The organism is Nonomuraea harbinensis, assembly GCF_019396385.1.
GTDB lineage: Bacteria > Actinomycetota > Actinomycetes > Streptosporangiales > Streptosporangiaceae > Nonomuraea > Nonomuraea ferruginea.
In genome coordinates this window covers 281,172-332,909 of record NZ_JAHKRN010000005.1, presented here as the reverse complement: position 1 = coordinate 332,909, position 51,738 = coordinate 281,172, and the positions used below count along the sequence as shown (strand labels likewise).

Below are 51,738 nucleotides of genomic sequence, written 5' to 3'. Positions count from 1 at the left end.
CCGCGCCTGGATCCGCGTGATCTGGCGCTGCTGGCTCGACGGTGTCCCCTACGACCCCGCCAAACACGGCGCCGCAGCGGCGCTCAACGAGTTCGTTGCTGCCTGAGGTTGACACAGGGAGTGTCATGCCGCCACCCGCTCGATGACGGCGGCGATGCCCTGCCCGCCGCCGACGCACAGACTCGCGACGCCGAAGCGGGCGTCGCGCCGCTCCAGCTCGTGCAGGAGGCTGACCACGACGCGCAGGCCGCTCTGGCCCGTCGGGTGCCCCAGCGCGATGCCGCCGCCGTTCACGTTGACCCGGTCCTCGTCGAGGTCCAGGGCGCGCACGTTCTGCACGATCTGCGCGGCGAACGCCTCGTTGATCTCGAACAGGTCGATGTCGCCCACGGACAGGCCGGCCTTCTTCAGGGCCGCGGGGATCGCCGCGGTGGGGCCGATGCCCATCATGGTGGGATCGACGCCGACGGCGGCCACGGACACCAGCCGGGCACGCGGGGTGAGACCTCGCTCGGCGGCGGCCCGGCCGCCGGCCAGCACGACCGCGGCGGCGCCGTCGGCCATCTGGCTGGCGTTGCCCGCCGTGACCGTGCCGCCGTCCTCGAAGGCGGGGCGCAGTGTCGAGAGCTTCTCCGCGGTCGATCCCTGGCGGAACGTCTCGTCCCTGGAGAGCGACCCCTCCTCGTGCGCCACCTCGACGATCTGGCCGTCCAGGATGCCCTCGTCCCAGGCGGCGGCCAGGCGCTGGTGGCTGCGGACCGACCAGGCGTCCTGGTCGGCCCGGCTGACGCCGTACTCGCGCGCCACCTTCTCGGCCGTCTGTCCCATGTTCATGCCGCAGATCGGGTCGGTGCCGCCGTCCCGCCAGCCGTCCGCCAGCAGGATGTCCCCGCGCCGCACCCCGCCCCAGCGCAGGGTGTACGGGGCGATGTACGGCATGGTCGACATGCTTTCCGCCGCCACGGCCAAGGTGAGCTCGCTCTCCCCCAGGAGGATGGGGTGCGCCGCGAGCTGGAGCGCCTTGAGGCCGGAGGCGCACGCCATGTTGACGGTCTGCGCGGGGACGGGCTCCGGGAGGCCCGCCTTGAAGGCGACCTGGCGTCCCGGGTTGGGGCCGTTGCCGGCCTGCCTGCAGTTGGACAGCACCATCTCGCCGATGTCGTCGGGCGACACCCCGGCGCGGTCGAGCGCCGCTCGCCCGGCCAGTCCGCCGAGCTCGACGAGCCGGACGTCCTTGAGGGATCCCCCGTACCTCCCGTGCGGTGTCCGTACGGCGCTCACGATGTAGACGTCGTCAGTCACGTTCACTCCTCGGTGTTCAGATCTCGCGGACCAGGCGCTTGGCCTTGTGGGTGCTGCGGGCGAGCGAGCCGGACGGGACCGGCTCGACCACCGCGCGGACGGTGAGCTCGGCGCGGATGGCGTGGGCGAGCCGGTCCACGGCGGACTCGGCGGCGCCGTCCTCGGTCTCCAGTCGCACCTTGACGCCGGTCAGGTAGCCGGTGGCCCGGTCGACCACGTCCTCGTCGATCACGATGAGGTACTCGCCGGTGGCGCCCGGGGTGCTGCGCACCAGGCTCTCCACCGAGCTCGGGAAGAAGTTGACCCCCCGTACCACCAGCATGTCGTCGGCGCGGCCCAGCACTCCCCCGCGCAGGCGGCCGTGGGTGCGGCCGCACGCGCACGGGTCCGGGTCGCGCACCACCACGTCGCCCGTCCACCAGCGCACGAACGGAGACGCCTGCTTGTCGAGGTGGGTGAGGACGAGCACGCCCGGGCTGCCGTCCGGGACCGGGGCGCCGGTCTCGGCGTCCACGACCTCGGCGTACACGAAGTCCTCGGCGAAGTGGCCGCCCGCCTGCCGCTCGCACTCCCAGGCGATGGGCTGGAACTCGAGTGAGCCGTAGCCGTCGAACACCTTGGCGTCCCAGCGTTCCTCGATGAGGGCGCGGGTCTCGGGGATGCCGCCGCCCGGCTCGCCGCCGACCTGGATCCGGCGTACCCGGTTGCCCGTCACGGGACGGCCGAGCCGTTCGGCGGTCTCGGCCAGGTGCAGCATGAACGACGGCGTGCCGCTGACGGCGGTGGTGCCGTACCTCGCCATGACGTCGATCTGGCGCTCGGTGTCGCCCGACCCGCCGGGGATGACCGTACAGCCGATCTTGGTGTAGGCGGCGGTGACGCCGAGCCCGCCGACGAACCAGGCGAAACCGAACAGCGCCTGGTACACGTCGGTGCGGCGCACGCCCTGGCTGTACGCGAACCTGGCGTACAGGTCGGCCCAGCGGTCGAGGTCCTGCCGGGTCCAGCAGACCGGCGCCGGAGAGGAGGTGGTGCCCGAGGAGAAGTGCACCCGGGCCACGTCCTCCGGGTGCACGGCCAGCATCGAGCCCCACGGCCCCCGTTCGGCCAGGTCCGCCACGTAGTCCGCCTTGCGCACGACGGGCAGGGAGCGCAGGTCGTCGAGCGAGCGCAGGTCACCCGGCTCGAAGCCGATCCCGGCCCAGGCCGCCTTGTAGTAGGCGCTGTTCGCCCCGACGTAGGCGAGTTGCCGCCGCAGTGCGGCGAGCTGGAACTCCGCGATGCGGTCCCTGGGCCAGGTCTCCACCTCGCTCCAGTATTCGGCCGAGCTCGGGCTGTCCATCTTCAGCTTCCTTTCAAACCGTTCACGATGAATCGGGCGAAGGTGTCGGCGACTTTCTCCACGTCGAGCGGCGTGCGGTCGGGGGCGTACCAGATGGGGATCCAGTTCAGGGCGCCGAGCGCCGACTTGACGACCAGGCCGCTGTCGGTGGCGGCGAAGTCGCCCAGCCGGACGCCCTCCTCGACCACGTCGATGAAGATCTGCTCGTACCGGCGGCGCAGCGCGAACACGTCGGCGAGCACGTCCTGGTGGATCGCGATCTCGGCGACCGAGCGCATCTCGATCGCCTGCACGGAGACGCGCTGCGCGTGGTTGCGCAGCATCATCATGGACGCGTGCAGGTGCGCCATCTGATACATGCGCTCGCCGGGTCCGGCGTCCTGGCGGGCGCTGATCGGTTCCACCGCGGCGATGAGATCGCGCATCCCGGTGACCACCACGTCGAGGAAGATCTCCGCCTTGCCCCGGTAGTAGTGGTAGACACGGCCCTTGGTGGCGCCGAGCTCGTCGGCGATCGCGTCGATGCTGGTCGCGAAGTAGCCCTTGCGGGCGAAGGCCCGCGCCGCCGCGTCCAGGATCGCCTTGCGGCCGTCCTCGCCGGGGCCCGGCCGGCCCAGTGCGGGCCGGCCGATCTCACTGCTGCTCAACGGGTGTACCGCCCTTACGTCCGAGGTACCAGGGCCAGTGGACGTATCGGTGAGCCGGTGCCGCCGAGGATGGGAAGCGGCGCGGCGATGAAGAAGAACTCCCAGGCCTCGCGCTCGCTGAGAGGTGCGAGGTTCATCGCCTCCATGATCGGCACACCGTGGTCCACCAGCAGATGACAGTGGACCGGCAACGTCGCCGCCGGCATCTTCTCGTAGGCGACGGTGTCGGTTCCGGAGGCGATGATCCCATGGCTGGTCAGCCATTCCGCCCCGGTGAGCGTGACCCCTGGGGCTCCGGTCGACGTGCCGAGGAAGGTGGCGTTGTCGTCCCAGTGCCGGTCCCAGCCCGTCCTGATCAGGACGACCGAGCCGGGCGCCGGCAGCGGGCGGGTCCGGAACCAGGCGTCGAGCAGGTCGGCGTCCACCCCGTCATCGGGGGTGAGGTCCCGCCCCAGCGCGACGGTGGCGTCCACGAGGTGGCCCGGCGCCAGGACCGGGGGCATCTCGTGGACGGAGTGCACGGCGACGCCGTCGGCGTACGACTGGTTCTCGGTCACGTCGAGGCCGCCGTAGATCCTGCCGAACCTGGAGACGTGCGCGAAGCCGTCCATGTGCGTGCCCACGTGACCGCCCGTGGTGATCATCTCGGCGGCGGCGGAGACGCCGTCGGGATACATCACCTCTCCATGCCGCTTGGTGAGGGTGAAGGAGTAGGGCGGATGGTTGGGGTGGTGCGGGATGCCGGTGTGGAGCCGGTGCGCCAGGTCGTACACGGTCGACGGGCCCGGCTCCGGCCATGGGACGTCGAGCGTCCAGTGGTCGGTGAATGTCACCGGCTCGCCTCCTCGGCCTCGGCCTTGATGAACCGCCCGAGCACGAGCCGCTGGATCTCCGACGTGCCCTCGTAGATCTCCAGGATGCGCTGGTCCCGGTACAGCCGTTCGGCGGGGCACGGCCTGCAGTAGCCGGCGCCGCCGAAGATCTGCACCGCCAGGTCGACGCTGCGGTGCGCCGCCTCGCTCGCGTAGAGCTTGGCCATCGCGCCGAGCACGCTGACGTTCTCTCCCCTGTCGTACGCGCGCGCGGCCTCGACGGTGATCATGCGTGCCGCGGTGATCTCGGTGGCCACGTCGGCGAGCGGGAAGGAGATGCCCTGGTTGTCGATGACGGGCTTGCCGAACGTCTGCCTGCGGCAGGCCTCCCTGCTGCCCACGTCGTATCCGGCCAGGCCGACGCCGACCGACTGGGCGGCCACGGAGATCCGGCCCGCGTCCAGCGTCCGCATGGCGAGACGCATCCCGCGGTTCAGCTCACCGAGGATGTCGTCGTCGCTGACGACCGTGTCCAGCTTGAGGTTGCTGGTCAGGGTGCCGCGGATGCCCATCTTGTCCTCGTAGCGGTCGATCACCACGCCGTCGGCGTCCTTGTCGACCAGGAAGGCGGTGATCCCGCGCGTGCCCGCTTCCGGGTCCGTCAGCGCGAACACGATGTAGGACTGGGAGGCCCCGCCGTTCCCGATGAAGATCTTCTCTCCGCGCAGGCGCCAGTGGTCGCCCTCGCGGACCGCGGTCGTCCTGATGCCCGCGGCGTCGCTCCCCGCGCCCTCCTCACTGAGCGCGAAGCTGACCGCCTTGCCCGCCGCCAGGCCGCCGAGGTGTTCGGCCTTCTGCCGGTCGGTGCCGGCGAGCAGGAGCGGCGTGCCTCCCAGGGCGTACGCCGCCAGGATCGACCCGGTGGAGGTGCAACCACGCGAGACCGTCTCGATGACGGCACAGGTGGTCTCCAGGTCGGCGCCCTGCCCGCCGTACTCCCGGGGCACGAACAGGCCCGCGAGACCGGACTCGACCAGTCTCTCCACGCTCTCCCACGGATAGCGCTGGTCGCGGTCGAGCTCTTCGGCCAGGGGGGCGAAGTGGTCCTCGGTGAGCCGGGCGGCGAGATCGACCCATCTCCGCCGTTCCCCGTCGAGCTCCGGTTGCCAGATGACCGCCACGGACACTCCTAACATACTACTGAGTAGGTTGGTTCGAGGATAGACCTGTGCCCGCCGGGCGGGAGGTTCCGTCCGGCGGGCAGGGGGCTAGGCCAGCGCGTCGAGCCCGGCCTGGGCGACCGTCATGTCCTGGCTGTAGTGGCCGCCGCTGACGCCGATGGCGCCGATGACCTGGCCGTCGGCCGTGATCGGGAAGCCGCCGCCGAAGACGACGAGGCGGTCGATGCCGGCGGGGGCGCCGATCGCCAGCGGACCGTCGTCCTTGATGAAGTCGTACCAGCCGTCCGTGGGCATCCCGAAGCCCGCGGCCGTGTACGCCTTGTCCTTCGCCACCTGGACGGAGAGCAGGGCGGCGCCGTCCATGCGGCCGAAGGCCTTGAGCACGCCGCTCTCGTCCACCACCGCCACCACCATGGCCAGACCCTGCTCACGGGCCTTCTCCACGGCGGCCGCGACGGCTCGCTGCGCGTCCTCGTAACTGATCGACGGCTTGTTGATGGGTTGCATCGTCGGGTCTCCTCTTTTCGATGGTCGTCAGATGACGCCGTCTGCGCGCAGACCGGCCAGCTCTTCTGGGTCAATTCCGGCGAACCGGGACAGCACCGCCTCATTGTGCTCGCCCATTTCGGGGCCGAGCGAGCGGATCCCGCCGGGGGTGGCGGAAAGCCGGGGGAAGACGTTCTGCATGGGGAACTCGCCGAATTCCGGGTGCGGGAGGCGGACGATGGCCTCCCGCGCGGCGAAGTGCTCGTCGGCGAACATGTCGCGGGCCGTGTAGATCCGGCCCGCGGGCACCCCGTGCTTGTGCAGGTGGTCGAGCAGCGCGTCGGCCGGCATGGTCGAGCACCAGTCCGCGATGATCTGGTCGAGCCACTCCTGGTTCAGGCCCCGGCCGCCGTGCGTGGCGAAGTCCGGATCGGCGGCGAGCTCGGGACGGCCCATGGCCTGGGCGAGCCTGCCGAAGACGGTGTCCTGGTTGGCGGCGATCAGGACCATGTCGTCGTCCTTGGTGCGGTACGCGTTGCTCGGCGCGACGTTGGGCAGGATCGACCCGGTCCGCTCGCGGGTGTAGCCGCCGATCGCGTACTCGGGCACGGTCGACTCCATCAGGGCCAGGACCGCCTCGTAGATGGCGCTGTCGACGATCTGTCCCCGCCCGGTCGTCTCGGCCACGCGCAGCGCACCCATGCACCCGAGCGCCGCGAAGGTCCCGGCCAGCGCGTCGCCCAGGCTGATCCCGACCCGGCTGGGCAGGGCCTTCGGATCGCCGGTGACGTGGCGGATGCCGCCCATGGCCTCACCGATGGAGCCGTATCCGGCCCGGCCGGCATAGGGACCGTCCTGGCCGTACGCCGACACCCTGACGATCACCAGGCGGGGGTTGATCTCCCAGAGCGTCTCAGGGCTGAGCCCCCACTTCTCCAGGGTTCCCGGGCGGAAGTTCTCGATCAGGACGTCCGCGTCGGCGATCAGCTTACGGAAGACCGCCTGGCCCTTCTCCACCCGCAGGTTGCAGGTCACGGACTGCTTGTTCCTGCCCAGGATGGGAAACCAGAGCGACTTGCCGTGCGGACGCTCGCGCCCCCACTGCCGCATCGGGTCGCCTTTGGCGGGGTCCTCCACCTTGATGACCTCCGCTCCGAGATCACCGAGGAGCTGGCCGCAGTACGGACCGGCGACCAGGACACCCGTCTCGATGACGCGTACCCCGGTCAACGGCCCCTGCGAGAACGCTTCCATGTGATTCATGCACCTTTCTCCATGCGGTCCGGCCCTCATCCGGTCGCGGGCTGGGCGATCAGCGGCCGTCGCACGCGTCCGCGGACCAGGTCGAGAGAGACCGCTCCGATGAGGGTGAGCCCGAGCAGCACGTCGGTCAGCGGCAGGGGCAGCCCGCGCAGCCGGAAGATGTTCCTGATCAGCTCCAGCGCGAACAGGCACACCAGGCCGGACAGGGCGCTGCCCCGCCCTCCTCCGGCGAGCCGGTAACCCGAGATGAGCAGGGCGCCGTACACGAGCAGCTCGACGCCCTCCCCGAGGTTGACCGCGGACGCGCCGGTCCGCATGACCTGGAGCGAGCCGGCCAGCGCGGCCACCAGGGCGACGACCACGAACAGCCACATCCGCATGCGGTTGGCCGGGATCCCGGCACGCCGGGCCGCGACGTCGTCGCCGCCGACCGCCCGCAGGTGGTTGCCCCAGCGGGTGTACCTGATGATCCAGCCGACGAGCACGGCCAGGACGACCACGCCGACCAGGACGACGGGGACGGGACCGATGGCGGTCTTCAGCGCCGCGCTCAGCTCCGGCGTGTAGGCGGCCACCGAGCTGCCGCCGCTGATCACGCTGACCAGCCCGCGGGCCGCCACCAGCATGCCGAGGGTCGCGATCAGGGGCCAGATGTGGAACCGCACCGAGAGCACGCTGTTGAAGAGGCCGACGGCGACCCCCGCCGCCGCGGCGGCGGCGACCCCGGCGAGCGGTGACTCCGAGAGCTGGAGCACCGTGGCGTACACGACGCCCCCCAGCCCGAGCACGGACCCGAGACTCAGGTCCGCGACCCCTCCCGTCATGGCCAGGCAGGCCACGAGAAGGATGATGGCCGGAGCCATGATCCCGCTCGACACGCTGGCCAGGTTGGCGACCGACAGGAAGCTGGGGGCGAACACGATCCCGCACACGATCACGATCGCGAGGAAGGCGAGACTCGTGGCCATGGGGCTCAGCAACGCGGTCGCCGAAGGTTTCGGGCGGCTGGTCAAGGTTCTCACCTCTTCTTCTCGCGCAATGAGTTGACGGCCAGGGCGACGGCCAGGACGAGGCCTTCGATGACGGGCTGCCAGCTCGACGACACGCCCCAGGTGACGATGGCCGTCGGCAGCGTGCTCAGCAGGAGCAGCGACGCGAACACCCCGCTGAACCGCCCGCGCCCGCCGGTCAGGGCCAGGCCGCCGAGCAGCAGGATCGAGATGACCCTGAACTCGGTGCCGGCCGTGAGACTGGACTGCACGATGTCGCCCTGGGAGGCGAGCACCAGCCCGGCGATGCCCGCGCAGAGCCCGCACAGGACGAACGCGACGCCCTGGACGCGCCGCGGGCTGATGCCACGGGCCCGCGCGGCCTGGGCGTTGCCGCCCACCGCGACGAGATGCCGGCCGGGACGCGTGCTCCTGATCACCAGGCCGACGATCGTGAAGACCACCAGCATCACCCAGAAGACCCTGGGGACGCCGAGCCACGCTCCGGCGGCCTGCTGGCGCAGGAAGGAGTCGCGCGGGATGGCGACGAAGTCCACGAAGATCCGGGTGACCCCGCTGACCAGGAACATCATGCCCAGGGTCGCCACGATCGGATGGATGCCCAGCCACAGCACGAGCCAGGCGTTGGCGGCTCCGATCAGCACCCCGAACAGCACCGCGACCAGCATCGCGGGCGGGAACGACCAGCCCTCGACGAGAAGCTGCGCCACGATCAGCGCGGAGGTGACGGCGGTGACCCCGACGGAGAGGTCGAACTCGGCACCGGACATCATGACGATGCCGACGCCGGTCACCATGATCCCGACAAAGGCCATGTTGAACGCCACGGCCACGACCGTCTGGCCGGACAGGAAGCCGGGGGCCCGCAGGCCGGTCGCCACGACGAGCGCCAGCCAGGTGAGCAGCAGCACCAGCGTGGTGGCGCCATGCCCCCGGGGGGCGAGGGCCGAGACCCTCGCCCACCGGTTCGTCAGTGCGATGCCTGAAGTCGACATTGGTCCGGCTAACCCTTGAGCCCGTACGTCTCCACGCCCTCGGGGCAGTACTTCTCGGCGGCCGAGGCCGAGCCCGCGTCGCCCGCGTACAGCTCCTCGATCCTCTGGTCCAGGCTGGGAATGCTCTTCACCTGGTCGTTGGGGAACTGGCACGCCGGGTTGAAGTGCGCGTTCGGGTCGGTCGGGGAATCGACGACCGCGGGAGCCTCACCTGCGACGATCTTGTCGAGGAGCTTGAAGATCTCCTTCGCGTATCCCTCGTACCAGAAGGCGGTCGAACCACCCAGACCGGGAGTGTCCACCCCGAACAGCATGAGGTCGGCGCCCAGCCCGTAGCCGAACACGTTGCCGGCCCGGCCCAGTTGCTCGGCGGCGTTGATGGTGCCGATCACCATGTTGTCGTTGCCGCCCAGGGCGAGGATGTTCTTGGCGTCCGGCTTGGAGACCAGGATGTCGCGGGCGACGCCCTGGGCGCCGTCCGGCGTGGTCGGCGAGTTGCGCCGCTGGATCACGTCGTCGGGAAGGTCGGGGCACGCCTCCTTGAGGCCCTTGAGAATGCCCTCGGTGCGCAGCAGCGCCACGTCACCGGAGGCTTCGTTCTCCAGCAGGGTCACCAGGTCGGGCTTGCAGTCCCAGTTCTCCTTGGCGTGGTTGCCGCCCGCGAGCCCGCTGAGCCGCCCGGCCTCGACGTTGTTGATGCCGAAGAAGTGCGCGCCGGGGTGGGCGATGTCGATCGCGATGACCGGGATGTTCGCGGCGTTGAAGGTGTCCATGAGCTGGGGGGCGACCTTGCCGTCACCCTGGAACTCCACCGCGTGCGTCACGCCCTGGGCGACCATCGTCTCCGCGTTGGAGACGGCGGTGGGCCCGTCCCGGTCGTTGTTGAGGACCACCAGGTCCCAGCTCCGCTTCTCGGCTTCCTTGCGCATGCCGGTGTCGAGCGCCTTCAGCACCGGGCTCTCCGGCTCGGCGAAGTTGGCGAAGCCGATGAACACCTTCTTGTCCGCGGCGGACTCGCCCGCCGCCGGCTCGGCGGTGTCCGTGGAGCCGCCACAGGCCGCGACCGCGGCGGTGAGCGACATGATGGCCACGGCCTTCAGCGGCCAGCGTCGTAGTCTGGACGTTGACATTTCGTACTCCGATCTCGCCCACACCAGGTGGGGTTCGACGAGGTTTCCCCGATCTCGGTGCCGCTCAGGACACCTCTGATCCCCCGGTGATGAGTCCGACGATGTCGTTGGCCACGACATCGCGGATGTGCCGTTCGCCCACCGTCCGGCCCTGGCGCATCACCGTCACCCGATCCGCCACCTTGAACACGTGCTCCAGATTGTGGGAGATCATGAGCACGGACACGTCCTGTGACTTCAGGGCCGTGATGATCTCCAGGACGCCCTCCGACTCCTGGACCCCCAGGGCCGCGGTGGGCTCGTCGAGCATGACGATGTTCTTGCCCCAGAGCATCGCGCGCGCCACGGCGAGCGCCTGGCGCTGACCTCCCGACATCGCGGATACGGAGTCCGCGAGTGACGGGATCTTCGCGCCGATCCCGGCCAGCGCCTGACCGGCGTCGTCCGCCATGCGGCGGCGGTCCACGAGCTTGAAGAGCCGGCCGAGCGGCCCGGCCTTGACGGGCTCCCGTCCCAGGAAGACGTTCTCGCTGGCCGACATGGAGTCGACGAGGGCGAGATCCTGGTAGACGGTCTCGATCCCGGCCCTGAGCGCGTCGCCGGGGCCGGCGAAGCGTCTGGACTCGCCGTTGATCAGGATCTCCCCGGAGTCGGGGACGACCACGCCGGCGATGGACTTCACCAGGGTCGACTTGCCGGCCCCGTTGTCGCCCATCAGGGCCATCACCTCACCACGACGCAGGTGCAGGGACGCTCCCGCCAGCGCCGCCACGGCCCCGAAGTTCTTCCTGAGATCCGTCGCGACGAGCACGGACGTGCTGTCGGGCCTGCCGCCGGACCGGGCATCGTCCTGCAGCGTTGCGGGGGATGCTGCTGTGTCGCCGTTCATAGGGCCTGAGTATCGGCCGAATCGTATGCAATCTGTCAAGGGGCAACCGGAACATTACTCCCCGGAGCAAGATGCTGAAAGGTCTAGTCCACGACTTCGGACTTCAATCTCTGATCATTGATACGAGATATCACCGCAGGTCACAGGCATTGGCTGCGTTGAATGACGGCAACAAGAAGGGCTGTCAGAGTCGGACCCGGCTGTCGGGACGTCTTGACGCCCCCGGAGGGTCGAGCCTAGATTGCACACACTTCACGAGGTGGACCGTTACAGGCGCCACACCCGTAGCCAACGCTGGAGGTTCCATGATCGGCGACATGCTCGTCATCGATGCCGTTGTCCACGGATACGACTTCCGGCCGGAGAACCGGAACCCGAACTGCCCGCAGGCTTCGTACGACGGCATGGTCGACTTCCTCTACCGCGTCGGGCACACGTCCGTGGAGTCGGGCAAGCCCGGCTACCTGATGTCCCGGGACGAGTTCACCGCCGGATGGACGGCCGAGGAGCTCGCCGAGATCGTCTTCGTGGAGAGCGACGTGGACGTCATGTACTACCACGGCGTCGAGATCGACGGATTCTTCTCCGGCGGCGCCTCGCCCTACGAGCTGGGCAAGGCGCTCAAGCGCGCCTACCCCGGCCGGGTCCAGCTCTACGCCCCCGTCGACCCGCTGCGCGGGCCGGCGGAGCTGGAGCTGATGGAGCAGCGCATCCGCGAGGACGACATCGACGGGCTGAAGTTCTATCCGACGAACGGCGTCATCGATCCGGAGATCAGCTCCTCGAAGCTCACCCTGCTCAACGACCGCGAGCTGGTGTTCCCGTACCTGGAGAAGGCGCGCGAACTCGGCATGCGGCGCATCGCGATCCACAAGGCGGTGCCGGCCGGGGCGGGTCCGCGGGTGCTCAACCACGTGGACGACGTGACCACGGCGGCCATCGCGTTCCCCGACATGACCTTCGAGGTCGTGCACAGCGGCTGGGCCTTCCTGGAGGACTGCGCCCTGCAGCTGCGCTCGCACGGCAACATCTACGCGACCATCGAGTCGGTCTCCAACATGATCGTGCGCAAGCCCCGGAAGTTCGCCGAGATCATCGGCACCCTCATGGCGCACGGCGGAACCGACCGGATCCTGTTCGCCACCGGGGTCCCGTCGGCGCACCCGCAGCCCATCGTCGAGGCGCTGCGCGACTTCACCATGCCGGAGGACCTGGTCGAGGGCTGGGGCTTCCCCGAGCTCACCGACGAGATCAAGGCCAAGCTCCTCGGCGGCAACGCCGCCCGCCTGCACGGCCTGGACCCGGCGGAGGTCAAGCGGAGGATCAGCACGGACGGGATCGCCGAGCGGCGCGCCGCCTACCTCGCCGAAGGCGAGCGCCCGTGGAAGCTGCACCGGGAACGGCTGGCCGCCTGACGCCCGGTTCTCTCAAGGAGGTGGAGATGGAAGCCGAACAGCAGGATCTGGTGGCCCGGGTCCTCGACGCGTGCAACGGGGTGCAGGACCCGTGCAGCCTCGGGGTCGGGCAGCCGATGGGGATCGTCGACATGGGCCTGGTCGAGTCCGTGGAGGTGCGGAAGGCCGCCGACGGCCGTGCCGTGGGGGTCGCCCTCAAGCTCATCACGACCGCTCCGATGTGCATGTACAGTCCTTATTTCGAACAGAGTGTCCGCCGCGAGCTGGCCAGCGAGCTGCCCCAGCTGGAGGATGTCGCCATCACCTGGGGCGACAGCACGGAGTGGGACGAGAGCCGTATGACACCGGCCGGCAGAGAAAGGCTGGTGGCCAACCGGAAATCCGTCCTGTTGCCGGTCGAAGTCGTACGAACACGGCACGCCGCCGTCCGATGAGCCGTCCGGTCTTGGCCCCCGTGGCGGTCACCTGTCCCCCGCTTCCACTGTCCGAACGTGAAGGTTGAGGTGCCGGCGTGGCCAAGGCTGAACGTACCTACGAACTCATCCGCGATCTCCTGCTGGGCTCCGCCTACAAGCCCGGGGACAAGCTCACGGAGGCGAGCCTGGCCAGAGCGGTGGGGGCGAGCCGCACCCCGGTCCGCGAAGCGCTGCGCCGGCTGCACACCGAGGGCTTCATCGAGTGGGAGCACAACATAGGAGCCCGGATCCCCGAGTGGAGCCCAGAGGATCTGTGGGACCTGTTCACGGTGCGGGCCCAGCTGGAAGGAGCCGTCGCCCAGCGGGCCGCGCACCGCATCACCGCCGAGGAGCTCGAACAGCTCCGGGATCTCAGCAGGCGCATGGAGGCGATGGCGGAGCAGGCCGAGCCCGGACACCTCGACCAGATCGCCGAGCTGAACGGCCGGTTCCATCAGATCGTCATGAACGCCAGCCGCAACCAGCGGTTGAGCAGCCTGCTCTCGGCCCTGGTGCAGGTCCCTCTCGTCTATCGGACCTTCCGGCAGTACGACAGGGACGCGCTGTCGCGCAGCATGGCCCACCATCGGGAAGTCCTGGTGGCCTTCGCCAACCGCGACGGGGAATGGGCCCAATCCATTATGCAGTCGCATATCTACAGCGCCCGTTCGACATTGACGAACATGGGCCGCGCGAAGAATCCCGACACGGAAAGCGATTGATCTTGGGGAACACCCATTCTGTCGGCATCGTCGAGGTCGGCCCGCGGGACGGCCTGCAGAACGAGCCGGAATTGCTCGACACGAGCACGAAAGTCGAATACATCGACCGCCTGATCCGGGCCGGCGCGCGCCGGATCGAGGCGGTGAGTTTCGTCCATCCGAAGCGCGTGCCACAGATGGCCGACGCCGAGGCCGTGATGGCCGCCGTGCCCAGGCCGGCCGGCGTCTCCTACATCGGACTGGTGCTCAACCGGCGTGGCCTGGACAGGGCCTTCGCCGCCGGCGTCGACGAGGTCAACTACGTCGTCATCGCCACCGAGACGTTCAGCCTGCGCAACCAGGGCATGGGCGTCGAGGCGTCGCTCGACGCCTGGCACGACATCGCCGCGGCTGCCAGGGCCGCCGGGATCCGGGTCAGCCTCACGGTGTCGGCCGCCTTCGGCTGCCCCTTCGAGGGCGAGGTCCCCGCCGACCGGGTCCTGGAGATCGTCCGGTCGGCGCTCGCCACGCCCGCCGACGAGATCGCGCTCGCGGACACGATCGGCGTCGGGGTGCCGCACCAGGTCCGGGACCTGGCGGCCCGGGTCGCGGAGGCCGCTCCCGGCGTGCCGCTGCGCATGCATTTCCACAACACCCGCAACACCGGGTACGCCAACGCCCTGGCAGCGGTGGAGAGCGGGGTGCGCACCCTTGACGCGAGTGCGGGCGGGATCGGCGGCTGCCCCTTCGCCCCCGCCGCCACCGGCAACATCGCCACCGAGGACCTGCTGTACACGCTGCACCGCAGCGGCATGCGGACCGGCCTCGACCTCGAAGCGACCGCCGCGACGGGCACCTGGATCTGCGAGCGGCTGGGGAAGACGCAGCCGCCCGCGATGCTGGGCCGAGCCGGCGGCTTCCCGGCCGGGGCGCGTTAGCACCGCGCCGGCCCGCTCTCCTCGCGGAGAACGAGCCGGCGCCCCGGATCAGCGTCCCTGGAACTGAGGGGGCCGCTTCTCCAGGAAGGCGTCGATGCCCTCCGTCCGGTCGGCCGACGACAGGGCCACCATGAGCTGGGACCGCTCGAAGTCCAGCCCGGCGGAGACGCCGATCTCCTCGGAGGCGCGCAGCGCCGACTTGGCGAGCAGACCGGCCACGGGGCTGTGCCGGGCGGCCTCCTCCGCCATCGCCACCCCGGCCTCCACCACGCACTCCGCCGGCACGACCCTGTTGACCAGGCCCATCCGCTTGGCGGTCCACGCGTCGACGGTCTTACCGAGAAGCACGAGCTCGGCGGCCTCGAACCGGCCGGCCACCCGGGCCCACCGCTGCGTCCCCCCGGCGCCCGGGATGAGCCCCAGGCGGATCTCGGGCTGGCCGAACACGGCCGAGTCGGCGGCCACCACGAAGTCGCAGCTCAAGGCCACCTCGCAGCCGCCGCCGAGGACGTATCCGGCGACGGCGGCCACCAGCGGCTTCTTGAAGGCGGCGATCCTGGGCCAGGCCTTCTGACGCTCCGCACGCAGGTAGTCGGCGGGGGTGGTGTCCCGGAGCTCACGCAGGTCCGCCCCGGAGGCGAACAACTTGGTGCCGCCGGTCAGCACGACGGCGCGGACCGAGGACTCGCCCTCCGCCCAGTCGAGCGCCTCCACCACGCCTTTCAGCATTTCCGAACTCAGCGCGTTGCGTTGCCGGGGGCGGTTCAGCGTGACAATCGCCACGTGTTTCCGCTGTTCGATCAGAATGGGCTCGTCCGGTCCGTTCACGAATTCCTCCAGGACTAGGCTTTCTGAATGGACATACTACCTAGTAGGTTGCCCATTATCCGAGCGGCTTCGCGGCATTCCACGCCGATTTCCCGGGAGACGCGTGCCGTCGCTGCCGGTCGGGTCGTACCGCGCGAGGCGCGCCCCTCCGCCGGGCGGTCACGGGCGGCGCCGGCACGGCCCGGTTTCGCCGGAGCTCTTGATCACGGGTTCATGATCGCGATACTTTTCCGCCGAACATGACAGATCGTCATCTTCACGTACCGCAGGAAAAGAGACATCGGCTGATGCGCGACCACCCACCTCGATCGGCCTTCGTGACCCGCCGGACCGTGCTGCGCGTGTCCGGCGTGGCAGGATCCACCCTGCTCGTCGGCGCCGCCGCGGCCACCCCCGCCTCGGCCACCGCCGAGGCGTTGTCGCCCGAGCAGCGCACGATGGCGCTGCGGGTGGCCAAGGCCGGAGCGATCTACCCCATCGAGGTCCCCGGCTTCGGCGAAGGGGGCACGGCGAGCAGCCGGGCCACCGCCTCCCGGCTGCGTGCCACCGAAGCCAGGCTGCGGCCGGCTCGGCTGGCGGCGGTCCGTACCGGGGCCGACCTCCTGATCTCCCAAGGCCTGCTGGCCGCGCCACGGCCGGCGCTGCTCGCGGGCATCGGCCGGGCCGCCGCCACCGCGGCGCCCGCCGAGCGGCAGGGCCTGATCGCGCTCGCCGCGCTCGGCGCGGCCACCGTCTCCCGCCACTTCGACCCCGCCTCCGACAGCCTCGCGACCGTGTGGATCGGCGGCCTGGCTCACCTGCACGAGCAGGGCATGCGGCCCGACGCCCTGCGACACCTGGAGACGCGATGAAGCTCAGCCGGGAGACAGAGGACCGGCTGCACCGGGGCAAGCGGAAGATCCTGGACTCCTTCGGCGCCGACCCCAACGTCACCGGCGCCGGCATCGGGTTCCGCCGCCGCGGCGGGCAGTGGACCGAGGAGCCCGCCGTCGTCGTCCTGGTCGCCAAGAAGCGCCCCGCGGCGCTCGTGTCCAACCGCCGGCTGCTGCCCGCGACCGTCGAGGTGGACGGGGTCACCTGCGAAGTGGACGTGATCCAGGCCGGACCGTTCACCATGGGCACGGTGACGGCGACCGCGGCCGCCGACAAGGTCACCGGGCGCATGCGCCCGCCGCGGCCGGGCTGCAGCATCTCCAACCCCATGGACGGCGACACCGCGGGCACGCTCGGGCTGTTCGTGCTGGACAACAAGGACGGCAAGGTGTGCCTGCTGTCCAACAACCACGTGATCGCCCGCATGGGACGGGCCACCCCGGCGGAGGACATCATCCAGCCGGGCGCCTACGACGGCGGCACGCGGCCGGACGACATCATCGCCTACGTGAAACGCTGGGCGCCCATCGACGACGGCACCAGCGTCGACGCCGCCATCGCCGAGCTGACCGACCAGAAGGGCTTCGTCCTGGAGCCCGCGCTCGACCGCATGCCCGGCCCGTCGGCCGATCACCCCGTCGTCGGCATCCACACCGCGGGCGACGGGTACGGCACCAACGCGCTCGTCAGGATGGACAAGGCCCTCGCCGCCCTCGACGTGTCGGTGGCCGTCAGGGACGCGAGCGGCAAGGTGGTGGCGGCCCCCGACGCGGTGGTGGCCCCCGAGCCGTACATGAAGATCGAGAAGGTCGGCAGAACCTCGGGCTACAGCTCCAGCACCATCACCGCCATCGGCGTCGAGTCGTACCTCGACTCGATCCGGTTCACCGATCTCATCCTCACCGAGAGCTTCGGCTCACCCGGGGACTCCGGCTCGGCGGTGTTCGCGGGAGGCGACGGCTCCACGTTCGTCGAGCCCGAGAACCAGCGTCCGTGCCCGCTCCTGTCGACCGTCGGCGACTACTACCGCCTGCCGCTGACCCAGGACAACGACCTCGCCGACGACCTGCGGGACGACTTCCTGGCCCAGAGCCTGGTCGGCAGGCTCCTTACCCGCCTCGCCTACCTCAACCAGCAGGCGGTGGTCGACCGGCTGGCGGGCAAGCAGGCCACCGGGTCGGAGCTCTCCTACGCCTCGCAGTACTACACGAAATATCACGACTTCATGGCCACGGTGCTGGCCGACCCCGGCTCGACCGCCGTCGTCACGGAAGAACATCTCGAAGACGTCGCCATGATCATCTACGGCCTGAACCAGACGGTGCTGACCGCGGAGGAGGGCCGGCTCGCCTTCAAGCTCTTCCAGGAGGCGCTGACGCCCACCCTCGGCATGAACCGGCGGCAGGTGCTCGCCTACATGAACCAGCCGGACCTGTACAAACTCGTCTACGACGCCATCGCCGCGGTGCCGACCATCGAGACGAACGGGCCGCTGGAAATACCGGGATGACGACCACGGCACCGCCCGGATCCTTCACCGCCGGGGTGCACGACCGGCTCTCGCGCCTGGCCGACGATCTGCCGGAGCTGGTCCGGGGCCCGGTGCGGACGCTGATCGCCGGGCCGGGCAAGTTCGCCCGGCCGCGGCTGCTGGCCGCCTGCGCGGCCTTCGGCACGCCCGACCCCGGCCGGCTGGTACGCCTCGGCGCCGTGGTGGAGCTGGCCCACCTGGCCTCGCTCCTGCACGACGACGTCATCGACGAGGCGCGGACCCGCCGGGGAGCGCCGGCCGCGCACACGGCGGTCGGCACCGAACAGGCCATGCTCGCCGGGCTGGCCTGCTTCGCGCTGGTGGGCACGGAGGCCGCCGACCTCGGGGAAGGCGTCGCCGGGGCGGTCAGCACGGCCGTCGCCACGCTCGCCTACGGCGAACTGCTCGACGTCGAGCGCGCCTTCGACACCGCCTTCCCCCTGCCCGCCTACCTGGAGGTCGTGCGGTGCAAGACCGCCGAGCTGTTCCGGCTGTGCTGCCTGCTCGGCGCCGCGGAGGGCCGGTGCGGGCCGGGTGAGACGGACGCGCTGGTACGGTTCGGCGCGGCGCTCGGCGTCACCTTCCAGATCCTCGACGACTGCCTGGACCTGAGCCCGTCCGGCTCGGGCAAGCCGATCGGCACCGACCACGCGCTGGGCCTGTTCGGCGCCCCCACCCTGTACGCGCTACGCGCCGACCGGGGCGGGGAGCTCGCCAGGCTGCTGCTGTCGCCGTCGTTCGGCGTCCGGGACCTGCCCGAGGCGCACGCTCTCATCAAGGACCGCGGCGGGCTGGAGGCCGCGGCCCGGCTGGCCGCCGACTGGCATGGTCAGGCGCTCGACGCCCTGCGCGGGCTGCCCGCGGGCGACCCCCGCGACCGCCTGGCCGCGCTCACCACCTCCCTCCTGGACGTCCCTTCATGACCGTTCATCTCGCGGCCGACGTGCTCGTCGTCGGCGCCGGGCCGGCCGGGGCGATCGCCGCCGCCGAGCTGGCCCGGCACGGCCTGCGTGCCGTGCTGGCCGGTCAGGACGACGGGCGGGCGGACCACGACCTCGTGCTGAGCGGGGCGGCCCTGCGCGGCCTGGCGTCGGTCGGCGCGCTGGAGGAGGCCGGCGCCCGCGTCGTCGACGCCGTCGAACTGCGGCTGGGCCCGGGCGACGGCCACGTGCTGCCCGAGGCCGTGAGCGCCGTCTGCGGCCGGCGCCGCCTCCTCGACGGGCTGCGCCGGACAGCCGTCACCGCGGGCGCCACCTGGCTCCCCGGTACGGTCTCCGACCCCGTACGGGAGGAAGGCGTCTGGCACGCCTCCACCGGCGGCACCACCGTGTCGGCACGCCATCTCGTGCTCGCGACCGGGGCTCCCCCCACCGGCACGTCGCACGCCACAGGTCTGCTGTGCGCGCGCCCGTACAGCGGAGTGGACCTGACCACGTCGATCGTGCTGGCCCTGCCCGCGCCGCGGACCATCGACCCTGCGGAACGGCCCACCTGCGTGTGGGCGGTGCCGGGCGGAACGGCCGGCACCTGCACGATCGGCGCCTCCAGGCTCGGCCCCGCCGACCCGGATGAACTGCTTCAGACCGCCCTGACCGTCCTGGCCGGCGGGGACCCGCGCTTCGCCGCGGCCGTCCCCACGGGCCCGGCGGTCACCGGGGCGCTCAACAGCGGCTTCTCCCCCGAGCGCAGCGTCCAGGACGGGCGGCTCCTGGTCGGCGACGCGGCCGGGCTGGTCAACCCGTTCACCGGCGAAGGGCTGAGCTACGCCGTGCAGAGCGCCGTTCTGGCGGCCCGTGCCATCGCCGGCCATCCCGGCGACGCGGCCGCGGCCGGGCGGGCCTACACGCGGCGGCTGTCGGCGACGTTCGTCGGCTACTTCGAGACGGCGACACACGCCGCCCGGCGTTACCACCTCGCCTGGCGGGTCCTGGTGGCCACGGCCGGCGACGAGCGGCCCGTCTCGGCCAAGGTCCGGCGGGCCGTGCTGACCCCGGAAGGGTTCTCCGGGCTGACGGCCGCCGACCTCATGCCGCTGCCCGCCGCCGACGTGGCGCTTCTCGGGCCGTTCCTGCTCGCCTGCGACGAGGTCGCGGTGCGTGCCGTCCGTGCGGAATGGCCGTTCATCGCCCGTCTGCTGATCGCCGGGGAACAGGCTCCCCACCAGCGTCTGCGCCCCGCCGTGCCGTTCTTCGCCGCGTTGCTGGCCGGTGGGAACCCGCCCGACGCGACGATGGCCACCCTCGCCGCCGCGATCGAGCTCGCCACCCTCGGGGCGCTGGCCTTCCTCGGCCCGATGCCCTCGCGTGCGGCCCCGGGCAGGAGGGTGGACTGGGCCGTCGCCAGCACCGTGCTGGCGGGCGACTTCCTGCTGGCCCAGGCGTCACGGCTGGTGGCGGCCTCGGCGCCGGAGGTGTCGTGGTCGTTCGCGGACTGGCTGGGCGAGCTCGCCGCGCTGCGCGCCGCCAGGATCGACCCGGCGGGCCGGTCGCGGGCGGGAGAGGTGTTCGCCGCGCTGCTGGAGTTCCCCTCCCGCATCGGGGCGCAGCTCGGCGGGGCGTCCCCCGAGACCGTCGGCGCGCTGCGGAGCTTCGGCGGCCACAGCGGGCACGCCTTCCTGCACGCCGAGGAGGTCCTCGCGCTCCGCGGCGAGCGCACCCGGCTCGACGTCACCCTGCCCGCCATGCTCGCGGGACGGCTCTCCGCCATCCCCGACGACCTGCCGGGGATCACCGGCGGCCTGCTCGCGGGCGACCCTGGCGCCCGGTCCGAGGCCATGGACCTGGCCGCGACCGGCTGCGAGGACGCCCACCGCGCGGCCCTGGCCGCGCTGCGGAACGTCACCCATCCGGTGTCCGCGCGCATCCTGCGGAGCTTCGTCGCGACCTTGTGCGCCCCCTGCGCACCACCGTCAGCCGCCGGCCCAGCAGGAACGGCTCCGGCGGACCGGCCCGACCCGTCCGCGCCGGTGAGCTGACGGGTCGTGTGGAGCCCGCCGGCCGGGTGCCGGCGGGCTCGCCGTCGGTCAGCCGAGCGGGATGACCGGTTCGGTCGAACGGGTGGCGTAGAAGCAGCCCGTGGTGGGCAGGCTGCTCGCCGCCGGCGGCGTGGCGCCGTCGTAGACGGCCAGCAGGAAGTTCTGCGGGCACCGCCTGGTGCTGCCGGTACGGATGCCGAAGTGCAGGTGCGGACCGGTCGAGTTGCCGGTGTTGCCGGTCAGCCCGATCTGCTGCCCGGGGGCGACGGCCGCGCCGTTGGAGACCGACCACGACGAGAAGTGGCAGTACGTGTAGACGGCCCCGTCGGTTCCGGTCAGGTTGATGCCGCGCCCGCACGAGCTGTCGTCGATGACCGTCACCGTGCCGGCGCGCACCGCGTACGCCGGGGTGCCGGTCCAGACCGGGAGGTCGATCGCGGGATAGTCGTGGTGCGGGTCGTCGTACTCGCCGCGGGGCAGCGCGCTCCGGGGGACGGGCAGCGAGAACGCGACCGCTCCGGTCGAGGAGGTGATCCGGACCGCGTCGGCGACGACGTAGCCGGGCTGGCTGGTCCAGCGGCTGACGCCGACCACGTTGTAGTCGCCGGCGGCCAGGGTGAAGGTGCCGAGGCTGACCCAGCGGCCGCCGTTGGCGCGCTGGTCGACGACCACGCTGCGGGTGCCGCCTGTGGTCGCCACCATGAACGGGGTGGCGCTGTTGTAGCCGGCGTCCGCCGGATACCAGACCTCGACCAGGTGGGCCCCGGCCTCGGCGATCGACGCCTTGAACCAGGCGGCGTCGCTCGTGACGGTGTTCGGTGCCGCGAACCGGTAGTCCGCGCCGTGCCGCTGGGCGGACCATGCCGACGTGCCCCAGTCGGGGCCTGCGGTGAACCGTCCGGCGGTGGCGTTGTCGACCGTGGTGGTCGCGGCCGCCGCGGGGTCCGCCGGGCCGAGCAGGACCAGAGAGGCCGCCACGACGGTGGATAACCAGCGGGTGATGATTCTCATGGGCTGTTCCCTTGGGGGGTAGAGGGAATGACAGGTGAAAGTATTCAACCAATATGGAATCGTCAATGAAAGATATCTCCATCAACCGGTTGCTCAGCCCGAGGTCAGCGGCCGGAGTTACGGGAGGTTCGGGCGCGGCTCACCGTGGCAGAGTCGAGATAGCCACTCGCCCGTCAACCTATGATCTTTTCATGTGATATCCGCCAGATTGTCGGAAAGGCCTTCATGATTCACCCCCTCAGCCGGCGGTCCGCCCTGCTGGGCGCCGCGGCCGTGACCGGTCTCGCCCTCGGGGACAGACCGGCCGAGGCGGTCGGGAGGGCCGCGTTCGACGCCGCGCGTGAGCGCTGGGTGGACCTGCTGGCCGGCGGGACGTACCACGCCGCCCACGCCGACAAGACGCGGGCGGTCGAGGGCTCGGCCCACGCGGTGCTGCGCAAGCTGAGGCCCGACCACGATCGGCCGAGCCTGTGGCCGGACCTGCCGCTGGACGACCCCCGGACGGGCGACTTCAACCGCGCCTACAACCGGATGCGCACCCTGGCGCTGGGCTGGGCCACGCCGGGCACCGCCATGCACCGGGACGAGCAGGTCGCCGAGACGGCGGCCAGGGCGCTGGACTTCCTGTACGAGCACGCCTACCACGAGAAGCTCGACCCGAGGGGCAGCAACTGGTACTGGTGGGAGATCGGCGTGCCCCGCTCGCTGACCGACACCTGCGCGCTGATGTACGACGGCCTGCCCCAGGATCGCCTCAGACGCTGGCTGCGCCCGTTACGCCGCTGGTGCCCCGACCCGGAGCGGCGCGTCAGTCACCCCGGGGTGGTCGAGACCGGCGCCAACCGGGCGAGCAAGGCCATGGCCGTGGCGATGCGGGGACTGCTGACCCACGACGCCCGCCTCGTCAAGCGGGCCAAGGACGCGGTCTCCGACCTGCTGCGGACGACCAGGGGCCCGGGCGACGGCTTCCACCGCGACGGCTCGTTCATCCAGCACGACGTGTACCCCTACACCGGCAGCTACGGCGTCGACTACCTGGAGAGCGTGGCCAAGCTGATCGCCATGCTCGCCGGCTCGCCCTGGGCGATCCCCGACAGCGGGAAGGTCCACGACATCGTGGACCGCTCCTTCGTGCCGTTCGTCTTCGACGGGCTGATGATGGACTGCGTACGCGGCCGGGCCATCTCACGCCAGGGCCACCGCGACTACCACGCGGGGCAGAGGACGGTCGAGGCCATCCTCACCCTGCTGGAGGCGGCGCCCGAGCGCCATGCCAGGCGCTGGCGGCCGATGGTGAAGGGCTGGCTCACCCGCAACCAGGCCGTCCCGTACGAGACGCTCGCGCCGCCGGCGAGCATCGCGAAGGCCAGGGCCCTGCTGGAGGACCCGTCCGTGCCGGTCGGACCGCGCACGACGGGCACGTACGTCTTCCCCGACATGGACCGGGTCGTGCACCGCCGCCCCACCTGGGCCTTCGCGATCGCGATGAGCTCGGAGCGGATCGGCGCGGCCGAGGCCATGAACCGGGAGAACCTGCGCGGCTGGTACACCGGCGACGGCATGACGTACCTCTACACCGACGACCTCACCCACTGGAACGACGACCTGTGGCCCACGATCGACCCGTACCGGCTGCCGGGCACCACGGTCGACCGCCGCAGACGCGCCGACCTCCGGCACGGCGAGCGCCGCCTGCCGCCGACCCCGTGGGCCGGTGGCGTGGCGCTCGACGGCGGGTACGGCGTGGCGGCCATGAGGCTGGTCGCCGGCGGCTCCTCGCTGCGGGCCAAGAAGGCGTGGTTCCTGCTCGACGACGCGGTGATCGCGCTCGGCGCCGGCATCACGGCCTCCGACGGCCGCCGCGTCGAGACCGTGGTGGAGAACCGCAACACCCACGACTGCCACCCCGCGCTGACCCGGGGCGACGACTGGATCCATCTGTCCGGCGTGGGCGGCTACGCGCTGCTCGACGGCACCGCCCCGAAGCTGGTCCGCGAGAAGCGCACCGGCCGCTGGCGCGACATCGACAAGGGCGCCACCACCGGAGGCGACACCACCCGCGTCGCCAGGCACTACACGACGATCCTCGTCGACCACGGCGTCGACCCGCGCAAGGCGCGCTACGCCTACGCCGTGCTGCCCGGCGCCTCCTTCGCCCGGACCTCGACCTACCGCGAGGAGGTCGAGATCCTCGCCAACAACGGAACGGCGCAGGCGATCTCCCGCGACGGCCTGCTCGCCGCCGTCTTCTGGCGCGCGGGGACCGTGAAGACGCCGGACGGGCCGCTCGCCGCCGACGGCCCGTGCGCGCTGCTGGTCCACCGCGACGGCGGGCGGGCCAGGCTCGCGGTCTCCGACCCGTCCAGGACCGCCGGCGAGGTGAGGATCACGCTGCCCTGGGCGGTGAAGTCGCTAGGGGAACGCGACCGCGGCGTCCGCAGAGCCAAACGGGCGGTCAAGATCGAGCTGGACGGCACCCGCGGACGCACCCGCACCGCGGTGGTACGGGTCTGACCCGGGTCAGGACGATCCGGCGGCGGTGAGGCCGGCGACCGCCGCGACGACCTCGTCCACCTCCTGTTCGGTGTTGTAGTAGTGCGGCGACAGGCGCAGGCACCAGTCGACGTCCTTGTCGCCGAAGTCGAACTGCGCGAAGTGGCGGAAGCTGAGCGCCGAGTTGATCCGGCGGGCGTCCATGGCCGCCTTGAACGGCTCCGGCTCCCAGCCGTCCACGACAAAGGTGACCAGGGCGCCCAGGCGCCGGCCGTGGTCGAGGACGCGGATCCCCGGCAGGCCGGCGAGCGCGTCGCGCAGGCGGGCGGCCAGGGCTGGGGTGCGGCGGCCGATGGCGTCCATGCCGACCTCGCGGGCGTAGCGCGCGGCGGCCGCGCAGCCGAGGACGAGGGCGTACGGGAACTCCCAGTCCTCGAACCTGGCCGCCGTCTCGACCGGCTCGTAGCGGCCGGGCTCGACCCAGCGCGCCCCGTACATGTCGATGAACAGCGGTTCGTAGCCCGCGCGCAGCACCCGGTCGGACACGTACAGGAAGCCGGAGCCGCGGGGGCCGCGCAGGAACTTGCGGCAGGTGGCGGTGAGCAGGTCGCAGCCGATCTCCTCGACGTCGATCGGGTACTGGCCGACGGACTGGCAGGCGTCGACCAGGTAGAGCAGGTCCAGTTCGCGGCAGAGCCGGCCGATCTCGGCGACCGGCTGGACCAGTCCGGAGTTGGTGGGGATGTGGGTGACGGTCACCAGGCGCGGGCGGTGCAGGCGCATCAGCGCGGCCATCGCCGCCACGTCCACCCCGCCCTCGGGCACGTCGGGCGCGTGCACGATCCGTACGCCGAACCTCTTGCGCAGCGACAGGAAGGCGATCTGGTTGGAGATGAAGTCGTTGCGGGTGGTGAGGATGACGTCGCCCGCCTCGAACGGGATCGCCGACAGGGCGGTGGAGAACGCGTGGGTGGCGCTACCGGCGAAGGCGATGTTCTCGGGAGCGCAGTTGATCAGCGCGGCGGTCTCGGCGTAGAAGCCGCGGACCTGCTCGGCGCGGGCGGCCGCAGCCTCGTACCCGCCGAGGTCCGCCTCCAGCCGCAGGTGGTCGACCATCGCGGCCAGCACGGGCGCGGCCATGAGGCCGCAACCGGCGTTGTTGAAGTGCACGACGCCCGCGGCCCCGGGAGTGTCGGCGCGCAGGGCGGCGACGTCCAGAAGCGATTCTGGGGAGATGCTGGAAGCGCTATTATCGATCCTCATGTCAGACGGTAGCAGTTCGGTCGAGCTGGCGGCCAGGCTTCGCGCGGAGATCGAGCGGCTGGCGCCGGGTGACCGGCTGCCGAGCAGCCGGGAGCTGATCCGGCGCCACCGGGTGGGCCCCGCCACCGTGTCGCAGGCGATCGCCACGCTGGCCGCCGAGGGCGTGGTGGTCACCCGTCCGGGCAGCGGCACCTACGTCGCCGCCCGCGCCCGGCGGCGCGCCGAGGTGGCCGACACCTCCTGGCAGACCGTCACCCTCGCCGACCGGAGCGTGGACACCCGCCTCCTCACCGACGCCGGCGGCCCGCCGCCCGCGGGGACGATCATGCTGGACGGCGGCTACCTGCATCGGTCGCTCCAGCCCGGCAAGATCCTGACCGCGGCGCTGGCCCGCGCGGCGCGCCGCCCCGACGCCTGGGACCGCGCCCCCGCCGGCGGCCTGGCGGCCCTGCGCAGCGTGTTCGCCACCATGGCCGGCGACGGCGTGCACGCGGACGACATCCTGGTCACCGCCGGCGGGCAGAGCGCCCTGTCCATGGCGTTCCGCGCCATCGCCGGGCCCGGCGACCCCGTCCTGGTGGAGTCGCCCACCTACCCGGGGGCGATCGCGGCGGCCAGAGCGGCCGGCCTGCGCCCGGTCCCGGTGCCCATGGACGCCGACGGCCTGCGGCCCGGCCTCCTGGCCGACGCCTTCGGCATGACCCGCGCCCGCCTGCTCTACTGCCAGCCGACCCATCACAACCCCACCGGGGCCGTGCTGGCGCCGCCACGCCGCAGGGAGATCATCGACGCGGCCAGGGCGGCGGGCGCGTTCGTGATCGAGGACGACTTCGCGCGGCACCTCGGCCACGGCACGCCGGCGCCGCCGCCCCTGCTGGCCGACGACCGCGACGGCACCGTGATCTACCTGACCTCGCTCACCAAACCGGCGGCGCCGAGCCTGCGCATCGGCGCCCTGGTGGCCCGGGGCCCCGTGATGGCACGCCTGCGCGCCGTCCGGCTGGTCGACGACTTCTTCATCAGCCGCCCGCTCCAGGAGACGGCGCTCGAACTCCTCAGCTCTCCGGCGTGGGACCGGCATGTCCGCGCCCTGGCGGTGGCGCTGCGGGAGCGGTGCGGGACGCTGGCGGCCGCCGTCACGCGCGAGCTTCCCGGCTGGACACTCGACCGCGTCCCCGCGGGCGGGCTCCACCTCTGGGTCCGCCTGCCGCACGGCGCCGACGAAACCGCGGTCGCCGGCACGGCCCGTCAGCACGGCGTCGCCGTCAGCGCCGGCGACCGCTTCTTCGCCACCGAGCTCCCCGCCGCCTACCTGCGCCTCAGTTTCGCCGGCGCCGCCGACCGGGCCGAGCTGATCGAAGCCGTACGCCGGCTCGCGTCCTCCGGTCCCTGACGCGCGATCCCACATCTCAGGGCGCCCACGGGTCAGAGCACTCCGGGAAGCCCGACCCGTACTGGCAAATCGGGGGCTTTCGACTCAACTGCCTCATGGCTACGATCGGGCATCGGTCGCCGATGTGGCGATCTTCTCCAAGAACGCACCGATCGCCGAGGAGAGTGTCCCGCACGTGGCTGAGTCAGGCAGGACCGGGCGACAACGGACGGGGACGATGGACGACGGGAACGGGTTAGCGGGGCCGTCCGGCGACGGCCCACGGCGACGGGGCGGTGTCCGGCGGCTGCCGTTGCGCACCGTGCTGCTCATCGTCGTGTTCGTGCCGAGCCTGACCTTCGCCCCGCTGCTCGCTTCGGGCATGAACCAGTTGTTCACGCAGTGGCAGGCGGAGAAGGCCCAGATGGACCTGGCCACCACCACGGTGGGCGTACCCGCGTCCGCCCTGTTCTTCGGCCTCGACCGGGAGCGGCGGCTCACCGCGGAGGTGCTGGCCGGCTCGGCGAGCGCCCGCGCCGAGCTCACCGAGCAGCGCCGGGTGACCGACCAGGCCGTGGCAGCGTTCCGTCCGCTGACCGCCCTGGACGTCCCCGACGCGCAGGAAGGGCTCGCCGACGCCATCGCCGAAACCGATCGCGGCCTCGGCCTCCTCGCCGAGCAGCGCCGGGCGGTGGACGCCGGCCGGTCCGGCGCGCAGCGCGCGTTCGACTACTACAGCGGCGTGCTGGAGTCGGGCCTCGGCGTGCTGACCACGCTCGGCAGGACCGACGAGGGCCAGGTCAACAGGGAGGCGCAGGCGCTGAGCGACCTTTACTGGGTCGTCAACCTGCTCGGCCGCGAAGACGCCGTGCTGGCCCGCGGCTGGGGGACGGGGCGCCTGACGAGGAACGAGTACGTCCTCGTCTCCGACGCCATCGGCGCCAGGAACCACCTCATGCGCTCCCGGGTGATCCCCGCTCTCAAGGGCGACGAGACCCCGTACGCGAAGCTGACGGACGGCAAGGCGTGGGCGACCATGACCGCCATGGAGGAGCGGCTGATCACCAGCGCCCCCGAGGGTGACCAGGTGACGCTCCGCGGCGACAGCGTCGCCTGGCGCTCCTCGGTGGAGGCGGTCACCGGACAGCTGCGGCAGCTGCTCGACCTCCGGTTCGAGAACGTCAGCAAGATCGGTTACGACCACGCCCGCATGGTCTTCACCGTCTTCGTCAGCATCTCCAGCGTCGGCCTGCTCGCCCTGGCTCTGGTGATCTTCACCAGCTGGCGGCTCACCGCCATTCTCCGCCGCCGCATCCTGCACCTGCGCCACGAGGCCCACGAGCTCCAGGAGCGGCTGCCCGACGTGGTCGCCCGGCTCGAACGCGGCGAGGACGTCGACGTGGACGCGGAGGTGCGCACGCTCCAGCCCACCCCCGACGAGCTCGGCGAGCTCGGGCAGGCGCTCAACCTGGCCAGCCGCAGCGCCGTGCTCACCGCCGTGCGGCAGGCCGAGCAGCACCGCGGCTTCCAGCGCATGCTCCAGCGCATCGCCCGCCGCACCCAGATCCTCATCGGCCTGCAGCTGAAGAAGCTGGACGAGCTGGAGCGCAGGCACGAGGACCCCGAGGTGCTGGAGGGCCTGTTCGACCTGGACCACCTCACCGCCCGGCTGCGCCGCTACGAGGAGAACCTGGTGATCCTGGGCGGCGGGCAGCCGCAGCGCCGCTGGCGCAAGCCCGTCCACCTGCTCGACGTCCTGCGCGCCGCGCAGGGCGAGGTCCAGGACTACCGCCGGATCGCGATCGACGTCGAGGGCGAGTCCTGGATCGCGGAGCGCGCGGTCGGACCGCTGGTCCACGTCCTGGCCGAGCTCATGGAGAACGCCACCGCCTTCTCCAGGCCGCTGACCCCCGTGGAGGTGCGCGCCGCGCCGGTCAGCCGGGGCGTCGCCGTGGAGATCGAGGACCGCGGCCTGGGCATGGAGCCCGAGCAGTACGAGGCCGCCAACGACCTGTTGCGGTCGCCGCCGCGGCTCGACGTGATGACCCACGCCGACGACGTGCGTCTCGGCCTGTACGTGGTCGCCCGGCTCTCCGCGGGCCTGGGACTCAAGGTGGAGCTGCGGTCGTCGGCCTTCGGCGGCACCCGGGTCATCGTGCTGATCCCCGAGTCGCTGGTGGTGGACCGGCCCCGCGCGGTGCCGGTTCCCGAGGAGGTCTCCAGTCCCCGGGAAGACGCCCGCCCGGCTCACGAGGAAGGCGATCTGCCGGCCCGTTCCAGAGGACGCGCGATGGCGCACGTGACCGCCTCGGCGTCACCGGAACGGGACGACGCGCCGGCGACGTCCGGCCTCCGGCCGCTCCCCCAGCGGGTGCGCCAGGCCAGCCTCGCCGCGGAGCTCAAGGTCCCGGCGGCCAGAGACGAACGGACCGGCCAGGAGTTCGCCGTGCGCGACCAGCCCGGCCGGTCCAGTGCCGCGATCGGCGCCTTCCAGAGGCAGTCCCGCAAGCGCCGGACCGGTGACGACGCCTCCCGGCCCGGGCAGGGCGGATCCGCCGAGTCCAGTTCCCCTACGACGGAAGATCGATGATGACGCAGCGCACCACCGCCACGAACATAGACGTGGACTGGCTCCTGGACGGCCTGGTCGACCGGGTCGCGGGCACCCGGCACGCCATCGTGCTGTCCGACGACGGCCTGGTGATCAGCCGGTCCAGGACCATCGAACGCGCGGACGCCGAACGCCTGGCGGCGATCGCCACCGGCCAGCAGAGCCTGGCCCGCGGCGTGGGGCAGCTGTTCAGCGGCGGCCCGGTCCACCAGGTGATCATCGAGATGGCCGACCTGTGGCTGTTCGTCACGGCGGCGGGCCGGGGGACCCATCTGGCCGTGGTCGCGTCCCAGGAGGTCGACGCCGAGCTGATGAGCGTCGCGATGCACACCCTGATCCAGCAGGTGGGCCAGGCGCTGGGCACCGAGGCGCGCCCCCCGCATGACGGGGGGAGACACGGATGAGGCACTGGACGGAGGGCTTCGAGGACGAAGACGCCGACGAGTCCCTCGTCCGTCCCTACACGATCACCGGCGGACGGACCGCGCCCGAGCGGGACGACCTGGCGCTGATCACCCTGGTGACGACGGTCTCCGAGGCCTTTCCGGAAGCCGCGCGCGGCCGGAGAAGGATGCAGCCGGAGCACCGCACCATCTTCACGCTCTGCAAGCGGCCGCTGGCGGTGGCCGAGGTCGCCGCCGCGCTGAACCTGCCGGTGTCGGTGACCAAGATCCTCATCGGCGATCTGATCGAGTCGGGTCAGGTGCTGGCCCGGCCGCCGCTCTCCTTCGCACAGGCAGGCGGTTTCCCCGACATGGCAATCCTTGAGGCGGTGAGGGATGGGCTACGCGAACTCTGACCATGCGGACGCCGCTCCCCTGGCAGTGAAGATCCTGGTCGCCGGCGGTTTCGGCGTCGGGAAGACGACCCTGGTCGGCGCGGTGAGCGAGGTCGCCCCCCTGCGCACGGAGGAGTACCTGACCCACGCCAGTGTCGGCGTCGACGACCTGGAGGGCGTGGGCGGCAAGTCCACCACCACCGTCGCGCTGGACTTCGGCCGCATCACCATCAACAGGCAGCTCGTGCTCTACCTGTTCGGCACGCCCGGCCAGGAGCGCTTCTGGTTCATGTGGAACGACCTCGTCAACGGGGCGATGGGCGCGGTCGTCCTGGTGGACACCCGCCGGCTGGAGGTGAGCTTCGCGTCGATCGACTTCTTCGAGAGCCGCGGCATCCCCTTCGTCGTCGGCGTCAACTGCTTCCACGGTGTCCGTGACCGGACGCGGGAGGAGATCCGCAAGGCGCTCGACCTCGACCCGCAGGTGCCGCTGGTGCTCGGTGACGCCCGCGACCGGGCGGCGGGGCGCGACGTGCTGCTGGCGCTCATCGACCACCTGATGGCCACCCGGTCCCGCACCGCGCCGCATCCCGTGGCCTGACGCGTCCTACCAGGCGGAGCCGTCGTGGCTCCGCCTTGGCGGGCGGTTCAGGCGCGGCCGTTGGCGGCGCACCAGCCTGCCCAGGTGGTGGCGCCCTTGCCGAGCTGCTTGTTGTAGAAGGAGGTCCACGAGTTCTCGCTCGGCCCAGGCGCGCCGGGGGCGGCCTTGTACAGCGGATGGCTCTTCTCGACCTCGGCCCGCAGCCACGGCTCGATGTCGGCGTACGAGCTCAGCGACCAGCTGCGGGCGTGGTAGGTGAGCTGGCCGCGCACGTCGGTCTCCGCCAGGCACATGAACGGCGCCCACGGGCTGGTCCGCGACCAGCTGATCTTCGTCTTCATCGCGCCGGACGGGACGCCGGGCTTGGTGCGGGCCGCCACCTCGCGGTCGTCCACGGAGAAGTCGAACATCTCCTGCGCCGCGTACACGCCGCCGACCAGGCCGAACCGCTCGCCGAGGGTGGCGCCGAAGTCCGTCCGCACGGGGATGTCGCTGGTCCACACGGTCTCGTCGTGCAGGCGCTGCAGCGGCGGGCCGACGTAGGAGGAAGTGATCGGGAACGGGCCGAAGTTGACCGTGTCGTTGTTGATGGGGACGACGGGATACGTCTTGCCGTCGACCGGGTTCTTCCACGTGCGCACGACGTGCTTCGGGTCGGCCGGGTCGGTGTAGAAGACGATCTCGCGGGAGAGCTGGTAGAGCTGGGTCGTCCCGGGGACCCGGTACAGCCGCCGGATGTTGTAGCCCTCGATGTTGAAGAGCTTCTGGCCGTGGCGCAGCTCCGGGTCCAGGCTGTTGCCCTCGATGTTCGCGTACACCGAGCCGGAGATCCGGAAGACCATGTCCTTCCCGTCCGGGCGTCCGAACGTCTGGAGGGAGAGCTTCGCGCTCTTGTCGGTGACCGTCTTGTAGACGGGCCCGGGGTCTGTGGGGGCGCCGCCGTCCGCCGCCGCGCCCGGCATGCCGGTACCGAGGACCAGGACGACAAGGGCTAAGAGCCCCGTAACGCTTCGTTTTAACACGTGAACGCCTTTCACTTGGAGACGCAAGCGAACAGCGCCATATGTGATCATGCCGAGCGAAGGGTTGTCCAGGCGGCGTCAGCGCCGGGGGTCGATGTGGATCTTCGGACCGGCGCCTCCGGGACGGCGGCCGGCGAGGACGCCGGCCGTCTCGGCGAGGCCGACCGTGGCCGCGACCAGCGGGCGGGCGTCCACCGAGCCGTCGGCGTAGGCGGCGATCGCGCCGGCCAGACCGGCCGAGCCGCCCAGGATGCCGACGGCGGTGACGTCCTTGAGCACGAGGTCGCGGGTGTCGAGGGTGGACGGGGTCCGGGCCAGGCCGATGTAGACGAGGCGGCCGGCGGGTTCGACGAGGTCGAGCGCGAGTGCGGGCAGTCCGGGCGCGTTGGAGGCGTCGATGACGGCGTGCCAGGGCAGCGCGGGCAGCGACGCCCTGGTCCAGGCGCCGGTGAAGCCGAGGTCCGCGGCCAGGCGCAGGCCCTCGTGGTCGCGGCCCATCAGGTGGACCTCGACGCCTTGGGCGCGGGCGAACAGCGCCGCGAGCAGGCCGATCGTGCCAGTCCCCAGGACCAGCAGCCGCTCGCCCGGATCCAGGGCGGGGCCGCGGACGGCCCGCAGCGCGTTGCCGCCGGGCTCGACGAGGGCGCCGAGCGCGGGGTCCACGGTGTCCGGCAGCCGGTGCAGGGCGGTGACGGGCACGGCGACTTGTTCGGCCAGCGCGCCGGGGCGGCCCCGGCTGATGCCGATCTCGGCCAGCTCGGCGCACACGTGGTGGCGGCCGGCGCGGCAGCGGGCGCAGTGGCCGCAGCCGAGCATGGTGTCGCCGGTGACGCGGCGGCCGAGCCAGGCGGGGTCCACGCCCTCGCCGGCGGCCGTGACGCGCCCGCACCACTCGTGGCCCGGCCGTAACGGGTAACGGGACCGGCCGGTGCTCAGATAGCTCATGTGGCCGGTGAACAGCTCGACGTCGGTGCCGCACACGCCGGCCCTTTCGACGTCCACCACCACCTCCCCGGGCGCGGCGACCGGCGGCTCGACCTCCTGGACCTCCGCCTCCCCCGGGCCGGTCAGCACCAGCGCCCGCGTCACCGGGGGCCGATCACCTTCTGGCGCTGGCTGCCCAGGCCGTCGATGCCGAGCTCCATCACGTCGCCGGGCCGGAGCCAGACGGGCGGGTTCTGGCCCATGCCGACGCCGGGCGGGGTGCCGGTGTTGATCAGGTCCCCCGGCTCCAGCACCATGAACTGGCTCAGGTGGTGCACGATGACGTACGGGTCGAAGATCATCGTCTTGGTGGTGCCGGTCTGGCGGCGCACGCCGTTGACCGTCAGCCACATGCCGAGGTTCGTGACGTCGGCGATCTCGTCAGGGGTGACGAGCCAGGGACCGGCCGGGTTGAAGGTCTCCGCGGACTTGCCCTTGCTCCACTGGCCGCCGCGCTCCATCTGGAAGGCGCGCTCGCTGACGTCGTTGACCACGCAGTAGCCGGCGATGGCGTCGCGGGCCTCCTCCACCGAGTCGAGGTAGGAGGTGCGCCTGCCGATGACGATGCCGAGCTCGACCTCCCAGTCGGTCTTGGTGGAGCCGCGCGGGATGCGCACGTCGTCGTACGGCCCGACCAGGGTGTTGGGCGACTTGGTGAACAGGATCGGCTCGTCGGGGACGGCCTGGCCGGTCTCGGCGGCGTGGTCGCTGTAGTTGAGGCCGATGCAGAGGATCTGGTGCGGCCTGGCGATCGGGGCGCCGACGCGCTCGCCGGCGAACGCGCGGCGCCGGCCCGCGGCGACCCGGTCGGCGAGCAGGGCGGCGCCTCCCCGGGCGAAGAACCGCTCGTCGAAGTCGGGGGTGACGTCGGAGACGTCGATGTAGTGGGTCTCGTCCACGCGGACGACGGGCTTCTCGGCGCCTGGCGCGCCGATGCGCATGAGCTGCACGTGTCTTCTCCGTTAGCTGGAAGGGGGCCGATCGCCGGAGACGATGGCGAGGATGGCGGGCAGGTCGTCCACGAGCGCCCGCACGGGGGTGCGGTAGGCGAGGCCGCTGATGCTGATCGCACCGCTGGGCACGGTGGGCGAGGTCAGGTAGGCCGGGACCGCCAGGCAGTTGACGCCCGGCTCGTTCTCCTGGTCGTCGACGGCATAGCCCTGCCTGCGGACCCGTACCAGCTCGGCGTGCAGTTCCCCGGCCGTGCCGATGGAGCGGCCGGTGGGCCGCTCCAGCGTCCTGTCGCCCACCCAGGCGCGCACCGCGTCCTCGTCGGGCAGTGCGGCGGCCAGCAGCATCTTGCCCACGCCGGTGCAGTGGGCCGGGTTGCGGCCGCCCACCACGGAGCTCAGCCGCACCGCCCCGGACGGCGGGTCGAGCTTGGAGCGGTAGACGACCCAGGGGCCGTCGAGCACCGCGTAGTGCACCGTCTCGCCGTACCGGTCGCACAGCGCCTCAAGGATCGGGGTCACCCGGACGTGGTCGGGGCGGGCCTCGTGGTGGGCGAAGGCCATGCGCAGGAACTCGTCGCCGAGCACGTAGCGGCCGTGTCCGTGCCGGCTGGCGAACCCGGCCCGGCGCAGCGAGGCCAGCGCGCGGTGCACCGTCGGCTTCGAGCTGTCCACCGCCCGCGCCATCTCCTCCAGCCCCACCCCGTCGGGGTGACGGGCCAGCTCCGCGAGCACCGCCAGCACGCGATCGGAGCCTACGAGCCGCTGCTCCTCCGTCCATTCGGGCATATTCCGTACGTTAGACCGTCGTTCCAGGAAACGGAAGTTGCTCCCGGAGAAGCCTTCCCTCAGGCGGCGGGAGCCGGTTAGCCTCGCAGACAGTTCCACTCATGTGTTATCGGTTCCAACTATTGGAAAGAGACATGCGCACCGCTCTCATCACCGGCGGGGTCAGCGGCCTGGGCAGAGCCGCCGCCGTCCGCCTGGAAGCCGACGGCGTCCGGGTCGTCACCCTCGACGTCGCCGACGGCGCGGACCTGGTCGTGGACGTCACCGACGCCGCCGCCGTCCAGGCCGCCGCCGACGAGATCGGCCCGGTCGACATCCTGGTCAACTCCGCCGGGATCGTCGGCCCCAACGCCCCGCTCTGGCAGCTCCCGCTCGACGGCTGGCGGCGCACCTTCGAGGTCAACGTCGACGGCACCTTCCACACCTGCCGCGCCTTCGTGCCCGGCATGCGCGAGCGCGGGTGGGGCCGCGTCGTCAACATCGCCAGCATGGCCGGCAAGGACGGCAACCCCGACATGGCGCCGTACTCCGCCTCGAAGGCCGCCGTCATCGCGCTGACCAAGTCGCTCGGCAAGGAACTCGCCACCAGCGGCGTGCTGGCCAACGTGATCGCCCCGGCCGTCATCGAGACCCCGATGAACGCCGACACCGGCCCGGAGGCGCTGGCGCACATCACCGGGCTCATCCCGATGCGCCGCGTCGGCCGCCCCGAGGAGGTCGCCGAGCTGATCGCCTGGCTGGCTTCCGACAAGGTCAGCTTCTCCACCGGCGCCGTGTACGACATCAGCGGCGGACGCGCCACGTACTGAGCTTCATAGGCGAACATTTGACCGTTTTGTGCCTTTTTGCTACGTTTGAGGCTTGCAGCAGCGGGGTCCGCCATGCGACCGCTGCGTTCTGCCCGGACCGCGCCTTCGCGCGGCCGCCTAATCCGCCATCCGGCGGAGCCGGGGACCCACTCTCATTCCGGGGTGAATCGGCGCCCGATCTCGCGCCGTAGGGCACTTCCACGCCCGAACCCGTCAGCTAACCCGGTAGGCGGCATGGAAGCTAGGAGCAATCCCCTCATGCGTCTCACCCATCGGATCAGCCATCGGATCAGCCATCGGATCAGCAGCGCCCTGCTCGGCCTCGCCGTAGCCGCGGGCGCCATGACCACCGCCGCCGGCGCCGCCCAGGCCGCCACTCCGGCCGCGGCCGTCGAGCGGCCCCTCGCCAACGCCCCCTCCGTGGCCGGCAGCGCCGCGTACCTGATGGACGCGAAGAGCGGCGAGGTGCACTTCAGCAAGGAGGCCGACCTGCGCAGGCCGGTCGCCAGCCTCACCAAGGCGATGACCGCCTACACCGTGCTCAAGCAGGCCAAGCCGACGGACAAGGTCACGATCACCGCCGAGGACGTCGAGTACGGCAGCCAGGGCGGCGCGTCGGTGGCCCACCTGCGCGCCGGCGACACCCTCACCGTCGAGAACCTGCTGTACGGGCTGATGCTCCCGTCCGGCGCCGACGCCGCGCACGCGCTCGCCCGCGCCTACGGCCCCGGCGTGCCCGGGTTCGTCGCCGAGATGAACGACACCGCCCGCAAGCTCGGCATGACCGACACCGTGTACGTGAACGCCGACGGCATGCCCTACCAGGGCGGCGGCCACTCCACCGCCCGCGACCAGGCGACACTCGCCAAGGCGACGCTGGACGACCCGACCCTCAAGAAGATCACCTCGACCCGGTACCACGCCGTGGAGTCGACGTCCGAGCACGGCTCGTACGCGTGGAAGAACACCAACCGCCTCCTCGCCGCGCCGGGCGCCCTCGGCGTGAAGACCGGCTACACCAGGGACGCGGGCTACACGCTCGCCTTCGCCGGCGAGCGCGACGGCAACCGCCTGGTCGGCGTGATCCTCGGCGAGACCGACTCCGGCCGCCGCTTCCAGACCGCGCAGGCTCTGCTGGACTGGGGGCACGCGGGCCACCGATAGGTCCCTTTCCTGCTTGTTGCCTGGGAAGATGTGGCCTGGTGGCAGCCGGGGCCGCACGATCGGCTAGCGTCGAAAACGGCGCGTGCGGACGGTTTGTCCGGCACGCGCCCACTCGCCGGTCGCAGGTCCAGGCCCCGGCTTCGAAAGGAAAGAGATGGTGGAGCCGGTGCCGGCTGACCTGAACACGATTGAGTGCCGAGGCGCGGTGCCGGGACGGGGGTGCGCGCGATGAGCGTCGCGCTGGGCCTGGTGGCCATCTTCGTCCTCACCCTGGCCACCGGCTACTTCGTCGCCCAGGAGTTCGCCTACGTCACCGCCGACCGGCTCGCGCTGACGCAGCAGGCGGCCGCAGGCGACAAGAAGGCGGCCAAGGCCGTCAAGGTGCTGGAGCGGCTGTCGTTCATGCTGTCCGGCGCGCAGCTCGGCATCACCGTCACCGCGCTCGTGGTCGGCTTCATCGCCCGCCCGGCCCTGGCCGACCTGATCTCACCCGCCCTGACCGCGCTCGGCATGCCGGCGGGCGCGGTGGACGCGGTGGCGCTGGCGATCGGGTTCGCGCTCGCCACGATCATCCAGATGGTGATCGGCGAGCTCGCCCCGAAGAACCTGGCGCTGGCCAGGCCGGAGCCGCTGGCCCGCGCGCTGGCCTCGTCGACCCTGATCTACCTGGCCGTGGCCGGGCCGATCATCAAGCTGTTCGACGCCACCGCCAACAGGCTGCTGCGCGCGGTCGGGATCGAGCCGGTCGAGGAGCTGCACCACGGCGCCACCCTGGAGGAGCTCGGCCACATCATCGGCGAGTCCGAGGCGCACGGCCACCTGCCCGGCAGCCAGGCCGACGTGCTGGAGCGGGCGCTCGCCTTCTCCGACCACACCGCCGAAGAGGTCATGGTGCCCCGGGCCGACGTGGTGGCCGTCGCCGCGTCGGCGACCGTCGCCGAGCTGGACGAGCTCATCGCCGCCCACGGCCACACGCACTATCCGGTGCTCGGCGCCACGCTGGACGACGTCGCCGGGCTGGTCAGCCTGCGGGACGTCGCCGCCGTGCCGACCGGCGCGGCGGCCACCACCCGGGTCGGCGACCTGGCCCGCGAGGTGCTCGTCGTGCCGTTCTCGCAGCCGCTGCCGGACCTGGCCGGCCAGCTCCACGCGCGCGGCGAGGAGGTGGCCTGCGTGGTCGACGAGCACGGCGGCCTGGCCGGCCTGGTCACCTGGGAGGACGTCGCCGAAGAGCTGGTCGGGGAGATCGCCGACGAGAACGACGCCGACACGCCCGCCGCGGTGCGCCGCGGCGACGGCTGGGAGCTGGACGCGGGCCTGCGGATAGACGAGATCGCCCTGGCCACGGACCTGAGTCTGCCGGACGAGGACGACTACGACACGCTGGCCGGGCTCATCCTGCACCGGCTGGGCCGCTTCGCCGTGCCCGGCGACGTGATCACCGCGGACCTGCCCGCCACCCTCGACCCCGGCGCGCCCACCCACGCCCGCATCGAGGTGCTGACCCTGAACCGCCACGTCCCCGAGCGCGTCCGCCTCACCCCGTACCGGCACGAAGGCGAGCAGCAGTCGTGAACCTGTCCCTGGGCCTGGCCCTCACCCTGTTCCTGCTGGCCGGCAACGGCTTCTTCGTCGCCGCCGAGTTCGCCCTGGTCGCCGCCAAGCGCCACCGCCTGGAGAAGGCCGCCGCGCAGGGCAGCCGGTCCGCCGCGGCGGCGCTGGCGGGGATCAAGGAGCTGTCGCTGATGCTGGCCGGCGCCCAGCTCGGCATCACGCTCTGCTCGCTCGGCCTCGGCGTGGTCTCCGAGCCGCTCATCGCCGGCACGCTCACCCCGCTGTTCCACGCCGCCGGGCTGCCCGAGGCCGCCGCGCACGCGGTCGCCTTCGTCATCGCGCTGGCCATCGTGACCTTCCTGCACATGGTCCTCGGCGAGATGGCGCCCAAGTCCTGGGCGATCGCTCATCCGGAGCGCTCGGCCACCGTCCTGGCGCTGCCGTTCCGCGGCTTCACGCTGGTCGTCCGTCCCGTGATCAGCGTGCTGAACGCCGTCAGCGACGCGCTGCTCCGCCTGTTCAAGGTCCGGCCCCGGGAGGGTGACGCCAACCCGCGCACCCCCGAGCAGCTCCAGCACCTGGTGGAGGAGTCGCGCAGGCTCGGGCTCATCGAGGCCGACGACCACGCCGTGCTCACCCAGGCCCTGCACGCCCCGAACACCGGCATCGCCGGGCTGATCACCCCGATCGACCGGATCGTCGGCGTGCCCGCCGCCGCCTCGGCCCAGGACGTGGTCGACGCCTGCCTGAGCGCCGGACGCTCGCGCCTGATCGTCGGCCCCGCCGCGGCGCCGCTGGGCGTCGTCCACATCCGCGACGCCTACCTGGCGCGCCGCCGCTCCCGCGACGTCACCGCCGAGCAGCTCGCCTACCGCGTCCCGGCCCTGCACGCGGGCGCCTCGGTGTCGGACGCGGTGTCGGCGCTCCGGGCCGGCCACAGCCAGCTCGCGCTCGTCCGCGACGACGACGCCACGATCGGCATCGTCAGCCTCGACGACCTGCTGACCACCCTGCTGGTGCCCGCGGCGCGCTGACGTCCAGGGTGCTTCTCCGCCCCGGCTCGTGACCTACCTGCTGATCCTCGTACGTCTGATGGCTCGTCGGTCTCCGAGCATCAGCGGGATCGTCACCGGCCCTCAGGTCGTCCGTCCACGGCGTTCCCGGAATCCCGCAGGTGGGTGGCGAGCTGTTTGCGCACGGGCCCGTAGTGGGCCTCGATCGCCGCCTGGAAGGCGGCCACGTCGCGCCGCCGGGCGGCCGCCACGATCTCCGCGTGCGCGTCGGCCGTCTCCCGTCCGTCGGCGGTGGACGGGGCCAGCAACGGGGCGACCATGCTGTGGACGTCCCAGAACGCCCCGGTGAGCTGCTGGACGAGGTCGATCTTCAGCGGCTCCATGAGCAGCAGGTGGAAGGCGCGGTCCTGCTCGACGAACGTCTCCCCCTTGTCGGCCAGCTCGCGCATCTCGGACACCAGCGCGGCCAGGGCGTCGAAGTGGGGCTCCTCCAGAGCCGCCACGAGGGAGGCCGCCAGGCCCTGTTCGAGCAGCTGACGAACGCCGATCACCTCGCCGAGCACGGTGAAGTCGTCGCGGCTGCTCAGCTGGACGCGGAAGGCGAGGCTCTCCACCAGGGCCACCAGGGACAGGCGGCCGACGTACATGCCGTGGCCGTGCCGCACCTCCACGATGTCGAGGGCGCTCAGCGTCTTGATCGCCTCACGCACGCTGGAGCGGCTCGCCCCCAAGCTCTCGCAGAGCACGGACTCGGTGGGCAGCGGATCGCCGGGCTTCAGATGGTTCCGCAGGATGAACGCCTTGATCTGCTCCGTCACCTCCTGCCGCCGCAACGGATGCCGCCCCGTGGCGGGTCCAGGGAAGTCCAGCGCCATCTTCTGCCTTTCCCGCGATGCCGGTCTCTGGCGTGCACCCTAAGCATAGGACGTCAGACGTCGTACGCCTCCCGGCTGCACCGGGTGCCCGGGGACGATTCTGCCGGAACCATGGCTGTCACGCCCCCGGCCTCGTCACCCTGTCGGCGAACCAGCGGGTGATGGTCGTCGGGTGGGTGATGGCGGTGCCGACGACCACGGCGTACGCGCCCGCCTCGACGGCTGCGGCGGCCTGCTCCGCTGTGTGGACCCGCCCCTCGGCGATCACCGGGACGGGCAGGTCGCGGGCGAGCCCGGCGACCAGTTCGAGGTCGGGGCCGGGTCCCGGGCGGGAGTACGCCGTGTACCCGGACAGGGTCGTCCCGACCACGTCCGCGCCTGCCTCGGCGGCGGCGATCCCTTCCTCGTACGTGGAGACGTCCGCCATCACCAGCCGGCCGGTACGGTCGTGCACGGCCTTGACGGTTTCGGCGAGCGTGCGGCCGTCGGGGCGCGGTCTGCGGGTGCCGTCCACGGCCACGATGTCCACGCCGGTCGCGGCGACGGCGAGCGCGTGGTCGAGGGTCGGCGTGATGAAGACGTCGCCGTCGCCGTCCTTCCACAGGCCGATGAGCGGCAGGTCCAGCGCCGCGCGGATCCGCCGCAGGTCCTCCAGCCCCTGCGCCCGGATCCCCGCCGCCCCGCCGGCGGCCACCGCCCGCGCCACCCGGCACATCGTGTCCGGGTCACGCATCGGCTCCCCGGGGTACGCCTGACACGACACCACCAGACGGCCCCGAATAGCGGCCAGCGCAGGGTGCTCAGCGGCCGACGTCATGATCCTCCTCGATGGTGCTCGCGCGAATCCTCGATGGTGCTCGCGCGAAGCGGGCCGATCACTCGCGCGTCCAGTACGGTTCCAACCGCCCAGCGGGGCCAGCGCACGGCGGGCCGGCGCGAAGCGGGGCGGCGCGAAGCGGAAAGTGGTGTCGGTCATGGGGACGCTTCCAGGGCCATGCGGGCGGCGCCGAGCAGGGCGGCGGCGCCGGCGAGGGCGGCGGGTTCGACCGGGACGTCTCGCAGTGCGGGCAGTACCTCGGCGGCGATGGCGGCGCGCAGCGGTCGCCACCACGGTTCGCCGCATCCGGCGACCCCTCCCCCGATGACCACGATCTCGGGGTCGATGACGTTCATCAGCCCGCCGATGAGCGAACCGAGCGCGGCCCCGCCCTCGGCCAGGACGTCCGCGGCTAGAGGATCCCCGGCCGCAGCCAACCGAGCCACCCCGGCGAGGTCCGCGGCGTCCGTACCGCCCCGGCGACGGTACTCACCAATCAGGGCGGGGCCGGACGCGACCGCCTCCACATGCCCCTGCCCGCCGCACGGGCACGGCCTCCCGGCCGCCGCCGCCACCGGCACATGGCCCGCGTGACCGGCCACAGCGTGCGCCCCGTGCCGGACCCGCCCACCGAGCATGACCGAGGCGCCGACGCCGGTGCCGACCGCGACCAGCAGGACGTCCTCCCGGCCGGCGGCGGCACCGCGCCACTGCTCGCCGAGCGCGTGCGCGTGCACGTCGTTGCCGACCACCACCGGCACCCCGAGCCTGCGCGACAGCTCGCCACGCAGATCGGTCCCCGCCCACCCAGCCAGCGCCCCGGTCGCCGAGACCACCACACCACGCCCCGGATCGACCACCCCAGCACTACCGACACCGACCGCGGTCACAACCCCCCGGCCACCGAGACCCCCGACACCAGCCGGATCCACGGTCCCATCGCGGAGGTCACGCCCGACCTCCGCACTACCACCCGCCCTCACGGACCCCCGGCCATCGCGGAGGCCTCCACCGAACTCCGCACCACCGTCCGAGCCCACGGACCCCCGGCCATCGCGGAGGTCACGACCGACCTCCGCACTACCGGCCGCGATCGCAACCCCGCGGCTCTCGGTGAGGGTGTGGATGAGGGCGGTGGCGGTGGTGAGGATGGCCTCGGGGCCTTCGGTGGCGGGGGTGGGGCGGGTGGCCGTGGCCAGGAGGGTGCCGGAGTGGTCGACCAGGCCGGCGGCGATCTTCGTGCCGCCGATGTCCACGCCGACGACGAGGCTCACAGCAGCCCGGCCTCCTCCAGATGGGCGGCGACGGCGCGGCCCTCGTCGGCGGTCAGCTCGCGCATCGGCGCGGCGACGGCCGCGTGGCCGATGACCCCGCGCAGGGCCAGCGCGGTCTTGAACGCCCCGACGCCCCGCGTGCTGCCGCCGGCGGTGGCAGGGGAGGCCGCCTCGACGATGCGGAACAGCCGGGTCAGACGGTCCTGCTCGGACTTGGCGTCGGCCCAGCGCCCGTCGGCGCAGGCCCGCAGCAGCCGTACGTAACCGTGCGGGTCGACGTTGGCCAGGCCGGGCACGGCGCCGTCGGCCCCGGCGAGCATCATCGCGTCGACCACGACCTCGTGCCCGGTCAGCGCCGAGAACCCGGCGAGCCCGGCGGCCCGCAGGACCACCTGGCGGAACCCCACGTCGTCGCCGCTGGAGTCCTTGAGCCCGTCGACGACCCCGTCCGCGGCCAGGGAGAGCACCAGGTCGGCGGTGAGCTTGGTGTGCACCGACACCGGCACGTCGTAGGCCAGGAGCGGCAGGTCCACGGCGGCCCTGACGGCGCGGAAGTGCCGGTCGACCTCGACGGGATGGATGCGGGCGTAGAACGGCGCGGTCACCACGACGGCGTCCGCGCCGAGCTTCCTGGCGATCTCCGCCCGCTCGATCACGCGGCCGGTCGTCGTCTCGATGCAGCCGGCGAGCACGGGCACCCGGCCGGCGGCCGCCCGCACCACGACCTCCAGCGCCTTGTCCCGGCGGGCGTCGGTGAGGAAGACCGCCTCGCCTGAGCTGCCGAGGGCGAACAGGCCGCTGACGCCCGCCTCGATCAGGAACTCGACCAGCCGCTCCAGTGACGCGGCGTCGATCTCGCCGTCCGGCGTCAGAGGGGTGACGACCGGCGGGATGACGCCGCTGAAGCGGGGCTTGCGGGGGCTCAAAGAAGGCTCCTTACGGGCGATTCGGGGTGGACGCAGTGCCAGAAGTGCGCCTCCGCCTGAGTGGCGGGCGGGAACTCCTGCGCGCACGCCTCGGTGGCCTTCCAGCAACGGGTGCGGAACGGGCAACCGGACGGCGGGTGGGTGGCGGACGGGACCGGGCCGGTGAGCACGATCCGTTCGGTGTCGTCGAGCAGGCTGGGCGTGGCCGAGAACAGGGCCCGCGTGTACGGGTGGCGCGCCCGGCCGGCCACGTCGGCGACCGGCCCCTCCTCGACCACGCGGCCGAGGTACATGACCGCGATCCGGTCGGCGAGGTAGCGGACCGTCTGGATGTCGTGGGAGATGAACACCAGGCCGAGCCCCAGGCTCGTGCGCAGGTCGAGCAGGAGGTTGAGCACCTGGGCGCGGACGGAGACGTCCAGCGCGCTGGTGGGCTCGTCGGCGACGATCACGTCGGGTTCGAGGGTCAGGGCGCGCGCCACGGCGACCCGCTGGCGCTGGCCGCCGGAGAGCTGGCCGGGCAGCGCCTCGGCGACGTGGCCGGGCAGCCCGACGAGGTCGAGCAGGTCGCGCACGCGTTCCTCGCGCTGCTTCGGCGTGCCGCGCCGGTGCACGTCGAGGGGGTCGCGCAGGATGCGGCGCACGGCCAGGCGGGGGTTCAGCGCGGTGGAGGCGTCCTGGAACACCATGGCCACGGCGGCGCCGAAGTCCCGCCGGCGGCGCCGTACCGGCAGCGTCCACAGGTCCTCGCCGCGGAAGCGCACCGTGCCCGAGGTGGGCGCCTGGAGGCCGACCACCACCTTGGCGAGGGTGGACTTGCCGCATCCCGACTCGCCGACCACGCCGAGGATCTCGCCCCGGCCGACGGAGACGGTGGCGTCGGTGAGTGCGTGCACCTTGTCGCGGCGCACCAGGCCGCCGCTGCGCGCGGTGTGCACCACGTGCACGTGTTCGAGGCTGACGACTGGTTCGTTCACCGTTGTCCCCCTCCGGGGTGGAAGCAGGCCCGCGCGTGGTCGTGCGGGTCGCCGGCCAGCGGCGGCGGGGCGGTGCGGCAGGTCGCGTCCGCGGCCGCGCACCGGCCCGCGAAGCGGCAGCCGGGCCCGAAGTCGCGGGGCGCGGGCACCACGCCGGGCACCTGGTGCAGCCGTTTGGCCCCGCTCTCCAGGGAGAGCACCGAGCCGAGCAGGCCCCGGGCGTAGCGGTGCTCGGCGCCGGACAGGAGCGAGCCGGTCGTGCCGATCTCGGCGAGCTGGCCGGCGTACATCACGGCGATCCGGTGCACGAGCTGACCGACCAGGCCGAGGTCGTGCGAGACGAGCAGCATCGCGAAGCCGAGCTCGTCCCGCAGCTCGACCAGCAGCTCCACCACCTGCGCCTGCACGGTCACGTCGAGCGCCGTGGTGGGCTCGTCGGCGACCAGCAGCCGCGGGCCGCGGGACAGGGCCATCGCGATCAGCACGCGCTGGCGCTGGCCGCCGGACAGCTCGTGCGGGTAGCTGCGCCGGGTGCGCGCCGGGTCCAGGCCCACGAGTTCGAGGAGCTGCTCCGGCGTACGGGTGCCGCCCCTCTTGGTGAGCTGGCGCAGCTGGGTGCCCACGAGGACCGACGGGTTCAGCGACGACATGGCGTCCTGGTAGACCATGGCGATCTCCGGGCCGGAGATCGCCCGCCGTTCGCCTGGCGGCAGGTGCAGGATGTCGCGGCCGTCGTAGACGATCCGGCCGCTCACCTGCGCGGCGCGGGGCAGCAGACCCATGATGGCCAGGCTGGTCAGGCTCTTGCCGCAGCCGGACTCGCCCACCAGCCCGAGCGTCTCGCCCACCCGTACGTCGAAGGAGAGCGACTGGACGACCGGGACGTCCCCGTACCGCTGCGGGAAGCGGATGGTCAGGTCCTCGACCGACAGCAGCGGCGCGGCTCCGGGCGGCAGCGGCGGGACGCGTGGCGGGCGCTCGCCCGCCACGACGGCGAGCCTGGCGAGCGCGTCCCCGGTCTCGGTGCTCTCCTCGGCGGGTACGGCCGCCGCCGCCTCGTCGCCGGCCGGTGCGGCGGCGCGCCGGGCGGAGCGGGGCGCGGCCCACGCGTCGGTGAGCCCTTCGGCGAGCAGGTTGAGCGCGAGCACCGTGACCAGGATCGCCAGGCCGGGGAAGAACGTGGCCCACCAGCCGCCGGCCAGGACGAGCTGCCGGCCGTAGGCCAGCACGTTGCCCCAGCTCGGCGCCGGGTCCTGGATGCCCGCGCCGATGAACGAGAGGCTGGCCTCGAAGATGATCGCGTCGGCCACCAGCACGGTGGCGAACACCATGATGGGCGCGGCGCAGTTGACGGCGACGTGCCTGACCAGGATGTGCGGCCTGGTGGCGCCGATGACCTTCTCGGCGGCGACGTAGTCCTCGCCGTACTGCGCCAGGACGTTGGCCCGCACCACCCGTGTCAGCTGCGGCACGTACAGGAAGGCGATCGTGCCGATCAGGACGGGCAGGTGGCGGCCGAAGACCGCCACCAGCACCGCGGCGAGCGCGATGCCGGGGAACGCCATGACCACGTCGAGGACGCGCATGATGCCCTCGCTGACGGCCTTGCGCGAGGTGGCCGCGAGGCTGCCCAGCACCGCGCCGGCGGCGACGGCGAGCGCGGTGGCGCCCAGGCCGATGAGGAGGGAGGACTGCGCGCCGTGCGCGATCCTGGCGAAGACGTCACGCCCGGTCCTGTCGGTGCCGAGCCAGTGGTCGGCGCCGGGCGGGACGGCGGGTGTGCCGGTCGCGAGCGGATCGCCGGCGAAGAGCGGCGCCAGCACGGCGAAGAGCGCGATCGCCGCCAGCACGGCGAGGGAGACGACGGCGACCGGGGAGAGGCGCGTGAAGCGGATGCCGGGGCTGGACAGCCGGGCGGTCAGGCCTGGTCGGAGCATCTCACACCGCCCTGATCCGTGGGTTGACGAGCAGATAGAGCAGGTCGACGACGAGGTTCACGAGGAGGAACGCCACCGCGATCGTCAGCACCGCGCCCTGCACCAGGGCCACGTCGCCGTTCGTGACGCCTTCGAGGATGAGCTTGCCCATGCCGGGCAGGTCGAAGATCGTCTCGATGACCACGGCGCCGCTCAGCAGGTAGCCGACCCGCAGGCCGAGCACGGTGAGCGGGGTGATGAGCGCGTTGCGCAGCGCGCCGCGTACGACGATCGCGCGGGGCAGGCCGTTGCCGGTGGCGGTGCGGACGTAGTCCTTGTCCAGTTCCTCCACCATCGAGGTGCGCACCAGGCGCGACAGCGAGGCCGCCGTCGGGACGGCGATCGCGATCGCGGGCAGGGCCATCGACAGGAGCCAGCCGGTGAGGGAGTCGGCGGGGTTGACGTAGCCGCCGGTCGGGAAGATCGGAACGCCGAGCGCGAACTCCTGGATGAGCAGGATGCCCAGCCAGAAGGAGGGCATCGCCACCCCCGCGATGGACAGCACGCGGGTCACCTGGTCGGGCCACCGGTCGCGGTGGAGCGCGCCGGTGACCCCGAAGGCCAGGGCGCCGGCCACGGCGAGCACCAGGCCCAGCACGGTGAGCTGGATCGTGAGCGGGAAGGCCGTGACGACCCGGTCGATCACCGGCGTCGCCGGCGGGGCGGTGTAGCCCAGGTCGCCCTGCGCCAGTTGCCCCAGGAACCGGACGTAACGCAGCGGGAGCGGGTCGTCCAGCCCGTGCTCCGCCCTGTATGCGGCGCGCGCCTCCGGACTCGCGCCGTCGCCGAGTGCGTTGTACGCGGGATCGTTGGGCGAGAACTGGAGGACCACGAAGACCAGCAGCGTGACCCCCAGCAGCATGGGCGGCAGGATCACCAGCCGTCTCACGGTCAGCCGTAGAAGTGCGAACATGGTGCTTTCTCGTGGGGGCGGTCAGACGCGGGCGACGTCGAGGAAGGACAGGCCCGTGGTCGGGATGGGCTTGAAGCCGGTGAGCGCCTTCTCGTCCCACGCGGTGGGCAGCTTGCGGTGCAGGATCGGGTAGAGCGGCACCTCCTCGGCGGCGAGGTCGACGGCCTGGCTCCACAGCTTCTTCTGCTCGGCCGCGTCGTCGGTCCGCACCGCGGCGTCGAGCAGCTCCAGCATCTTCTTGGCCTCGGCGGTCTCGCTCCAGCGGTAGCGGTTCTCCGGCCAGACGCCGTCGTAGAACCAGCGCAGCAGCAGGTCCATGTCGTTGCCGAAGACCGAGGGGTCGCCCGGCGCGACCAGGACCTGGAACTTGCCGGGGTCGATCTTGTTGGTGTACTGCCCGCCCGACTGGCCGATGTCGAGCGTGGTGGTCACGCCGACGGCGTCCCAGGACTCCTTGATGATCGGGACGATGTCCTTCACCCAGCCGGTGTCGGTGGTGACCATGGTGACCTGGAGGTTCTCGACCCCGGCCGCCTTGAGCAGTTCCTTGGCCTTGTCCGGGTCGTAACCGTAGACGGTGGCCGCCTCGGCGTACGCGGGATGCGACTCCTGGACGTAACCGGTCGCCGCGGCGGCGTTGCCCAGCATGCCCGTCCGGATGACCTTGTCCTTGTCGATCGCCCAGTGCAGCGCCTGGCGCACCCGCTTGTCGTCGAAGGGCTTCTCGGCGCAGTTGAACATGAGGAAGATCAGGCCGAAGGACTGCACGGCCTCCAGCTTGTGCTTCTGGCCGACCTTCTCGGCGTCGAGGTACGGCACGTCCTCGATCACCGCGACCCGGCCGGACTCCAGCGCGGTCACGCGGGCGGACGGGTCGGACAGCAGCCGCCACGTCATGTTCTTGACCTTCGCGGGGCGCGGCCCGTTGTACTGGTCCCACCGCTCGAAGACGATCTTGTCTTCCTTGGTCGCCTCGATGAGGCGGTACGGGCCCGAGCCCACGGGCTTGGCGTCGAAGGCGGCCTTGTCCTTCTCCACGACCGCCCTCGGCACGATCTTGACGACCGCGAGCCGCTCCTTGAGCAGGGGGAAGGCGTGCTTGAGCTTGATCTCCGCCGTCGCGTCGTCGACCGCGGTGACACTCTCCACGAACGGGATGAACTGCACCATGAGCGAGGCGTTGGCGGGGTCCATGACGCGCTCGAAGCTGAAGGCGACGTCCCCGGCCGTCACCGCGGAGCCGTCGTGGAAGGTGGCACCCTGGCGCAGGGCGACCTTGTACGTGGTGTCGTCGACCTTCTCCAGCTCTCCGGCGGCGAGCGCGGCGTACGGCTCGCGGGTCACCGGGTCGAGGTCGAACAGCGCCTCCAGGGTGTGCATGTTGGCCGCGACGGGCGTGGCGCCCGACGAGGTCATCGGGTCGAAGCCGGTCGACAGGGCGTACGAGATGCCGGCCTCGATGCTGTCGGCGGCAGCGGCGGGCGCCGCGCTGCCGGTGGAGGCGGGGCCCGAGCACGCGGCGAGCGAGCCGGTGAAGGCGGTGGCGGCGCTCATGGCCCCTACGAGCCGCAGGAAGTTGCGGCGGTTTACAGATGGGGCGGGATCGGGCATGGCTACCCCTCTCCTTTGATGGTGACCGTTTTGGGGGGTATCGTCACGGGTGCGGCACAGGACACATGACGTCTGATGTCTGATGCCGATGCGGGGAATGTAGACGACTTTCGGACGAAAGGGCAAGATGTTGGCCGTGATCGAGCCCATCTCGCGACCGTCCCGCGGTACGCAACTGCGACAGCGAGAGGTGGCCGAGCGCATCAAGCAGTACATCCTGCACCACCATCTCCGGCCCGGCGACGCGCTCCCCACCGAGGCTGAGCTGTGCGCGGCCATCGGCGCGAGCCGCTCCAGCGTGCGCGAGGCGATCAAAGCCCTGACCGCCCTCGACATCGTCGAGGTACGGCACGGATACGGCACGTACGTGGGCAAGCTCTCACTCGCCGCCCTGGTCGAGAGCCTGAGCTTCCGAGGGCTGCTCAGCCGGTCCGACGACTACCAGGTGCTCTCCGAGCTGGTCCAGGTCCGCCAGACCCTGGAGCAGGGGCTCGCCTCCGCGATCATCCCCGCCCTGGGCGAGGATCTGCGCGGCGAGCTGGAGAGGCTCACCGACGAGATGGACGAGCGGGCGCGGGCGGGCGAGACGTTCATCGAGCAGGACCGCGAGTTCCACCTGCTCCTCATGAAGCCTCTGGGCAACGAGCTGGTCACCCAGCTCACCGCCGCCTTCTGGGACGTGCACGCGATCGTCGCGCCCACGATGCCCACCACCCCCGAGTCGGTGCGCGAGACCGTCGCGGCGCACCGCGCGATCGTGCGGGCGGCCTCCGCCGAGGACCTCCACGGGTTCGCGGAGGCGATCGCCGCCCACTACGCGCCGGTGCGGCGGCACCTGAAGGAAAATCGCGGGCATTGACGGCTCTCCACCCCGCATTTACAGTACGGGACGTCTGATGTCTGATGCTCCTCGGCTCCAACCCCCCGAACCGAAGGAGCGATCGATCCGTGACGTCCCTGCCCAGAAGGCTCCTGCGCGGAGTCTTAGCTTTCGTCCTGTCCATCACCGCCGCGGCGGTCTTCGTCCCCACCCCCGCCCTGGCGGCCGTCCCCGGCGTCTCGTCGACCGTCGGAGCAGACTGCCCGCTCAGCCGGCTCCAGCTCACCCTGGACAACAAGTCGGCCCAGACCCAGACGTACACCGTGACCTGGCCCGGCCGCTCCGGATCGCCGTGGACCCGCACGGTGGCCGCCGGAGGCAGCGCGCTGCTCTACTGGACGCTCGACCCCGGCACACCGTACACGCTGCGCACCACCACTCCGACCGGCCACGACACCACGCAGAGCGGCAGGTTCCACTGCGGCGGCGGGATGTCCGCGCTCGTCGGCTTCGACTGCACGGAGAGCCGCCTCCAGCTCACCCTGGAGAACCGGACCAGCGCCGCGAAGACGTTCACCGTCACCTGGCCGGGCCGGACCGGCTCGCCCTGGACGCGTACCGTCGCCGCGGGCGGTAACTACCTGCACTACTGGACGGTCCCGGCCGGCACGCCGTACACCCTGCGGACCACGGCGGAAGGCTTCGACGACACGCGTTCCGGCGTCGCGCGCTGCGGCCTGGCCGCCGACGCGCCCCAGCTGAACTCGACCGCCGTGCTCCGCACCAGCACCACCATCAGAGGGCTCAACGGCCCGAACGGCCGCTACGACGGCACCGTCCGATCGGTGCGGATCCCCGGCATGGCCGTCACCGGGAACGGCACCGTCATCGCCGTGGCCGACGCGCGCGTCGACGGCTCCTACGACCTGGGCGGCGGCACCAACAACATCCAGATCGTGCTGATGCGCAGCACCGACCACGGCCTCACCTGGGAGCAGCCGCGCGTCATCCACCACGCCGCCACGACGTCCCAGGGCGCCGGGGACCCGAGCGTGCTCGTCGACCGCTCGACCGGAGAGGTCTTCGTCTTCTACACCTATTCACCGCGGCCGGGCATCAGCTTCTGGTCGGGCGGGTCCGGCTCCAACGCCGCGAACGACCCCGACAGCCTGCACATCCAGTACGTCAAGAGCACCGACCACGGCGTCACCTGGAGCGCCCCGGTCGAGCTCAACCCGTCGGTGAAGGACCCGGGCTGGCAGCAGCTCTTCGCGTCGTCCGGGCACGGCATCCAGACCAGCTCCGGCCGGCTGATCCAGCCGATCGTCTACCGCGACGCCGCCGGGACCAGCCACGCCGCCAACATCTACAGCGACGACCACGGCCGGACCTGGCAGCGCGGCTCGTCGGCGAGCGGCAACGTCAACGAGAGCAAGGCCGTGGAGCGCAGCGGCGGCGCCGTGGCGCAGAACATGCGGCACAACGGCGTCCGCTCCCGCTTCCTGGCCACCTCGGCCGACGGCGGCCGGACGTTCGGCGGCGCCGCCGCCAGCCCGGTGCTGACCGATCCGCTGTGCAACGCCGACGAGCTGTCCTACCTCACCCCCGGGCAGCGCGGCTCGAACGGCGCGCCGATCCGCACCGCCACGGTCCTGTACAGCGGCAACGCCCACCCGACCGCCCGCAACGACCTGACCGTCCGGCTCTCCACCGACGACGGGACCACCTGGCCCGCCAGGGCGCTGGTCAAACCCGGCGCGGCGGGCTACTCGACCATGGCCGTGCTCGCCAACGGCCAGGTCGGCGTGCTCTACGAGATCGGCGACACCGGCGGCATCGTCTTCGCCCGGTTCACCCCCGCCTGGCTGAGGGCCGCCTGACCTGCCGAACACGGACCCGCCGGCCTGCGAACGGCCGGCGGGCCCCGGGGCCACCGGCGGTGGTAGCCGACCAGGGCGATCGCGGCCCGGGAGCGCCGGGCTCGTACAGGACCATGGCCGACCGGACCGTGTCATGGGGGGTCGGGCCAGAGGTAGCGGACGGCCGCCAGTGCGGCCAGGCCGCCCGCGAGGTTCATGGCCAGCCGGGCGACGGACGCGGTCCACGGCTCCGGATGGCTGAAGTCGGCCAGCAGCAGCACCATGACCGGCATCCAGATCGACCAGTAGACGTAGTTGGCCGCCCGGTAGGCGTGCGCCAGCGTGCCGGCCGCGCCCACGCACAGGGCGGTGACCAGGGTGGACGGACGGCAGAGCAGGATCAGCGCCGCCAGCGCGCTGCCGGCCAGGCCGCCCAGCATCCGCTTGACGTAGCGGGTGCCGGTGGCCTCCGGGGTGGGCCGCAGGGTGACGAGGATCGCGGTG

Annotated in this window: 47 protein-coding genes and 1 riboswitch (1 of these 48 cut by a window edge); of the genes, 20 read left to right on the top strand and 27 right to left on the bottom strand. The window is 71.9% G+C overall.

Annotated features, from left to right (window positions below; genetic code table 11):
- Nucleotides 1-123 precede the first annotated feature (123 nt).
- The 11 genes from KME79_RS08175 to KME79_RS08125 all read right to left on the bottom strand — a co-directional run bounded on the left by KME79_RS08175 (nt 124) and on the right by KME79_RS08125 (nt 11,057).
- Complete coding sequence (locus KME79_RS08175) at nt 124-1,302, bottom strand: thiolase family protein (protein WP_219543923.1); 1,179 nt, start codon at nt 1,300-1,302, stop codon at nt 124-126.
- A gap of 16 nt (nt 1,303-1,318) precedes the next feature.
- Nucleotides 1,319-2,644, bottom strand: a complete 1,326-nt coding sequence (locus KME79_RS08170; RefSeq protein WP_219543922.1) for a phenylacetate--CoA ligase family protein — start codon at nt 2,642-2,644, stop codon at nt 1,319-1,321.
- 2 nt (nt 2,645-2,646) lie between these two features.
- On the bottom strand, nt 2,647-3,291 hold the full coding sequence (locus KME79_RS08165; protein ID WP_187280994.1) for a TetR/AcrR family transcriptional regulator: 645 nt from the start codon (nt 3,289-3,291) through the stop codon (nt 2,647-2,649).
- Nucleotides 3,292-3,305: 14 nt separating this feature from the next.
- Entirely contained in the window at nt 3,306-4,124 is an 819-nt protein-coding gene (locus tag KME79_RS08160; protein WP_148029765.1) for a cyclase family protein, read from the bottom strand.
- Nucleotides 4,121-5,284 (bottom strand): acyl-CoA dehydrogenase family protein, encoded by a 1,164-nt coding sequence (locus KME79_RS08155; protein ID WP_219543921.1) that lies wholly within the window; start codon nt 5,282-5,284, stop codon nt 4,121-4,123. Before KME79_RS08155 ends, KME79_RS08160 begins: the two co-directional genes overlap by 4 nt.
- 87 nt (nt 5,285-5,371) lie before the next feature.
- Entirely contained in the window at nt 5,372-5,791 is a 420-nt protein-coding gene (locus KME79_RS08150; RefSeq protein ID WP_219543920.1) for a GlcG/HbpS family heme-binding protein, read from the bottom strand.
- 27 nt (nt 5,792-5,818) lie between these two features.
- Complete coding sequence (locus tag KME79_RS08145; RefSeq protein WP_246639430.1) at nt 5,819-7,033, bottom strand: CaiB/BaiF CoA transferase family protein; 1,215 nt, start codon at nt 7,031-7,033, stop codon at nt 5,819-5,821.
- A gap of 26 nt (nt 7,034-7,059) precedes the next feature.
- Nucleotides 7,060-8,001 carry an ABC transporter permease gene (locus KME79_RS08140; RefSeq protein WP_219543919.1) on the bottom strand — a complete coding sequence of 314 codons (942 nt, stop codon included), beginning with the start codon at nt 7,999-8,001 and terminating at the stop codon, nt 7,060-7,062.
- Nucleotides 8,002-8,051: 50 nt separating this feature from the next.
- Nucleotides 8,052-9,038 (bottom strand): ABC transporter permease, encoded by a 987-nt coding sequence (locus tag KME79_RS08135; protein WP_219543918.1) that lies wholly within the window; start codon nt 9,036-9,038, stop codon nt 8,052-8,054.
- 8 nt (nt 9,039-9,046) lie between these two features.
- Nucleotides 9,047-10,168, bottom strand: coding sequence for a sugar ABC transporter substrate-binding protein (locus KME79_RS08130; RefSeq protein WP_219543917.1), 1,122 nt, complete (start codon nt 10,166-10,168; stop codon nt 9,047-9,049).
- 64 nt (nt 10,169-10,232) lie between these two features.
- On the bottom strand, nt 10,233-11,057 hold the full coding sequence (locus KME79_RS08125) for an ATP-binding cassette domain-containing protein (RefSeq protein ID WP_219543916.1): 825 nt from the start codon (nt 11,055-11,057) through the stop codon (nt 10,233-10,235).
- Between the two features lie 317 nt (nt 11,058-11,374).
- On the opposite strand from KME79_RS08125, the gene KME79_RS08120 reads away from it, so the two are divergent.
- From KME79_RS08120 to KME79_RS08105, 4 genes are all read left to right on the top strand, one after another.
- Entirely contained in the window at nt 11,375-12,472 is a 1,098-nt protein-coding gene (locus tag KME79_RS08120) for an amidohydrolase family protein (protein ID WP_219543915.1), read from the top strand.
- 26 nt (nt 12,473-12,498) lie between these two features.
- Nucleotides 12,499-12,906: a metal-sulfur cluster assembly factor gene (locus KME79_RS08115; protein WP_219543914.1), complete on the top strand. Its 408-nt coding sequence runs from the start codon at nt 12,499-12,501 to the stop codon at nt 12,904-12,906.
- 77 nt (nt 12,907-12,983) lie between these two features.
- Nucleotides 12,984-13,649, top strand: coding sequence for a GntR family transcriptional regulator (locus tag KME79_RS08110; protein ID WP_219543913.1), 666 nt, complete (start codon nt 12,984-12,986; stop codon nt 13,647-13,649).
- A 2-nt stretch (nt 13,650-13,651) separates the two neighbouring features.
- The gene (locus KME79_RS08105) at nt 13,652-14,566 is read left to right on the top strand and encodes a hydroxymethylglutaryl-CoA lyase (protein ID WP_246639429.1); all 915 of its coding nucleotides are present in this window, start codon (nt 13,652-13,654) and stop codon (nt 14,564-14,566) included.
- 48 nt (nt 14,567-14,614) lie between these two features.
- Here the strand turns inward: KME79_RS08105 and KME79_RS08100 are convergent, their stop codons facing one another.
- The gene (locus KME79_RS08100; RefSeq protein WP_308248836.1) at nt 14,615-15,349 is read right to left on the bottom strand and encodes an enoyl-CoA hydratase-related protein; all 735 of its coding nucleotides are present in this window, start codon (nt 15,347-15,349) and stop codon (nt 14,615-14,617) included.
- Nucleotides 15,350-15,681: 332 nt separating this feature from the next.
- Between KME79_RS08100 and KME79_RS08095 the strand changes: the two genes are divergently transcribed.
- The 4 genes from KME79_RS08095 to KME79_RS08080 are packed head-to-tail and all read left to right on the top strand — an operon-like array spanning nt 15,682 to nt 20,772.
- Nucleotides 15,682-16,245: a hypothetical protein gene (locus KME79_RS08095; protein ID WP_219543910.1), complete on the top strand. Its 564-nt coding sequence runs from the start codon at nt 15,682-15,684 to the stop codon at nt 16,243-16,245.
- Nucleotides 16,242-17,777 (top strand): chymotrypsin family serine protease, encoded by a 1,536-nt coding sequence (locus tag KME79_RS08090; protein ID WP_219543909.1) that lies wholly within the window; start codon nt 16,242-16,244, stop codon nt 17,775-17,777. The genes KME79_RS08095 and KME79_RS08090 overlap by 4 nt, the downstream gene beginning before the upstream one ends.
- Nucleotides 17,774-18,721 carry a polyprenyl synthetase family protein gene (locus KME79_RS08085; RefSeq protein WP_219543908.1) on the top strand — a complete coding sequence of 316 codons (948 nt, stop codon included), beginning with the start codon at nt 17,774-17,776 and terminating at the stop codon, nt 18,719-18,721. The genes KME79_RS08090 and KME79_RS08085 overlap by 4 nt, the downstream gene beginning before the upstream one ends.
- Nucleotides 18,718-20,772, top strand: a complete 2,055-nt coding sequence (locus KME79_RS08080; RefSeq protein ID WP_219543907.1) for an FAD-dependent monooxygenase — start codon at nt 18,718-18,720, stop codon at nt 20,770-20,772. The genes KME79_RS08085 and KME79_RS08080 overlap by 4 nt, the downstream gene beginning before the upstream one ends.
- A 48-nt stretch (nt 20,773-20,820) precedes the next feature.
- Here KME79_RS08080 and KME79_RS08075 read toward each other — a convergent pair whose 3' ends face one another.
- A complete protein-coding gene (locus KME79_RS08075) occupies nt 20,821-21,783 on the bottom strand; it encodes a golvesin C-terminal-like domain-containing protein (RefSeq protein ID WP_219543906.1) in 963 nt (320 codons plus the stop codon).
- Between the two features lie 225 nt (nt 21,784-22,008).
- Between KME79_RS08075 and KME79_RS08070 the strand changes: the two genes are divergently transcribed.
- The gene (locus KME79_RS08070) at nt 22,009-24,297 is read left to right on the top strand and encodes a polysaccharide lyase 8 family protein (RefSeq protein ID WP_219543905.1); all 2,289 of its coding nucleotides are present in this window, start codon (nt 22,009-22,011) and stop codon (nt 24,295-24,297) included.
- A gap of 6 nt (nt 24,298-24,303) precedes the next feature.
- On the opposite strand, the gene KME79_RS08065 is transcribed toward KME79_RS08070, so the two are convergent.
- Complete coding sequence (locus KME79_RS08065; protein WP_219543904.1) at nt 24,304-25,539, bottom strand: aminotransferase class V-fold PLP-dependent enzyme; 1,236 nt, start codon at nt 25,537-25,539, stop codon at nt 24,304-24,306.
- Between KME79_RS08065 and KME79_RS08060 the strand changes: the two genes are divergently transcribed.
- From KME79_RS08060 to KME79_RS08040, 5 genes are all read left to right on the top strand, one after another.
- Entirely contained in the window at nt 25,538-26,932 is a 1,395-nt protein-coding gene (locus KME79_RS08060; protein WP_219543903.1) for an aminotransferase-like domain-containing protein, read from the top strand. The genes KME79_RS08065 and KME79_RS08060 overlap by 2 nt on opposite strands.
- A 217-nt stretch (nt 26,933-27,149) precedes the next feature.
- Complete coding sequence (locus tag KME79_RS08055; RefSeq protein WP_219543902.1) at nt 27,150-29,501, top strand: sensor histidine kinase; 2,352 nt, start codon at nt 27,150-27,152, stop codon at nt 29,499-29,501.
- Nucleotides 29,501-29,926 carry a roadblock/LC7 domain-containing protein gene (locus KME79_RS08050; protein ID WP_148034344.1) on the top strand — a complete coding sequence of 142 codons (426 nt, stop codon included), beginning with the start codon at nt 29,501-29,503 and terminating at the stop codon, nt 29,924-29,926. The genes KME79_RS08055 and KME79_RS08050 overlap by 1 nt, the downstream gene beginning before the upstream one ends.
- Nucleotides 29,923-30,321 (top strand): DUF742 domain-containing protein, encoded by a 399-nt coding sequence (locus tag KME79_RS08045; protein ID WP_148029748.1) that lies wholly within the window; start codon nt 29,923-29,925, stop codon nt 30,319-30,321. The genes KME79_RS08050 and KME79_RS08045 overlap by 4 nt, the downstream gene beginning before the upstream one ends.
- A complete protein-coding gene (locus KME79_RS08040; protein WP_148029747.1) occupies nt 30,302-30,901 on the top strand; it encodes a GTP-binding protein in 600 nt (199 codons plus the stop codon). Before KME79_RS08045 ends, KME79_RS08040 begins: the two co-directional genes overlap by 20 nt.
- A 47-nt stretch (nt 30,902-30,948) precedes the next feature.
- On the opposite strand, the gene KME79_RS08035 is transcribed toward KME79_RS08040, so the two are convergent.
- The 4 genes from KME79_RS08035 to KME79_RS08020 form a co-directional block, all read right to left on the bottom strand.
- Nucleotides 30,949-31,863 carry a DUF1838 family protein gene (locus KME79_RS08035; protein ID WP_148029746.1) on the bottom strand — a complete coding sequence of 305 codons (915 nt, stop codon included), beginning with the start codon at nt 31,861-31,863 and terminating at the stop codon, nt 30,949-30,951.
- A 138-nt stretch (nt 31,864-32,001) separates the two neighbouring features.
- Entirely contained in the window at nt 32,002-33,012 is a 1,011-nt protein-coding gene (locus KME79_RS08030; protein ID WP_219543901.1) for a zinc-dependent alcohol dehydrogenase, read from the bottom strand.
- Nucleotides 33,009-33,857: a fumarylacetoacetate hydrolase family protein gene (locus KME79_RS08025; RefSeq protein ID WP_219543900.1), complete on the bottom strand. Its 849-nt coding sequence runs from the start codon at nt 33,855-33,857 to the stop codon at nt 33,009-33,011. Before KME79_RS08025 ends, KME79_RS08030 begins: the two co-directional genes overlap by 4 nt.
- A gap of 12 nt (nt 33,858-33,869) precedes the next feature.
- Complete coding sequence (locus tag KME79_RS08020; protein WP_148029743.1) at nt 33,870-34,646, bottom strand: IclR family transcriptional regulator; 777 nt, start codon at nt 34,644-34,646, stop codon at nt 33,870-33,872.
- A 134-nt stretch (nt 34,647-34,780) separates the two neighbouring features.
- On the opposite strand from KME79_RS08020, the gene KME79_RS08015 reads away from it, so the two are divergent.
- The 4 genes from KME79_RS08015 to KME79_RS08000 all read left to right on the top strand — a co-directional run bounded on the left by KME79_RS08015 (nt 34,781) and on the right by KME79_RS08000 (nt 39,207).
- Nucleotides 34,781-35,455 carry an SDR family NAD(P)-dependent oxidoreductase gene (locus KME79_RS08015; RefSeq protein ID WP_219543899.1) on the top strand — a complete coding sequence of 225 codons (675 nt, stop codon included), beginning with the start codon at nt 34,781-34,783 and terminating at the stop codon, nt 35,453-35,455.
- A 104-nt stretch (nt 35,456-35,559) separates the two neighbouring features.
- Nucleotides 35,560-35,702: riboswitch (cyclic di-AMP (ydaO/yuaA leader) on the top strand.
- An 11-nt stretch (nt 35,703-35,713) separates the two neighbouring features.
- Nucleotides 35,714-36,619 (top strand): D-alanyl-D-alanine carboxypeptidase family protein, encoded by a 906-nt coding sequence (locus tag KME79_RS08010; RefSeq protein ID WP_246639428.1) that lies wholly within the window; start codon nt 35,714-35,716, stop codon nt 36,617-36,619.
- Between the two features lie 228 nt (nt 36,620-36,847).
- Nucleotides 36,848-38,194, top strand: coding sequence for a hemolysin family protein (locus KME79_RS08005; RefSeq protein WP_219543898.1), 1,347 nt, complete (start codon nt 36,848-36,850; stop codon nt 38,192-38,194).
- On the top strand, nt 38,191-39,207 hold the full coding sequence (locus KME79_RS08000; RefSeq protein ID WP_219543897.1) for a hemolysin family protein: 1,017 nt from the start codon (nt 38,191-38,193) through the stop codon (nt 39,205-39,207). The genes KME79_RS08005 and KME79_RS08000 overlap by 4 nt, the downstream gene beginning before the upstream one ends.
- A gap of 92 nt (nt 39,208-39,299) precedes the next feature.
- Here the strand turns inward: KME79_RS08000 and KME79_RS07995 are convergent, their stop codons facing one another.
- The 8 genes from KME79_RS07995 to KME79_RS07960 all read right to left on the bottom strand — a co-directional run bounded on the left by KME79_RS07995 (nt 39,300) and on the right by KME79_RS07960 (nt 48,555).
- On the bottom strand, nt 39,300-40,004 hold the full coding sequence (locus KME79_RS07995) for a FadR/GntR family transcriptional regulator (protein WP_308248833.1): 705 nt from the start codon (nt 40,002-40,004) through the stop codon (nt 39,300-39,302).
- A gap of 175 nt (nt 40,005-40,179) precedes the next feature.
- Complete coding sequence (locus KME79_RS07990; protein WP_219543895.1) at nt 40,180-40,878, bottom strand: N-acetylmannosamine-6-phosphate 2-epimerase; 699 nt, start codon at nt 40,876-40,878, stop codon at nt 40,180-40,182.
- Between the two features lie 155 nt (nt 40,879-41,033).
- Nucleotides 41,034-42,152, bottom strand: a complete 1,119-nt coding sequence (locus KME79_RS07985; protein WP_219543894.1) for an ROK family protein — start codon at nt 42,150-42,152, stop codon at nt 41,034-41,036.
- Complete coding sequence (locus tag KME79_RS07980; RefSeq protein WP_219543893.1) at nt 42,149-43,078, bottom strand: dihydrodipicolinate synthase family protein; 930 nt, start codon at nt 43,076-43,078, stop codon at nt 42,149-42,151. The genes KME79_RS07985 and KME79_RS07980 overlap by 4 nt, the downstream gene beginning before the upstream one ends.
- Nucleotides 43,075-44,055: an oligopeptide/dipeptide ABC transporter ATP-binding protein gene (locus KME79_RS07975; protein WP_219543892.1), complete on the bottom strand. Its 981-nt coding sequence runs from the start codon at nt 44,053-44,055 to the stop codon at nt 43,075-43,077. Before KME79_RS07975 ends, KME79_RS07980 begins: the two co-directional genes overlap by 4 nt.
- Nucleotides 44,052-45,992 (bottom strand): dipeptide/oligopeptide/nickel ABC transporter permease/ATP-binding protein, encoded by a 1,941-nt coding sequence (locus KME79_RS07970; RefSeq protein WP_219543891.1) that lies wholly within the window; start codon nt 45,990-45,992, stop codon nt 44,052-44,054. The genes KME79_RS07975 and KME79_RS07970 overlap by 4 nt, the downstream gene beginning before the upstream one ends.
- Nucleotide 45,993: 1 nt before the next feature.
- The gene (locus KME79_RS07965; protein WP_219543890.1) at nt 45,994-46,944 is read right to left on the bottom strand and encodes an ABC transporter permease; all 951 of its coding nucleotides are present in this window, start codon (nt 46,942-46,944) and stop codon (nt 45,994-45,996) included.
- Between the two features lie 21 nt (nt 46,945-46,965).
- Entirely contained in the window at nt 46,966-48,555 is a 1,590-nt protein-coding gene (locus KME79_RS07960) for an ABC transporter substrate-binding protein (RefSeq protein ID WP_219543889.1), read from the bottom strand.
- A gap of 136 nt (nt 48,556-48,691) precedes the next feature.
- On the opposite strand from KME79_RS07960, the gene KME79_RS07955 reads away from it, so the two are divergent.
- Entirely contained in the window at nt 48,692-49,414 is a 723-nt protein-coding gene (locus tag KME79_RS07955; protein ID WP_308248832.1) for a FadR/GntR family transcriptional regulator, read from the top strand.
- Nucleotides 49,415-49,503: 89 nt separating this feature from the next.
- The gene (locus tag KME79_RS07950; RefSeq protein WP_219543887.1) at nt 49,504-51,255 is read left to right on the top strand and encodes an exo-alpha-sialidase; all 1,752 of its coding nucleotides are present in this window, start codon (nt 49,504-49,506) and stop codon (nt 51,253-51,255) included.
- A 131-nt stretch (nt 51,256-51,386) separates the two neighbouring features.
- Here KME79_RS07950 and KME79_RS46860 read toward each other — a convergent pair whose 3' ends face one another.
- A protein-coding gene (locus tag KME79_RS46860; RefSeq protein WP_219543886.1) for an FUSC family protein crosses the window boundary here: on the bottom strand, nt 51,387-51,738 show its end. Its footprint extends 647 nt past the window's final position; the window shows 352 of its 999 coding nt (coding positions 648-999); the start codon falls outside the window, past its right edge; the stop codon is at nt 51,387-51,389.

Coding starts and splice junctions, on each gene's coding strand:
- KME79_RS08170 (WP_219543922.1), bottom strand. CDS start 2,644: ATGGACAGCCCGAGCTCGGCCGAATACTGGAGCGAGGTGGAGACCTGG.
- KME79_RS08150 (WP_219543920.1), bottom strand. CDS start 5,791: ATGCAACCCATCAACAAGCCGTCGATCAGTTACGAGGACGCGCAGCGA.
- KME79_RS08145 (WP_246639430.1), bottom strand. CDS start 7,033: ATGAATCACATGGAAGCGTTCTCGCAGGGGCCGTTGACCGGGGTACGC.
- KME79_RS08140 (WP_219543919.1), bottom strand. CDS start 8,001: ATGGCCACGAGTCTCGCCTTCCTCGCGATCGTGATCGTGTGCGGGATC.
- KME79_RS08135 (WP_219543918.1), bottom strand. CDS start 9,038: ATGTCGACTTCAGGCATCGCACTGACGAACCGGTGGGCGAGGGTCTCG.
- KME79_RS08130 (WP_219543917.1), bottom strand. CDS start 10,168: ATGTCAACGTCCAGACTACGACGCTGGCCGCTGAAGGCCGTGGCCATC.
- KME79_RS08125 (WP_219543916.1), bottom strand. CDS start 11,057: ATGAACGGCGACACAGCAGCATCCCCCGCAACGCTGCAGGACGATGCC.
- KME79_RS08120 (WP_219543915.1), top strand. CDS start 11,375: ATGCTCGTCATCGATGCCGTTGTCCACGGATACGACTTCCGGCCGGAG.
- KME79_RS08115 (WP_219543914.1), top strand. CDS start 12,499: ATGGAAGCCGAACAGCAGGATCTGGTGGCCCGGGTCCTCGACGCGTGC.
- KME79_RS08095 (WP_219543910.1), top strand. CDS start 15,682: ATGCGCGACCACCCACCTCGATCGGCCTTCGTGACCCGCCGGACCGTG.
- KME79_RS08090 (WP_219543909.1), top strand. CDS start 16,242: ATGAAGCTCAGCCGGGAGACAGAGGACCGGCTGCACCGGGGCAAGCGG.
- KME79_RS08085 (WP_219543908.1), top strand. CDS start 17,774: ATGACGACCACGGCACCGCCCGGATCCTTCACCGCCGGGGTGCACGAC.
- KME79_RS08080 (WP_219543907.1), top strand. CDS start 18,718: ATGACCGTTCATCTCGCGGCCGACGTGCTCGTCGTCGGCGCCGGGCCG.
- KME79_RS08075 (WP_219543906.1), bottom strand. CDS start 21,783: ATGAGAATCATCACCCGCTGGTTATCCACCGTCGTGGCGGCCTCTCTG.
- KME79_RS08070 (WP_219543905.1), top strand. CDS start 22,009: ATGATTCACCCCCTCAGCCGGCGGTCCGCCCTGCTGGGCGCCGCGGCC.
- KME79_RS08060 (WP_219543903.1), top strand. CDS start 25,538: ATGTCAGACGGTAGCAGTTCGGTCGAGCTGGCGGCCAGGCTTCGCGCG.
- KME79_RS08065 (WP_219543904.1), bottom strand. CDS start 25,539: ATGAGGATCGATAATAGCGCTTCCAGCATCTCCCCAGAATCGCTTCTG.
- KME79_RS08055 (WP_219543902.1), top strand. CDS start 27,150: ATGGACGACGGGAACGGGTTAGCGGGGCCGTCCGGCGACGGCCCACGG.
- KME79_RS08050 (WP_148034344.1), top strand. CDS start 29,501: ATGACGCAGCGCACCACCGCCACGAACATAGACGTGGACTGGCTCCTG.
- KME79_RS08045 (WP_148029748.1), top strand. CDS start 29,923: ATGAGGCACTGGACGGAGGGCTTCGAGGACGAAGACGCCGACGAGTCC.
- KME79_RS08040 (WP_148029747.1), top strand. CDS start 30,302: ATGGGCTACGCGAACTCTGACCATGCGGACGCCGCTCCCCTGGCAGTG.
- KME79_RS08035 (WP_148029746.1), bottom strand. CDS start 31,863: ATGCCGGGCGCGGCGGCGGACGGCGGCGCCCCCACAGACCCCGGGCCC.
- KME79_RS08020 (WP_148029743.1), bottom strand. CDS start 34,646: ATGCCCGAATGGACGGAGGAGCAGCGGCTCGTAGGCTCCGATCGCGTG.
- KME79_RS08015 (WP_219543899.1), top strand. CDS start 34,781: ATGCGCACCGCTCTCATCACCGGCGGGGTCAGCGGCCTGGGCAGAGCC.
- KME79_RS08010 (WP_246639428.1), top strand. CDS start 35,714: ATGCGTCTCACCCATCGGATCAGCCATCGGATCAGCCATCGGATCAGC.
- KME79_RS08005 (WP_219543898.1), top strand. CDS start 36,848: ATGAGCGTCGCGCTGGGCCTGGTGGCCATCTTCGTCCTCACCCTGGCC.
- KME79_RS07990 (WP_219543895.1), bottom strand. CDS start 40,878: ATGACGTCGGCCGCTGAGCACCCTGCGCTGGCCGCTATTCGGGGCCGT.
- KME79_RS07970 (WP_219543891.1), bottom strand. CDS start 45,992: ATGCTCCGACCAGGCCTGACCGCCCGGCTGTCCAGCCCCGGCATCCGC.
- KME79_RS07965 (WP_219543890.1), bottom strand. CDS start 46,944: ATGTTCGCACTTCTACGGCTGACCGTGAGACGGCTGGTGATCCTGCCG.
- KME79_RS07960 (WP_219543889.1), bottom strand. CDS start 48,555: ATGCCCGATCCCGCCCCATCTGTAAACCGCCGCAACTTCCTGCGGCTC.